Origin of the sequence: Nocardioides sp. NPDC057767 (assembly GCF_042798275.1) — a bacterium.
Taxonomy (GTDB): Bacteria; Actinomycetota; Actinomycetes; order Propionibacteriales; family Nocardioidaceae; genus Nocardioides.
On sequence record NZ_JBHVKJ010000010.1, the window covers coordinates 55,206 to 109,998 of the forward strand.

The 54,793-nt window shown below is 69.5% G+C and carries 56 protein-coding genes (2 of these 56 only partly in view); 40 read left to right on the top strand and 16 right to left on the bottom strand.

Annotated elements, in window-relative coordinates; translation table 11 throughout:
* Window positions 1–483 carry the 3' portion of a nucleoside/nucleotide kinase family protein gene (locus tag ACFVDI_RS07420; RefSeq protein ID WP_378902294.1) on the top strand. It extends 153 nt beyond the left edge of the window, so 483 of the gene's 636 nt are visible here — the last part of the coding sequence; its start codon lies beyond the left edge, outside the window; its stop codon occupies window positions 481–483.
* A gap of 150 nt (window positions 484–633) precedes the next feature.
* Window positions 634–1,137: a hypothetical protein gene (locus ACFVDI_RS07425; RefSeq protein ID WP_378902297.1), complete on the top strand. Its 504-nt coding sequence runs from the start codon at window positions 634–636 to the stop codon at window positions 1,135–1,137.
* Between the two features lie 25 nt (window positions 1,138–1,162).
* Here the strand turns inward: ACFVDI_RS07425 and ACFVDI_RS07430 are convergent, their stop codons facing one another.
* A complete protein-coding gene (locus ACFVDI_RS07430; protein ID WP_378902300.1) occupies window positions 1,163–1,945 on the bottom strand; it encodes a hypothetical protein in 783 nt (260 codons plus the stop codon).
* Window positions 1,942–2,691 (bottom strand): helix-turn-helix domain-containing protein, encoded by a 750-nt coding sequence (locus ACFVDI_RS07435; RefSeq protein WP_378902303.1) that lies wholly within the window; start codon window positions 2,689–2,691, stop codon window positions 1,942–1,944. The genes ACFVDI_RS07430 and ACFVDI_RS07435 overlap by 4 nt, the downstream gene beginning before the upstream one ends.
* Before the next feature lie 74 nt (window positions 2,692–2,765).
* Here ACFVDI_RS07435 and ACFVDI_RS07440 point away from each other — a divergent pair, with 74 nt between their 5' ends.
* The gene (locus ACFVDI_RS07440) at window positions 2,766–3,305 is read left to right on the top strand and encodes a TOPRIM nucleotidyl transferase/hydrolase domain-containing protein (RefSeq protein WP_378902306.1); all 540 of its coding nucleotides are present in this window, start codon (window positions 2,766–2,768) and stop codon (window positions 3,303–3,305) included.
* 16 nt (window positions 3,306–3,321) lie between these two features.
* On the opposite strand, the gene ACFVDI_RS07445 is transcribed toward ACFVDI_RS07440, so the two are convergent.
* Window positions 3,322–5,145 carry a hypothetical protein gene (locus ACFVDI_RS07445; protein ID WP_378902309.1) on the bottom strand — a complete coding sequence of 608 codons (1,824 nt, stop codon included), beginning with the start codon at window positions 5,143–5,145 and terminating at the stop codon, window positions 3,322–3,324.
* 190 nt (window positions 5,146–5,335) lie between these two features.
* Here ACFVDI_RS07445 and ACFVDI_RS07450 point away from each other — a divergent pair, with 190 nt between their 5' ends.
* The gene (locus ACFVDI_RS07450; protein WP_378902311.1) at window positions 5,336–6,493 is read left to right on the top strand and encodes a hypothetical protein; all 1,158 of its coding nucleotides are present in this window, start codon (window positions 5,336–5,338) and stop codon (window positions 6,491–6,493) included.
* 102 nt (window positions 6,494–6,595) lie between these two features.
* Here the strand turns inward: ACFVDI_RS07450 and ACFVDI_RS07455 are convergent, their stop codons facing one another.
* Window positions 6,596–7,171 carry a mismatch-specific DNA-glycosylase gene (locus tag ACFVDI_RS07455; RefSeq protein WP_378902314.1) on the bottom strand — a complete coding sequence of 192 codons (576 nt, stop codon included), beginning with the start codon at window positions 7,169–7,171 and terminating at the stop codon, window positions 6,596–6,598.
* Window positions 7,172–7,248: 77 nt separating this feature from the next.
* On the opposite strand from ACFVDI_RS07455, the gene ACFVDI_RS07460 reads away from it, so the two are divergent.
* The 5 genes from ACFVDI_RS07460 to ACFVDI_RS07480 all read left to right on the top strand — a co-directional run bounded on the left by ACFVDI_RS07460 (window position 7,249) and on the right by ACFVDI_RS07480 (window position 11,870).
* The gene (locus ACFVDI_RS07460) at window positions 7,249–7,779 is read left to right on the top strand and encodes a hypothetical protein (RefSeq protein WP_378902317.1); all 531 of its coding nucleotides are present in this window, start codon (window positions 7,249–7,251) and stop codon (window positions 7,777–7,779) included.
* Window positions 7,780–7,789: 10 nt separating this feature from the next.
* On the top strand, window positions 7,790–9,031 hold the full coding sequence (locus ACFVDI_RS07465; RefSeq protein WP_378902320.1) for a site-specific DNA-methyltransferase: 1,242 nt from the start codon (window positions 7,790–7,792) through the stop codon (window positions 9,029–9,031).
* A 22-nt stretch (window positions 9,032–9,053) separates the two neighbouring features.
* On the top strand, window positions 9,054–9,866 hold the full coding sequence (locus ACFVDI_RS07470) for an MBL fold metallo-hydrolase (RefSeq protein WP_378902323.1): 813 nt from the start codon (window positions 9,054–9,056) through the stop codon (window positions 9,864–9,866).
* Between the two features lie 109 nt (window positions 9,867–9,975).
* The gene (locus ACFVDI_RS07475; protein WP_378902326.1) at window positions 9,976–10,626 is read left to right on the top strand and encodes an HNH endonuclease family protein; all 651 of its coding nucleotides are present in this window, start codon (window positions 9,976–9,978) and stop codon (window positions 10,624–10,626) included.
* A gap of 128 nt (window positions 10,627–10,754) precedes the next feature.
* Window positions 10,755–11,870, top strand: coding sequence for an aromatic acid exporter family protein (locus tag ACFVDI_RS07480; protein WP_378902329.1), 1,116 nt, complete (start codon window positions 10,755–10,757; stop codon window positions 11,868–11,870).
* A 94-nt stretch (window positions 11,871–11,964) separates the two neighbouring features.
* Here the strand turns inward: ACFVDI_RS07480 and ACFVDI_RS07485 are convergent, their stop codons facing one another.
* The gene (locus tag ACFVDI_RS07485) at window positions 11,965–13,092 is read right to left on the bottom strand and encodes a glutamate--cysteine ligase (protein ID WP_378902332.1); all 1,128 of its coding nucleotides are present in this window, start codon (window positions 13,090–13,092) and stop codon (window positions 11,965–11,967) included.
* 82 nt (window positions 13,093–13,174) lie between these two features.
* Here ACFVDI_RS07485 and ACFVDI_RS07490 point away from each other — a divergent pair, with 82 nt between their 5' ends.
* Window positions 13,175–14,518: a threonine/serine exporter ThrE family protein gene (locus tag ACFVDI_RS07490; RefSeq protein ID WP_378902335.1), complete on the top strand. Its 1,344-nt coding sequence runs from the start codon at window positions 13,175–13,177 to the stop codon at window positions 14,516–14,518.
* Between the two features lie 87 nt (window positions 14,519–14,605).
* On the opposite strand, the gene ACFVDI_RS07495 is transcribed toward ACFVDI_RS07490, so the two are convergent.
* The 4 genes from ACFVDI_RS07495 to ACFVDI_RS07510 are packed head-to-tail and all read right to left on the bottom strand — an operon-like array spanning window position 14,606 to window position 18,059.
* Complete coding sequence (locus ACFVDI_RS07495) at window positions 14,606–15,142, bottom strand: DUF402 domain-containing protein (protein ID WP_378902338.1); 537 nt, start codon at window positions 15,140–15,142, stop codon at window positions 14,606–14,608.
* A 4-nt stretch (window positions 15,143–15,146) separates the two neighbouring features.
* A complete protein-coding gene (locus tag ACFVDI_RS07500; RefSeq protein ID WP_378902341.1) occupies window positions 15,147–15,686 on the bottom strand; it encodes a DUF402 domain-containing protein in 540 nt (179 codons plus the stop codon).
* Window positions 15,687–15,702: 16 nt separating this feature from the next.
* Window positions 15,703–16,539: an SDR family NAD(P)-dependent oxidoreductase gene (locus ACFVDI_RS07505; RefSeq protein WP_378902344.1), complete on the bottom strand. Its 837-nt coding sequence runs from the start codon at window positions 16,537–16,539 to the stop codon at window positions 15,703–15,705.
* Window positions 16,536–18,059 (bottom strand): flavin-containing monooxygenase, encoded by a 1,524-nt coding sequence (locus tag ACFVDI_RS07510; RefSeq protein WP_378902347.1) that lies wholly within the window; start codon window positions 18,057–18,059, stop codon window positions 16,536–16,538. Before ACFVDI_RS07510 ends, ACFVDI_RS07505 begins: the two co-directional genes overlap by 4 nt.
* Window positions 18,060–18,107: 48 nt before the next feature.
* On the opposite strand from ACFVDI_RS07510, the gene ACFVDI_RS07515 reads away from it, so the two are divergent.
* Entirely contained in the window at window positions 18,108–18,698 is a 591-nt protein-coding gene (locus tag ACFVDI_RS07515; protein ID WP_378902350.1) for a TetR/AcrR family transcriptional regulator, read from the top strand.
* A gap of 92 nt (window positions 18,699–18,790) precedes the next feature.
* Window positions 18,791–20,371: a hypothetical protein gene (locus ACFVDI_RS07520; RefSeq protein ID WP_378902353.1), complete on the top strand. Its 1,581-nt coding sequence runs from the start codon at window positions 18,791–18,793 to the stop codon at window positions 20,369–20,371.
* Between the two features lie 93 nt (window positions 20,372–20,464).
* Here the strand turns inward: ACFVDI_RS07520 and rocD are convergent, their stop codons facing one another.
* Window positions 20,465–21,703, bottom strand: a complete 1,239-nt coding sequence (rocD, locus tag ACFVDI_RS07525) for an ornithine--oxo-acid transaminase (RefSeq protein WP_378902356.1) — start codon at window positions 21,701–21,703, stop codon at window positions 20,465–20,467.
* Between the two features lie 253 nt (window positions 21,704–21,956).
* On the opposite strand from rocD, the gene ACFVDI_RS07530 reads away from it, so the two are divergent.
* From ACFVDI_RS07530 to glmM, 6 genes are all read left to right on the top strand, one after another.
* Window positions 21,957–23,402, top strand: a complete 1,446-nt coding sequence (locus ACFVDI_RS07530; RefSeq protein ID WP_378902359.1) for a hypothetical protein — start codon at window positions 21,957–21,959, stop codon at window positions 23,400–23,402.
* Complete coding sequence (locus ACFVDI_RS07535; protein ID WP_378902362.1) at window positions 23,399–23,629, top strand: hypothetical protein; 231 nt, start codon at window positions 23,399–23,401, stop codon at window positions 23,627–23,629. Before ACFVDI_RS07530 ends, ACFVDI_RS07535 begins: the two co-directional genes overlap by 4 nt.
* Before the next feature lie 122 nt (window positions 23,630–23,751).
* Window positions 23,752–24,219: a hypothetical protein gene (locus tag ACFVDI_RS07540; protein ID WP_378902365.1), complete on the top strand. Its 468-nt coding sequence runs from the start codon at window positions 23,752–23,754 to the stop codon at window positions 24,217–24,219.
* Between the two features lie 281 nt (window positions 24,220–24,500).
* Window positions 24,501–24,944, top strand: a complete 444-nt coding sequence (gene rplM / locus ACFVDI_RS07545) for a 50S ribosomal protein L13 (protein WP_008362447.1) — start codon at window positions 24,501–24,503, stop codon at window positions 24,942–24,944.
* 14 nt (window positions 24,945–24,958) lie between these two features.
* Window positions 24,959–25,459, top strand: coding sequence for a 30S ribosomal protein S9 (gene rpsI, locus ACFVDI_RS07550; protein ID WP_008362446.1), 501 nt, complete (start codon window positions 24,959–24,961; stop codon window positions 25,457–25,459).
* A gap of 104 nt (window positions 25,460–25,563) precedes the next feature.
* A complete protein-coding gene (gene glmM, locus ACFVDI_RS07555; protein ID WP_378902369.1) occupies window positions 25,564–26,919 on the top strand; it encodes a phosphoglucosamine mutase in 1,356 nt (451 codons plus the stop codon).
* A 95-nt stretch (window positions 26,920–27,014) separates the two neighbouring features.
* Here the strand turns inward: glmM and coaA are convergent, their stop codons facing one another.
* A complete protein-coding gene (gene coaA, locus ACFVDI_RS07560; protein WP_378902372.1) occupies window positions 27,015–27,980 on the bottom strand; it encodes a type I pantothenate kinase in 966 nt (321 codons plus the stop codon).
* Between the two features lie 70 nt (window positions 27,981–28,050).
* Here coaA and glmS point away from each other — a divergent pair, with 70 nt between their 5' ends.
* From glmS to tsaD, 10 genes are all read left to right on the top strand, one after another.
* Complete coding sequence (gene glmS / locus ACFVDI_RS07565; RefSeq protein ID WP_378902375.1) at window positions 28,051–29,895, top strand: glutamine--fructose-6-phosphate transaminase (isomerizing); 1,845 nt, start codon at window positions 28,051–28,053, stop codon at window positions 29,893–29,895.
* A 12-nt stretch (window positions 29,896–29,907) separates the two neighbouring features.
* The gene (locus ACFVDI_RS07570) at window positions 29,908–30,261 is read left to right on the top strand and encodes a holo-ACP synthase (RefSeq protein ID WP_008362440.1); all 354 of its coding nucleotides are present in this window, start codon (window positions 29,908–29,910) and stop codon (window positions 30,259–30,261) included.
* Between the two features lie 60 nt (window positions 30,262–30,321).
* Window positions 30,322–31,725, top strand: a complete 1,404-nt coding sequence (locus ACFVDI_RS07575; protein WP_378902378.1) for an NAD(P)H-hydrate epimerase — start codon at window positions 30,322–30,324, stop codon at window positions 31,723–31,725.
* Between the two features lie 20 nt (window positions 31,726–31,745).
* Window positions 31,746–32,921, top strand: a complete 1,176-nt coding sequence (alr, locus tag ACFVDI_RS07580) for an alanine racemase (RefSeq protein WP_378902381.1) — start codon at window positions 31,746–31,748, stop codon at window positions 32,919–32,921.
* Complete coding sequence (locus tag ACFVDI_RS07585) at window positions 32,918–34,009, top strand: alpha/beta fold hydrolase (protein ID WP_378902384.1); 1,092 nt, start codon at window positions 32,918–32,920, stop codon at window positions 34,007–34,009. Before alr ends, ACFVDI_RS07585 begins: the two co-directional genes overlap by 4 nt.
* Complete coding sequence (tsaE, locus tag ACFVDI_RS07590; protein ID WP_378902387.1) at window positions 34,006–34,950, top strand: tRNA (adenosine(37)-N6)-threonylcarbamoyltransferase complex ATPase subunit type 1 TsaE; 945 nt, start codon at window positions 34,006–34,008, stop codon at window positions 34,948–34,950. The genes ACFVDI_RS07585 and tsaE overlap by 4 nt, the downstream gene beginning before the upstream one ends.
* A gap of 10 nt (window positions 34,951–34,960) precedes the next feature.
* The gene (gene tsaB, locus ACFVDI_RS07595) at window positions 34,961–35,653 is read left to right on the top strand and encodes a tRNA (adenosine(37)-N6)-threonylcarbamoyltransferase complex dimerization subunit type 1 TsaB (protein WP_378902390.1); all 693 of its coding nucleotides are present in this window, start codon (window positions 34,961–34,963) and stop codon (window positions 35,651–35,653) included.
* Window positions 35,650–36,096 carry a ribosomal protein S18-alanine N-acetyltransferase gene (rimI, locus tag ACFVDI_RS07600; protein WP_378902393.1) on the top strand — a complete coding sequence of 149 codons (447 nt, stop codon included), beginning with the start codon at window positions 35,650–35,652 and terminating at the stop codon, window positions 36,094–36,096. The genes tsaB and rimI overlap by 4 nt, the downstream gene beginning before the upstream one ends.
* A 78-nt stretch (window positions 36,097–36,174) precedes the next feature.
* Complete coding sequence (locus ACFVDI_RS07605) at window positions 36,175–36,723, top strand: hypothetical protein (RefSeq protein ID WP_378902396.1); 549 nt, start codon at window positions 36,175–36,177, stop codon at window positions 36,721–36,723.
* 194 nt (window positions 36,724–36,917) lie between these two features.
* Window positions 36,918–37,964: a tRNA (adenosine(37)-N6)-threonylcarbamoyltransferase complex transferase subunit TsaD gene (gene tsaD, locus ACFVDI_RS07610; RefSeq protein WP_378902399.1), complete on the top strand. Its 1,047-nt coding sequence runs from the start codon at window positions 36,918–36,920 to the stop codon at window positions 37,962–37,964.
* 3 nt (window positions 37,965–37,967) lie between these two features.
* Here the strand turns inward: tsaD and ACFVDI_RS07615 are convergent, their stop codons facing one another.
* Window positions 37,968–39,131, bottom strand: a complete 1,164-nt coding sequence (locus tag ACFVDI_RS07615; RefSeq protein ID WP_378902402.1) for an SAM-dependent methyltransferase — start codon at window positions 39,129–39,131, stop codon at window positions 37,968–37,970.
* 78 nt (window positions 39,132–39,209) lie between these two features.
* On the opposite strand from ACFVDI_RS07615, the gene ACFVDI_RS07620 reads away from it, so the two are divergent.
* The 4 genes from ACFVDI_RS07620 (at window position 39,210) to ACFVDI_RS07635 (ending at window position 43,216) form a co-directional block, all read left to right on the top strand.
* Window positions 39,210–39,860 carry a hypothetical protein gene (locus tag ACFVDI_RS07620; protein ID WP_378902405.1) on the top strand — a complete coding sequence of 217 codons (651 nt, stop codon included), beginning with the start codon at window positions 39,210–39,212 and terminating at the stop codon, window positions 39,858–39,860.
* 190 nt (window positions 39,861–40,050) lie between these two features.
* Window positions 40,051–40,344, top strand: coding sequence for a co-chaperone GroES (gene groES, locus ACFVDI_RS07625; protein ID WP_008362423.1), 294 nt, complete (start codon window positions 40,051–40,053; stop codon window positions 40,342–40,344).
* Between the two features lie 91 nt (window positions 40,345–40,435).
* Complete coding sequence (gene groL / locus ACFVDI_RS07630; protein WP_378902408.1) at window positions 40,436–42,055, top strand: chaperonin GroEL; 1,620 nt, start codon at window positions 40,436–40,438, stop codon at window positions 42,053–42,055.
* 234 nt (window positions 42,056–42,289) lie between these two features.
* A complete protein-coding gene (locus ACFVDI_RS07635) occupies window positions 42,290–43,216 on the top strand; it encodes a hypothetical protein (RefSeq protein ID WP_378902411.1) in 927 nt (308 codons plus the stop codon).
* A gap of 12 nt (window positions 43,217–43,228) precedes the next feature.
* Here ACFVDI_RS07635 and ACFVDI_RS07640 read toward each other — a convergent pair whose 3' ends face one another.
* Together ACFVDI_RS07640 and ACFVDI_RS07645 are read right to left on the bottom strand one after the other, a co-directional pair.
* On the bottom strand, window positions 43,229–43,978 hold the full coding sequence (locus ACFVDI_RS07640; protein WP_378902414.1) for a GH25 family lysozyme: 750 nt from the start codon (window positions 43,976–43,978) through the stop codon (window positions 43,229–43,231).
* Window positions 43,979–43,998: 20 nt separating this feature from the next.
* Window positions 43,999–44,661 carry a DUF305 domain-containing protein gene (locus ACFVDI_RS07645; RefSeq protein WP_378902417.1) on the bottom strand — a complete coding sequence of 221 codons (663 nt, stop codon included), beginning with the start codon at window positions 44,659–44,661 and terminating at the stop codon, window positions 43,999–44,001.
* A 132-nt stretch (window positions 44,662–44,793) separates the two neighbouring features.
* On the opposite strand from ACFVDI_RS07645, the gene ACFVDI_RS07650 reads away from it, so the two are divergent.
* The 6 genes from ACFVDI_RS07650 (at window position 44,794) to ACFVDI_RS07675 (ending at window position 51,529) form a co-directional block, all read left to right on the top strand.
* Window positions 44,794–46,323, top strand: coding sequence for an LVIVD repeat-containing protein (locus tag ACFVDI_RS07650; protein WP_378902420.1), 1,530 nt, complete (start codon window positions 44,794–44,796; stop codon window positions 46,321–46,323).
* 113 nt (window positions 46,324–46,436) lie between these two features.
* Window positions 46,437–47,192 carry a hypothetical protein gene (locus ACFVDI_RS07655; RefSeq protein ID WP_378902423.1) on the top strand — a complete coding sequence of 252 codons (756 nt, stop codon included), beginning with the start codon at window positions 46,437–46,439 and terminating at the stop codon, window positions 47,190–47,192.
* Between the two features lie 66 nt (window positions 47,193–47,258).
* The gene (locus ACFVDI_RS07660) at window positions 47,259–48,044 is read left to right on the top strand and encodes a DUF1684 domain-containing protein (RefSeq protein ID WP_378902426.1); all 786 of its coding nucleotides are present in this window, start codon (window positions 47,259–47,261) and stop codon (window positions 48,042–48,044) included.
* Between the two features lie 54 nt (window positions 48,045–48,098).
* Window positions 48,099–49,010, top strand: coding sequence for a GNAT family N-acetyltransferase (locus ACFVDI_RS07665; protein WP_378902429.1), 912 nt, complete (start codon window positions 48,099–48,101; stop codon window positions 49,008–49,010).
* 61 nt (window positions 49,011–49,071) lie between these two features.
* Window positions 49,072–50,571: an IMP dehydrogenase gene (gene guaB, locus ACFVDI_RS07670; protein WP_378902432.1), complete on the top strand. Its 1,500-nt coding sequence runs from the start codon at window positions 49,072–49,074 to the stop codon at window positions 50,569–50,571.
* A gap of 160 nt (window positions 50,572–50,731) precedes the next feature.
* Window positions 50,732–51,529, top strand: a complete 798-nt coding sequence (locus tag ACFVDI_RS07675) for a DUF1684 domain-containing protein (protein WP_378902435.1) — start codon at window positions 50,732–50,734, stop codon at window positions 51,527–51,529.
* Window positions 51,530–51,538: 9 nt separating this feature from the next.
* Here the strand turns inward: ACFVDI_RS07675 and ACFVDI_RS07680 are convergent, their stop codons facing one another.
* The gene (locus tag ACFVDI_RS07680; protein ID WP_378902438.1) at window positions 51,539–52,954 is read right to left on the bottom strand and encodes an MFS transporter; all 1,416 of its coding nucleotides are present in this window, start codon (window positions 52,952–52,954) and stop codon (window positions 51,539–51,541) included.
* Window positions 52,955–53,072: 118 nt separating this feature from the next.
* Here ACFVDI_RS07680 and ACFVDI_RS07685 point away from each other — a divergent pair, with 118 nt between their 5' ends.
* Window positions 53,073–53,954, top strand: coding sequence for a helix-turn-helix transcriptional regulator (locus ACFVDI_RS07685; protein ID WP_378902441.1), 882 nt, complete (start codon window positions 53,073–53,075; stop codon window positions 53,952–53,954).
* On the opposite strand, the gene ACFVDI_RS07690 is transcribed toward ACFVDI_RS07685, so the two are convergent.
* Window positions 53,909–54,370, bottom strand: a complete 462-nt coding sequence (locus tag ACFVDI_RS07690; RefSeq protein ID WP_378902444.1) for an Lrp/AsnC family transcriptional regulator — start codon at window positions 54,368–54,370, stop codon at window positions 53,909–53,911. The two genes, ACFVDI_RS07685 and ACFVDI_RS07690, sit on opposite strands and share 46 nt — an antisense overlap.
* 93 nt (window positions 54,371–54,463) lie before the next feature.
* Between ACFVDI_RS07690 and ACFVDI_RS07695 the strand changes: the two genes are divergently transcribed.
* A protein-coding gene (locus tag ACFVDI_RS07695) for a rhodanese-like domain-containing protein (protein ID WP_378902447.1) crosses the window boundary here: on the top strand, window positions 54,464–54,793 show its 5' portion. Its footprint extends 111 nt past the window's final position; 330 of the gene's 441 nt are visible here — the first part of the coding sequence; the start codon lies at window positions 54,464–54,466; its stop codon lies off the right edge, out of view.

The following is a 54,793-nucleotide window of genomic DNA, read 5'->3' on the forward strand; positions in this document are numbered from 1 at the left end:
GTCGCGGTGGTGGCGCCGATGGACGGGTTCCACCGGAGCAACGCGGAGCTGGACGCGATGGGGGCGAGGGGGCGGAAGGGGGAGCCGGACACTTTCGATGGTGAGGGATATGTGGCGGCGTTGCGACAGGTCCGAGCGGGACAGCAACGGGTCGAGTGGCCGACGTTCAGCCGGGTGACCGACGAGCCGATCCCGGGTGGGGTGGTCATCGAGGATGAGCCGATCGTGATCACCGAGGGCAACTACCTGCTGCTGGAGGAGGGGCCGTGGCGGGACGTACGTGGTCTGCTGGACGAGGCCTGGTTCGTCGATGTTCCGGATGAGGTTCTGGTGCCGAGGCTGCTCGAGCGGTTCCTCGCCGGCGGGAGGTCGCGGGAGGAGGCGGAGGCGAAGATCGCTGCGAGCGACCTGCGCAACGCCGCACTAGTGCGGGCGACCCGGGATCGGGCGGATCTCGTCCTCGATGGCTTCGTGTCGGGCTAAGGTCTGACGGCCTTGACCGTTATCCCCGGGAGTGCGTGAACGATGAGCGATGCCCGGCAGCGGCGTCGTCAGAAGCGGCGACGGAAGTTGAAGAAAAGGTCCTCCCAGAGGGTTGTGCGTCAGGTTCGCAGACCTAAGGCACGCCGATCAATGCCTGAGGTGTGGGAGCGCTGGCCCGATTGGCTGCGCTATCCACTGGGCGGCGCAGTCCTGATCGGGGGCTTGGTACTTCTCTTCCCCGCCGGCGAATGGCTCGATGTCCAGGGCGACGCGAAGGAACGAGCCGAAGTCGTAGGAGTGGATGCACATCCCGGAACTGACGACTGCCATTCGCGCGGGAGCGATGCGACCAGACCCAACCTCGCCGTCACCTGGCGTTCCCTGAACCCTCCGGAGGGCATGGACGAAACCTTCGTACAGATCGAAGGGTGCTCCGTCCCTGACGTCGGTGAATTCCACACCGTCTATCGCATCGGAGGTGAGCCGGGGAACGTGTTGGTGCTTGTGGATCCGGCGGACTCGATCAGTGACGTTCTCCAGATGGCAGGAGGCGGGGCAGGTGCCGGCATTGTCTTCGGGATCATCTACTTCGGCATCGACCGGGCCCGAGACCGATTCGCCAACTGGCGCGCACCGCATCCGAATCGCTGGTAGATCAAGCGCTGAAAGGCACACCACATCAGCCCTCAGAGACGGCGCAGTCGACCAGGAACGACATCAGCTCGGTGGCGTCGTCGGTGGTGACAAGAGTGTCGAGGGCGTGGTCGAGCTCGAGGCGTCGGACGTGGGGGACGGTGATGGGGTCGAAGCCGTTCGAGATCAGGATGCCGGTCATCATCAGCAAGGCGGTGCGCCTGTTGCCGGCGGTGTAGAACCGGGTCCGGGCGGCGGAGCAGAAGTAGATCAGTGCCTGGAGCCGGGGGTCGCCGGTCTCGGCGACACGCTCCCGCAGCCCCGCGAAGCGCGTCCGGAGCAGCTCGCTGCCACCGCGGCGCAGGGTGCCCTCGCCGCGGAACCTCCCGGCGTCAGGCGACTCGTGGCGGGCGAGGATGCGGTTGAGGCGGTCGGACGTCGATTTGTCGATGTGGAACCTGCCGTAGCCGACCAGGTCGCGGAGGGTGCCGTACGCCTCGCCGAGCGCCAGCACCTGCCGCTCCTCCGCGGCCGGGTGGTCACCGACGGTGATGCCGGCGAGGAGGGTGCGGACCTCGGGAAGGGTGAAGCCGTTGCCCTCGAGCTGCGCCGCGTTCCAGACCAGCTCGGGCAGGCTCGCGCGGAACCGGCGCCAGGCCCGCTCGGTGTCGCCGGGGAGCATCCGGGAGAGGTCGACCTCGGTCCACCAGACGCCGGTGTCGCCCACCTGGGCCTCGCGGTCCGCGACCACCCGGAAGGTGTCGTCGGTGGCCGGTTTGCGGGCAGCGTACGTCTCGGGGTCCGGTGCCCAGCGGGGCTGCTTCGTCACCACGTCCGGATCTCCTCGCGGGCTCGGTCCGCGGCGTCGCCGCCGACGGAGATGGCGTCGATGGCGATCTGGATCGGGGCGGCGTAGACGATCCGGTCGCGCTCGAACGTGCCCAGGAACAGATCGGGTTCGGCGGCGGCGACGACCACGGTGGCGTCGTTGGGGGCGGACGCCGGGCGGAGGGTCCCGCCGGTGAGAAGGGGCTGAAGAGTGCTCGGGTCCTCGCACCACATCACCGAGATCCGGGGGAGAGCCTCGTCGAAGGACGGGAGGTCCAGGCCGGCCGCACCGGAGAGTGCCCACCGCTGTCCGGACGCATCGCCGGCGGAGGCGAGCCGGCCGATGGTGGCCTCCCCGCTCAGCCGGACGGCGTCCGGACGGTGCAGTACGCCGGAGGCCCGCGCGGCCTCCTCGACGATCTCGACCGGGTCGCCGTCGGCCCAGGCGTCGAGCCGGCCGGCCCACAGCTCGATGTCGGGGGCGACGTCTGCCGGATAGAGCGGATCCAGAATCGCGCGCGCACCTGCCGCGGCCGCCGGTGTCGCCAGCGGAGCGGCGCTCAGCGTCAGCCCGGCCCCGCAGGCCGTCGTGATGGTGTCGAGGGTGTCGACCGACGGGCTGACCACGCCGTTGACGATCCGGTGGACCGTCGAGGCCGACACGCCCGCTCGGACGGCCACCTGCCGAGCGCTCAGCCCCGAGTGCTCGATGCACTCCGCGACGAGCCGCCCGACGTCCTGTTCCATATATGCAACGCTAGTCCAGACTGTTGCATATATGGAACAGGCGTGCCGACGTACCGTCTTCTAAGGTGTCCGCCATGACGCGACCGATCACGCTGCTCGTCGAAGGAGAGTCCGACAAGGCTCTGGTGGAGGCGCTGGCGCCGCGGTACGGGGTGGAGCTGGTCGAGCTCGGGATCGAGGTCGTCTCGATGAACGGTGCCGGCAACGCCGGCCGGTTCATCAAGGAGACGACGGCGGCCGGCCATCGGGTCGGCGGGCTCTACGACGAGGCCGAGGAGCGCTTCGTCGCCAACGCGCTCGGTCGCCAGCTCGGCGAGGACCTCTCCGGGCAGGGGTTCTTCGCGTGCCGCCGCGATCTCGAGGACGAGATGATCCGGGCGATCGGTGCGGCGCGGATCGTCGAGATCCTCGAGGCCAACGGCGAGGGCGGCAAGTTCCGTACGCTGCAGAACCAGCCCGAGCACCGCGGCGAGGAGGTCGCCGACCAGCTGCACCGCTTCTTCGGCACCGCCTCGGGACGCAAGATCCGCTACGGGACGATCCTTGGCGAGGCCGTCGAGATCGAGGCGATCCCGGACCCGCTGGTCGGGCTGCTGACCTGGTGCTGGGGCTGAGGCCGAGCCTCCCGGGCTAGGGCTCCATGTCGTCGTGGACGACGACGCGGGAGAGCTCGATGGTGCCGTCGGGACACTTCCAGAAGTGCAGCCGGCGGGCGCTGGGCGTGTGGATCTGCATCGAGACCCGGTAGCAGACCGCGCCGTCGGAGCGTGACTGCGGCGCGGCATTGCCCCCGGCAGAGGTACGCAGCTGGTGCAGCTCGCGCCCGGTCGACTGCTCCGCGAGGCCGGTGAGCACCTCCATGACCACGTCGGCGATCTTGTCGACGGTGATGCCCTCGAGCGCCTCGACGCTGTCGAGGAACCTTTCGCCGATCGCGTAGTCGGGCAGCGGCCGGGTGGGCTGCTCGCCGACCGGGATCCGGCGGGCCCAGGCGGCCTCGACCAGGTGGCGGAAGCCGCGCTCGCGGTCGGCGAAGACGGGCAGGGCGACCTCGGGCGGCGCGGTGCGCTGCTTGGCGCGGCGCAGCTGGGAGCGCATCCGGGCCAGCTCGGCGTCGCGGGTCTCGACCTGACGCGCCGCGCGGGCGAGGTCCTTGGCGAACTGCACGCGCTCGTTGCGCAGCCCCGAGACCTGGTCGCGGAGCTCGGCCAGCTCGGCCTCGAGGTGAGCCTTCTCGGCCTTGATCGCGGTGACCTGCAGCGACATCGACTGCACCGCGGCCTTCTTCGCCGGCGCAGGCTCCTTCGCGGGCACCGGCTCGGGCGCAGGTGCGGGCGCCGGCCGGAGAGCGCGGACCGGCTCGCCCTTGCGGCGCGGCATCATCGCCGGGGTCGGGATCGCCGGCTTGGGCGGAGCCGCGGGCGCGGGCTCGGCAGCGGCGTCCGGCGTGCTCTCGGCGGGCTGAGGAGCCAGGCGCTCCGGGACGGACTCGACGTGCTCGACGATCGCCGGCGGCGGAGCGTCCGGGTCGAGCCAGGGCGGGCCACCGGCGTACAGGGAAAGGGCCTCGCGGGCGGTGTCGTGCTCGCGAACCTCGCGCAGCGACAGTCGCCACTTCGGGCCGGTGGCGACGACCCGCGCGAGCACGACCTCGCCGGGGGTGAGGAGCGCTTGGAGGTCGTCGTCGGGGTCACCGGTGACGTCGGAGCGGAAGACCTCGACGGTGACGTCGGGATGCAGGCGAAGGTCCGCGGAGCCGGCGAGGACGGAGCGCACCTGAGCGGGGACGACGTCCCCGGCGGCGTACGCCTTCAGCGCCTCCTCTGCGGTGGGCCGGCTCTCCCGGATGTCGAGCCAGCGTGACTTCTTCTCCAGGACGCCGTCGACGTGCATGCCGGGGGCGAGGACGCGCTCGATCGGCACCCCGGCCTGGGCGAGCTGCGGCGGGATCGATGCCATGTCACCGCCACCGAGGTCGACCAGGGCGCGCTCGCTCATGATCGAGCGCACCGTGCCGGCGCGGCGCTCGCGGGTGGAGGCGGTGCGGGCGCTGTCGAAGAGGCCGGCGGCCGCGGCCATGTCGAGGGCGTCGTCGATGAGCTGCCCGGTGAGCTTCTTGCCCTCGGACTTGTTCCAGGCGAACCGCAGCGGTGCCTGCTTCAGGTCGACGTTCCACCCCAGGCCGATCGGGTAGACGCGCCCGGCGCCACCGTAGACCTGCGTGCCCGGAGTCATCTTGTTGGAGAAGGCCCAGGTGTGGCCGCCGGTCGTGACCAGGTAGAGGTCGGCGAGGTCGCCGATCTCGGCGGCGATCCGCTCCACGTCGGCGTAGGGATCGGTGTGTCCGGACGCGACGGTCACCACCACGGTCGGCTTGGTGCGGGTGTCGCCGTTGAGCAACGCCGCCAGCGCCTCGGCCTCGGACGTGTTGGTCACGCGCTTGATCGCAGACATGCCCCTCCTTTCACAAAAACGTACAGCGAACGGAAAGGGGACGTACGTCAACGACCCGGCTCTTTCGTGAGGGAACTTCGACTCCTGCCGAGATGTCCGGGGTGACCGCCGTCCGATGGTTGCGGGGAAGTGTCGGTGCTGCGGTGTACGATCGCCGCGCCTGCGAGAACGACCCCTCCAACCAGCCCCTATGCCTGAATCCTCCAAGCCGGCCGTCGCCGAGATCCTGCGCCTGCGGGCTCCGTTGAGCCTGCAGGTCCTGCGCGCCGCGCTGAAGGGGAAGCGGGTGCTGCTGACCGAGGAGGAGCTGCTCGCCGTGCTCGGCTCGGGTGGTTTCGTCGAGGGGCCTCCGGGGCAGTGGAGCCTGGCGCCCGCCTCGACCCCGGCGCCCGCGCCGGCTCGGTTCAACCAGGCATCGCTGGCTTCGCGTGCGGGAGTGGAGGGTGACGTACTCCTGAAGGTGCTGGAGGCGCTGGTGACCGACCACCCCGAGGTCAACTGGGGTGCGCTGCGCGACCGGCTCGAGTCGGGTGCCGACGTCGCGGTCTCCGACCGCACCCTCGGCCTCCTGGAGGAGGGCGTACGCCGCTTCGAGGTCGCCCGGCTGCGGGCCGAGAAGCAGGCCGCCGAGGAGCGTGCCCGAGAGGCTGAGCGCCGCCGGGAGCTGCAGCAGCTGGCCGAGAGCGAGGTCGCGATGCTGCGCGCCGAGCTCGACGACGAGCGCCGGCGCGCGCACGACGCGGCGCTCGAGCGGGACCGGCTGCGCCAGGAGGCCGAGAAGCTGATGGCGCTCAAGGAGCAGGAGACCGCCTCCTGGGTGGCCACCGCCGCCGGCGGCTGGATGCTCGACCTCGGCGCCCCGGAGACCTTCGGCGAGGAGAAGCTCCGCCAGGCGCTCGGCCAGCTCGAGTCGGCACTGGTGGTGCTCAACGTGCCGGTCTCCGGCCGGGAGATCGAGGCCGTCGTGGTGCACCCCGGCGGGATCGCCGTGGTGGAGCAGTACGACATCCCCTCGACCGCCGGTGTGGTCTCGGTGCCCGCCGACGGGGTGGCGTCGGTCGACGATCGTCCGCTGGAGGTCAGCGATCCGCGCGGCGAGGTGCTCGGTGCCGTACGTGTCCTGCAGAAGGCCGCCTCGCTCGACCTCGCCTACCTGCCGGTCGTCGCCTTCCAGGGGCCGGCCGACGCCGAGGGTGAGGACGTGCTGGTCTGCCTCACCGCCGAGGTCGATCTCGCCGTCGACGACATGCTCCACTCCCAGTCGTCCCGGGTCTCGGCCGACGACGCGGTCGCCCTGCTGGCGAAGCTCGGGGTTCCCGAGCTTCCCCAGCCACCCTCCGGGTTCTGACCTTCCGCCGAGACGTCAGTTACGTCGGCCGAGTTGGCACGCGTGTGCGCACTCGAACGACGTAAGCGACGCTTCGGCCGGCGGGAGTGACGTCTCGACAGGTCAGATCAGCCCGGCGGCACGGGCCGCCTCGGCGTACGCAGCCGCCAGGGTCGGCACGGTCTCGTGGGCGTTGAGGCCCGACGGGTTCGGCACGACCCAGAGCTCGGCGCCGGCCAGGGGCTCGGGCTGGCGGCCCTGCTTGGCCTTCGGCCGGTTGAAGGCGGTCCGGTAGGCGGTGATCCCGGCGATCGCGACGACGGTCGGTTTCCTGCGTGCGACCAGGGAGAACAGCTCGGCGCCGCCCTCCTTGAGCTCGGCGTTGCTGAGCTCGGAGGCCTTGGCCGTGGCGCGTCGGACGATGTTGGTGAAGCCGATGCCCCGGGACCGGAAGTAGTCGCGGTCCTCCGGCGTCATCCCCGCGGAGGCGTCGATGGGACGTGTGGTGATCCCGGCGCGGAAGATCGCCGGGTAGAAGCGGTTCAGCGGGTGCGCGAAGTGGGTCTGGGTCGCGGCGGTCCACAGGCCGGGGTTGATGCCGACGAAGAGGAGGCGCAGCGGTTGGTCGTCTGCCGGGAGGAGGTCGGGGACCGAGGCGCCGTAGTAGGTCTGGAGCTCGGCCTGGGTGAAGCGGGCCACGGCGTGATCCTTGCATCTGCGTAACGACCTCCCCGCCCGGGGTGCAACAGCCGGGTGCCGTGGGGAGTATGTGGAACATGCACCCCACGCGTCTTCTCCCACTCGCAGTCGCTGCGACGGCGCTGCTGATCTCCTCCTGCGGCACCCCCGAGGAGGCGAGCGACCCGGGCTCGAGCCCGTCGCCCTCGGCCTCCTCGCCCGGCACGCCCGAGTCGCAGCCCGAACCGTCCCGTCCGCCGAGCTCGGAGAAACCGGTGCGTGGCCTGGTCTCAGCCGGCGGAGCGGCCGAGGGCGACCTGGAGAAGACCGCGACCCCGCTGCCGGACGCGGCCGCGATCGAGGCGTACGCCGCGACGCTCGGCACCTCGCTGCAGCAACCCTTCACCACCGAGGCGACCAGTCTGCTCGCGCGCGTCCCGTCCGGGCAGCGGCTCTACGCCCAGACCGTCTACGACGGCTGCGAGGCGCCGGACCCCGCGACGATCACGGCTTCGGCCTCCGGCGCTGACGTGGTCCTCCACGTCACCCCGCCGAAGAGCACCAAGATCCAGTGCCTGGTGGCCGAGCGATCGGTCGCGTTGCTGAGTGTCGATCAGCCGGTCGGCTAACGTTCCCCGCGTGGGGGAGCCGTGGAACACCTTCGTCGAGGGCGACAACCTCGACGTGCTCCAGGCGCTCTCGGCGGCGGGCGAGACGTTCGATCTGATCTACATCGACCCGCCCTACAACACCGGCAGCCTCTTCGCCTACCACGACGACCGGCGCGGCGAGGACGGCCGGCGGGCCGGCCGCCACGAGGCCTGGGTCGCGATGATGCGGCCCCGGCTGGAGGCGGCGCGCACCGTCATGTCGGACCGGGCGGCTATCTACGTCTCGATCGACGACAACGAGGCCGCTCACCTCAAGGTGCTGATGGACGAGGTCTTCGACGAGCGCAACCAGCTCGCGCAGATCGTGGTCAACCTCAACCCCAAGGGCCGCCAGCTCGGCAACGGGTTCGCCACGTCTCACGAGTACCTGCTCGTCTACGCCAAGGACGCCCGGACCTGCGCGCTGGAGTCGAGCATCCCCGAGGCCGTCAACGAGCGGGACTTCCCGCTGGTCACCGACGACGGGCGCCACTACCGGCGGCTGCCCCTGCGCAACACCAACAAGAAGTTCAACCCGGCGACGGCCAGGACGCTCCACTTCCCGGTGTGGGGAGACCCGGACTCCGGCCGCGTCGATGTCGAGCCGTTCGACGGCGGCCAGGAGATCTGGCCGGTCTTCGGTGACGGTCGCCCGGCGGTCTGGCGGTGGAGCGCCCCGCTGATCGCGGCCCGTCCCGACGATCTGATGTGCCGTCGCGTACGCGGGAAGCTGGGGGAGCGGGTCGACGTCTACCAGCGTGACTGGCTCTCCCGTGATGCCTCGGGCGATGCCCGGCGCAAGAAGCTCACCACGATCTGGCTGGCCGAGGAGATCGGCTCGACCGACTCCGCCGTCGCCGAGCTGAAAGCGCTGGTGGGGCCGCTGTTCGAGTCGCCCAAGCCGACCGGTCTGATCCGCCGGATCCTGGCCACCATGCCGACCGACGCGCGGGTCCTCGACTTCTTCGCCGGCTCCGGCACCACCGGCCACGCGGTCGCGCTGGCCAACGTGGAGGACGGGGCGCGGCGTGCGTGCTGGTCGGTGCAGATCGCCGAGACGACCCGGCCGGGCTCGAACGCGGCGAAGGCCGAGATGGCGTACGTCTCCGACGTCACCCGGGCGCGGCTGAAGGCAGTGGTCGCCGCCCACGGGAACGGCGGCGTGAAGAGGCTGGTCGAGCGCGACCTGGGCGAGCTACTGGAGAGATCCGGCGTGACGCGCGGCGCGTAGAGGGCGTGGCAGGATCGCGGCCATGGCCCCCAGCGTCCCCCGCCTCCGGATCGGCTCGACCGAGATCATCGCCCTCGCCGACGGCGAGGGCCCGTTCTTCTCGCCGCGCGCCGAGGCCTTCCCCGCGGCCACAGCCGCGCAATGGGCCGAGGTCGACCGTTACGACCCGGGCGCGGTCGACGCCGAGGGCCGCTGGCGGCTCCAGTTCCGTGCCTTCGCGATCCGCGGCGACAAGGGTCTCACCGTCGTGGACGCCGGGATCGGTCCGGCGGACGGCCCGGCCGCCTCGTGGGCGCCCGTGCCTGGTGTGCTCCCGCAGTCGCTCGATGCCGCGGGCATCGACCCGGCCGAGGTCGACACCGTGGTGCTCACGCATCTGCACACCGACCACGTCGGATGGGCGGTCGTGACCGAGGCCGGCGGGCGCCGACCCTACTTCCCGAACGCCGACTACCTGCTCCAGCGGGCGGAGTACGACGCCCTCGACGCGCTCAACCCCCAGCTTCGCGAGACCCTCACCGTCCCGCTCGCAGCCGCCGGTCGGCTCCGGCTCCTCGACGGTGACACGCCCCTGCGCACCGGGCGTACGGTCGCCACGCCCGGTCACACGCCGGGACATCAGAGCGTCCTGGTTCAGGAGGGACGCGAGCTGGCGCTCGTCACCGGCGACCTCCTGGTGCACGCGCTCCAGCTGCTCCACCCCGAGCTCGCCTACGCGCATGAGGTCGACCCCGAGGCGGCCAGACGGTCCAGGGAACGCCTGCTCGGCCGCGACGCCGCCACGACGCTGCACCTGGCGACGCCGCATCTGACGGAGCCGTTCGTCCCGGCGTGACCGTGCCGCTGGGTGAACTTCTCGAAACATCTGGTAACCGCGTTACACGGGCCACGTAAAACACGGCATCGTCTGGGGTCGACCGAACACCTCACCTCGGGAGACCCCCATGAAACTCCGTGGCCTGTTCATCCTTGCCTGCGGCGCCCTCGTGCCGCTCACGATTCCGGCGGCAGCGCACGCCGAGTCCTACTCCCAGCCGCTCTCGACCGCCATCGGCGACCTCCCGGTCGCGGCCGAGAACCGCACCGGCTACAGCCGTGACCTCTTCCAACACTGGATCGACGCCGACGGCGACGGCTGCAACACCCGCAACGAGGTGCTGATCGCGGAGGCCGAGGAGGCCCCCACGGTCGGCTCGAGCTGCTCGCTGTCGGGTGGACGCTGGTACTCCTACTACGACGGTCTGTCCTGGACCGCCACCAGCGACATCGACATCGACCACATGGTCCCGCTCGCCGAGGCCTGGGACTCCGGCGCTCGCACCTGGACCTCGACCGAGCGCAGGAGCTACGCCAACGACCTCGGCTACTACGGCTCCCTCGTCGGCGTCACCGACAACGTGAACCAGTCCAAGAGCGACCAGGACCCGGCCGAGTGGATGCCCGCCCAGCAGAAGTGCCGCTACCTGAAGGAGTTCGTCTCGGTGAAGATCCGCTGGCGCCTCTCCGTCGACAGCACCGAGAAGTCGGCCCTCACCAACCTCTCCTCCGCCAACGGCTGCGGCAGCCAGACCGTCTCGGTGACCTTCGCCCGTTGACCCACGCCGAGTCCGCAGAAGTGGCGCGTCGAATCGGTGGAAATGGCGTACGAGATCCCGATCTCATTCGCCCGAACGACCGATTCGGCCGCCACAACTGAGGACTCGGCTGGCCTAGGATCTGCGGCATGGCGTTCACTGCTCCGCGAGTCACCCGTGAGCAGGTGGGATCCGACGTACGCCGCCGGCTGGCGCGCCTGAAGTCGAAGCGGTGGCACGTGTTCCAGGCCGCCGGAGCGGCGGGGGTGGCGTGGTTCATCGCGGCCGGGCTGCTCGGCCACGTCCAACCGGTCTTCGCGCCGATCGCCGCGGTGGTCAGCCTCGGCACCTCCTACGGGCAGCGGCTGAGACGGGTCACCGAGGTGACCATCGGGGTCGCGCTCGGCGTCTTCCTGGGCGACGTCGTGGTGCAGGTCATCGGCGAAGGCGCCTGGCAGATGACCCTCGTCGTGGGGATGGCCATGGCCGTGGGCATCTTCATCTCCTCGGGGCAGGTCTTCCGCAACCAGGCCGCGGTGCAGTCCATCTTCGTGATGGGGCTGCTGCCGACGCCCGGCGCGGCGTTCACCCGCTGGACCGATGCGCTGATCGGCGGTGCGGTGGCGCTGGTCGCCGCCTCGATCGTGCCTGCCGCGCCCCTGCGACGGCCCGGTGAGCAGGCGGCGGTGGTGGCCAGGAAGATCGCCTCGCTGCTGCGCGCCGCCGGCCAGGTGATGCTCGACGCCGACGCGGTCCACGGGCTCAAGGTGCTCGCCGACGCGCGCGCCACCGACCCGCTGATCCGGGAGCTGCAGGACGCCTCGGACGAGGGCATGTCGGTGCTGGCGGTGTCGCCGTTCCGGTTCCGACATCGCAGCCACGTACATCGGATGGCCGAGCTGGTCGAGCCGCTCGACCGCGCGCTGCGGAGCACCCGGGTGCTGGTGCGGCGGGCGGCGGTGTCGGCCTATCGCGGGGACATCGTGCCGGAGAGCTACTACCAGCTGGCCTTCGGGCTCGCCGACGCCGTCGACGTCGTCGAGGCCGAGCTCGCCGCCGGCCTCGGCCCGGACGGACTGAGCGGAGAGGCCAGGTCGGTGCTGCTCGCGGTCGGCGAGCACTCGACCGAGGTGGAGCGTACGGAATCGCTCAACGCCGAGGTCATCCTCGTCCAGATCAGGTCGATCATCGTCGACCTGCTCGGGGTCACCGGCATGGGGCAGTTCGAGGCGACCGACGCGCTGCCGCCGCTGCCGCCTCGCTGAATGCTCACCGAGTTACCTCGGTGAGTGGTCGCTTCCTTCGCGGAACTCCACGAAGTATGTGGTGCCCGACCGAGTTACCTCGGTGAGCATCCCGCTACAGCGATCCCCGCAGGTCCCGCACGACCGAGTCGACCACCGCGACCAGGTCCCCTTCGGTGGACGCCGCGATGGCGCGTTGTCGCTGGTAGGAGGCACCTTTGTGGATGATGTCGTGCACCCCGGCGAGCTCCTTCTCGCAGCCGAGGCGCGCGGCCACGGGCTCGAGCCGCACCAGCAGCTCGGCAAGGTCCTCGGTGACCAGCCGCTCCTCGGAAGCGGCGTTGAGGATCACGATCGCGTCGAGGCCGTAGCGGGCGGCGCGCCACTTGTTCTCCTGGACGTGCCACGGCGGCATCGTCGCGATGGGCTCGCCGGCCGCCACCCGGGCGTCCAGGTCGACGCAGAGGCAGTGGGCCAGCGCCGCGATCGCAGCAAGCTCCTGAAGGGTCGCGACCCCGTCGCAGATCCGGTTCTCGATGGTGCCGATCCGGGGTGAGGGCCGGATGTCCCAGCGGATCTCGCTGATGTCCTCGATCACGCCGGTGACCGTCTGGTCCGAGACGTACGCCTCGAACTCCGCCCACGTCGTGAACTGGAACGGCAGCCCCGCCGTGGGCAGTTGCTGGAACATCAGCGCCCGGTTGGACGCGTAGCCGGTGTCCACGCCGGCCCAGATCGGCGAGGAGGCCGACAGCGCCTGGAAGTGGGGGTAGTAGGTCAGCAGCCCGTTGAGGACCGGCAGCACCCGGTCGCGTTCCGGCATCCCGACGTGCACGTGCACGCCCCAGATCAGCATCTGCCGCCCCCACCACTGGGTGCGGTTGATCAGCTCCTCGTAACGATGCCCGGCGGACAGCTCCTGCCGGGTCCAGGACGCGAACGGATGCGTCCCGGCACCGAAGAGGTCCACGCCGAGATCGTCCCCGGCGCGTACGACCTCGGAGGTCGTGGCCCGGATCTGGTCGATGGCCTCCTCGACCGTCTCGCAGATCCCGGTGACGATCTCGACGGTGTTGCGCAGCAGCTCCTTGTGGATCCGCTCGGGGTTCGGCACGCGGGCCTTGGCCCGGGCGAAGAGATGGTCGGCGACGTTGACCAGGTCCCGCGTCTGGCGGTCGACGAGCGCGAGCTCCCACTCGACGCCGAGCGTCGGTCGAGGGGAGGGATGGAAGTCGATCCGCATGTATCGAGCGTTCCTTGCACGGGCCCGTTTGTCGAGCACCGTGAATGCCTGTCGATCACCGCCCCGATGGCACGCTGTGACGGTGGACGCGCGCGAGGTGAACCTGACTCTGGACTTCTGCCTCCGCGTCGGTGAGCTGCTGATCTCCACCGGCGCCGGGGCCGCTGACGTGACCGCGACGATGAGGTCGCTCTCTCAGCATCTCGGACTCCGCGGAGCCGAGGTCGACGTCACCTACACCAGTCTCTCGATGAGCTATCAAGCCGATCCAGAGGCGATCCCGATCCACACCACGCGGCAGGTCAAGAACCGCACGATCGACTACGACCACCTGACCGCAGTCGACCACCTGGTTCGCCAGGTCGTACGCGACGAGGTGGATCTCCAGGGCGCCCGGATCGCGCTGGGCCGCATCATCTCCGGCGGCCACCGCCGGCCGCGGTGGGCGGCGACCCTCGGCATGGCGGTGATGGCCGCCGCGTTCACCGTGTACGTCGGCGGTGAGCTCCGTGTCGTCATCCTGGCGTTCATCTCCGGTGCTGCGATCGACCAGCTGCAGGCCTTCCTCCACCGCCGCTGGCGGCTGCCGCTCTTCTACCTGCAGGTCGCCGGCGCGGGCGTGGCCACGCTGCTCGCCGTCATCGCCGCGGCCCTGCCCCTGGACCTCGACGTCTCCACCTCGATCACCGCCAACATCACCGTGATGCTGGCCGGGATCAGCTTCATGGGTGCCCTCCAGGACGCCCTGACCGGCTTCCACGTCACCGCCAGCGCCCGGATCATGGAGGCCCTGGTCTCCACGGCCGGGATCATCGCCGGAGTCACCGGCGGTCTGGTCTTCGCCGGTGCCGTCGGGGTGCCGATCGACGGTGCCGTCTCCGGCGGCACCAGCACGCTGCAGTCGATCACCCTCGCCACCATCGGCGGGGCGGTCGGTGCCGCGGCGTTCGCCTATGCGGCCTACGCCCCCAAGCGGACGCTGCTCCCGATCGCGATCATCGCCGGCATCGCCGTGGTGCTGTCGATCGTCGTGCCCGGCGACGTCGGACGTACGTGGCGGGTGGCCGTGGCCGCCCTCTTCATCGGTCTCATCGCCTACTCGGTGGCCACCCGGCTGAAGGTGCCGCCGCTGGTCATCGTGGTGTCCTCGGTGGTGCCGTTCCTGCCCGGCTACTCGATCTATCGCGGTCTCACGATGCTGGCCCAGGAGACCCCGGCGACCACCTCGGTCGGCCTCGTCGCCCTCTTCACCGCCGCCTCGGTGGCGCTGGCTCTCGCCTCGGGCGTCTATCTGGGTGAGTTCATCGCCCAGCCGCTCAGCCGCCGGTCATGGCGGATCGAGACGCGGCTCTCCGGGCCGCGCCTCGTCGGTCCGCTGCGGAAGGACCGCACCACCACCCCGGTGCCCGCCGAGGTCGAATCCTAGGCCGGAGCGGGGGGTGCCGGTTCGTCAAGGTATGCAGAGAAACCGTCGCATCCCTAGCGGAGTTCCGCGAGGGATGCGACGGTTCGGCTACGTACCTTGACGAACCAGCGCCTCGAACCAGCGCTCGGTGGTGACATCGTCGTACGGCGCCCGGCCCCCCTTGACCGCGAGATAGACCCGCTCGGCGGAGTCCTCGGTCATCGAGATGATCTCGGGCGGGTAGCCGTACTCGATCTGGTGGTGCTCGAACTCGTCCTGGTCGTCGATGTAGACCGACCCGTCGAACTTCTTGACCACGTCGAGGTCGAGGTCGATGCAGGTGATCGTGGAGTCCTGCCACATCGGCGGAGTACACATGTCGACATATATCTGCGAGCTCACCCGTCCGTTCGGCCGGTTGAAGGCAGCGAAGTGGGCGGCGTCGCGGTGAGGGATGAGGCTGACCGAGTCCCAGTCGGCGACCCATCCCTTGCCCGGCCGTGCGAACGCCGTGCCGACCGGGTGGCCGATCCACTCGCCGTGCTCGTCCTCGCCGAGGTAGATCCCGTCGAAGCCCCAGTGGGGTTTGTTGCCCCACTTCGTCATCTCGACCCGGATCCGGGTCCCTGCCTCGAAGCGCTTCATGAGGTCAATCTCCCACGGTCGTGGTGAGGCTCGCGAGGATCTCGAACCAGCGGTTCGCGCTGCCGTCGTACGGAGCGGTGTGGGCCTTCACCTCGGCCAGCACGCGGTCGGCCGCGGTCCGGGCCAGGTCGATGACCTCGGGCGGGTAGCCCAACGAGACCTGGTGCTCGGCGAACTCGTCCTCGTCGTCGATGAATACGGTCCCGTCGTGGCGCTCGATCACGTCCAGGTCCAGGTCGACGCAGGTCAGCACCGTGCCGGTCCACTCCGGCGGCGTGCTCATGTCGACGTAGATCGCGAGGTCGGGATGGTCGGCGCCGTTGATCGTGACCAGATGGGCGGCGTCGCGTCGAGGTCTCAGGGTCAGCCACGGCCATTCGGACGTGAAGGTGCTGTCGGGCTTGGCGGCAAAGGTGCCTGCGGGATGGCCGATCCACTCGCCGTGCTCGTCCTCACCGAGGTAGAGCCCGTCGAAGGCCCAATGAGGCCGGCCACCCCATTTCGTGAACTCGACACGAACGGGGTGGCCGGCCTCGAAGCGCATGGGCGCCGATTCTGCCTCAGCCGTTCTTCTTGGGCATCACATATTTGGCGCCCAGGGCGATCAGGTCCTGGTAGCGCGAGCCGGTGAACTTGCCGAAGTTGTGGATCACATGGGCGTCGAGGCCGACCAGCACGCGGGCCTGCTTCTTCTCGATGCCCTTGACGATGATCTCGGCGGCCCGCTCGGGCTCCATCTTGGCGAGCTTCTCGTCGAAGAACTTCGCGGTCGCGGCCTGGTCGTCCTTGGCCGAGACCCGCGCGGAACGCGCCACGGCGGTCTTGATACCACCCGGGTGGACCGAGGTGACGCCGACCTTGTGGCCGTCGATCAGCATCTCCTCGCGCAGCGCCTCGGTGAAGCCGCGCACCGCGTACTTCGCGGCGTTGTAGAAGGCCTGGTCGGGCATGGAGACCAGCCCGAACAGCGAGGAGATGTTCACGATGTGCGCGTCGCCGGACTCGATCAGGGCCGGCAGGAAGAGCTTGGTGCCGTGCACGACGCCCCACCAGTCGATGCCGATGATCCAGTCGATGTCCTCCCAGTCGAGGTCGTTGACGCGGCCCGAGAGTGCGACGCCGGCGTTGTTGACCACCACGTTGACCGTGCCGAAGTGGGCGATGATGCCCTCGGCGTACGCCGTGAAGGCCTCGCGGTCGGCCACGTCGAGCTTGTCTTCCTTGATCTCGCGGGCGCCGGCCTGCTTGGCCAGCTCGACGGTCTCGGCCAGGCCGGCCTCGTTGACGTCGGAGAGCGCCAGCCGGGCGCCGCGGCCGGCCAGGTTGACCGCGAGGGCGCGGCCGATGCCGGATCCGGCTCCGGTGAGCACGACTACCTTGTCGTCGAAGGACTTCATGCGGGGACACTCTCCTTGGTCGTTGCCGGGTTGCCGGCGGCGGTGACGGCGTACTTGTCGACGTCGAACTTGCTGGTCAGGTGGCGGAACAGGAACGTGAAGCTCGGCCACAGGGTGGTGTTGCGGCCGTGCTCGTCGAGATACCACGACGCGCAGCCGCCCTCCGACCAGACCGTCTTGTCCATCTTGCGCTGCAGGTCGTCGTTCCAGGCGGAGGTGGCGTCCTCGGTGGGCTCGACGGTGGCGTACGCATTCGTACGCATCGTGCGGATCGCGTCGCGGATGTAGGCCACCTGGGACTCGATCATGTAGACCATCGAGGAGTGGCCCAGACCGGTGTTGGGGCCGACCACGAAGAAGAGGTTGGGGAACTCCGGGACGGTGGTGCCCTTGTAGGCGCTCATCCCGGTCTCCGCGAACCGCTCGGCCATGGTGCGGCCCTTGCTGCCGGTGATCGAGTGCGCGATCGGGAGGTCGGTGGTGTAGAAACCGGTCGCCACCACCAGGACGTCGATCTCGCGGCTGGTGCCGTCCTTCGCGACGATCGCGTTCTCGCTCACCCGGTCGATGCCGTCGGTGATCAGGTCGACGTTGTCGGCGGCCAGCGCCGGGTAGTAGGCGTTGGAGATCAGCGTGCGCTTGCAGCCGAGCGTGTAGTCAGGGGTGACCTTGCGGCGCAGCTCGGGGTCCTTGATGCCGCGGCGGATGTTGTTCCTCGCCATCAGCTCATGGGCCTTGGTGAGCCTGGGTTCCACGGCGAGGCCCAGGACGCGGACCTCGAGGCCCCAGTAGACCGCCGCGCGAGCGAGCCGCTGGACACCGGGTACGTGGCGGAAGGCGGCCTTCTCGAGCTTGGAGTAGCGGTGCTCGTTGCGGGGGAGGACCCACGGTGCGGTGCGCTGGTAGACGTCCAGCCGCGCCGCCTTCTTCTGGATCTCGGGGACGATCTGGACAGCGCTGGCACCGGTGCCGATCACGGCGACGCGCTTGCCCTCGAGTGAGACGTCGTGGTTCCACTGGGCGGAGTGGAAGATCTCGCCCCGGAAGCCCTCGATGCCCTCGATGTCCGGGAGCTTGGGCTCGGAGAGCGCACCGGGACCGGCGATGACGGTGGTCGCCGCGTACGTCTTCTTCCCGTTCCTGCCCTCGGTCTCGACGAGCCAGCGCTGCTGGGTCTCGTCCCAGGTCGCGGCGGTCATCGCGGTGTCGAAGACGAAGCGGTCCAGGGTGCCGGAGTTCTCGGCGACCTTCTTGATGTACGCCTCGATCTCCGGCTGGGGCGAGAAGCTCATCGACCAGTCGGGGTTGAGGGCGAAGGAGTAGCTGTAGAGCTGGCTGGGCACGTCGCAAGCGGCGCCGGGGTAGGTGTTGTCGCGCCAGGTGCCACCGACGCCGGAGCCCTTCTCGATGACGACGAAGTCGCGCTCGCCGTCCTCCTCGAGCTTGATCGCCGCGCAGAGGCCCCCGAAGCCGGCGCCGACGACGAGGTGGTCGACGTGGGTGAGGTCAGCAGTGGTCATACCGAGAGTATTCTTGCCTATTGAACAGATGTCAATAGAATGGTCGGTATGAGCCAACGGACGCGCCTGACGCCCGAGCAGCGCCGCGAGCAACTGCTCGACCTGGGCATTCGCCTCTTCTCGCGCCACTCCCTCGACGAGATCTCGATCGACGTGGTGGCGCGTGAGGCCGGCATCTCGCGCGGGCTGCTCTACCACTACTTCGGCGACAAGATGGCCTTCCGTGAGGCGGTCGTACGCCGCGCCGCCGACGCGCTCGTCGCCCAGACCGCCCCGCCCGCGACGGGGGAGCCGGTGGAGCGCCTGCTGGCCTCGATGACGGCCTATGTCGACTTCGTCGACGCCAACTACGAGGGGTACGTCTCGATGGTCCGCGGCGCCGCGAGCGACCCGGTCCTGCGCGAGATCTACGACGAGGCCTTCTTGGCGTTGGGGCTCCGGATCTTCGACGCCGGTGCCGACTTCGTCGAGGACACCCCGGCGGCGCGCCTGATCGTCAGGGGATGGCAGGCGATGTCGGAGGAGCTGGTGCTCTCCTGGAAGACCGATCCCGCGGGGCTGTCACGCGAGGAGCTGCTGGGGATGCTGGCGGGTTCGTTGCCGGTGCTGTTGGAGCTGCTCGGGCCCGCGGAGCTGTAACACGCGACCGCACACCCCGGTGGGTGTTCGCTATGCTCCGCTGGCCAGGCTCCGGGAGTGCCGGTGAGCCGGCTGAACTCGAGGAGTCCCCCATGTCATGGATTTCCGCCGTTCGAGGTGCGCGAAAGGTGCGCTTCGTCGGTGCGATCGCGCTGGTTGCGGCTGTGCTCACCCCGGTGGCGACCAGTGCCCCGAGCGCGTTTGCCGAGACGGCTCCGCCGTCGATCACCTCCACGTCGTATCCGACGTTCGTCGAAGCCTCCGCGATGCGCTGGCGTGGCACCCACTGGAGTGCGACACCGGCCTTCCGGTGGAGTCCGGCCACGACCGAGGGGGTGGCGAAGTACCAGGTGCAGACCTGGCACGGGAAGCGCCGAGGATCGATGGTCGGTGTGGACTCGACGGGTTCCGGTTACCAGTCGACGATCGCCACCTACCCGGCCTCGCGCACTTCGCTCGCCGGACACATCTACTCCGGTGATCAGGTCTGCCGCCGCGTACGAGCCGTCAACAATGCCGGGACGGTCGGCCGGTGGTCGGGTTGGCGGTGCAGCCATGCCCCGCTCGGCACCGAGGAGTTCGTGCCGGGGTACGGCTTCGACAACGGTGTCTTCGACTACTACGTGAGGAACAACGGGGCTTCGAACAATCCGGCGCGCTCGGTGAGCTACCTCGCCAAGGGTGTTCGGGTGAAGGTTCGTACCGGCCCGAAGTACGGCAAGGCGCGGATCCTCATCGGTTCGACGCTGCTCGGCACGGTCAGCGGCTACGCGAGCAAGGCCGGCTACAAGGTCGTGACGCTGCAGAAGTCCGCCAACCTGACCGGCGCGATCAAGGTCAGGGCGATCTCGGCCGACACCCGCCCGTTCCGGTTCGTCGGCCTGTGGGCGCTGCGGGCGACGGCGCCGCTGGGGTCGAGCAAGGTGGTCACCTGGCAGTCCCGAAGCGAGCTGTGGCCGGCGGACCCGGTCGAGAGCACGGACACGACGAGACCGAAGATGACCGGCTTCTCGCTGTCTCCGACCTTCCCGACCACCCGAAACAGCAACGGCATCTACAGCGTGAAGGCGTCGTGGCGAGGCAGCGACAACGTCAAGGTCACCGGTTACGAGGTGGCTCGCAAGGACGGCGGCTCGACGTCCTGCTTCGACGGCGGCTCGTCCGCGACGACCAGCACGTCGATGCCGGTGTACGTCGACTGGGCCGGGTCGGCGACCTGCTATCGGGTCCGGGCGTTCGACGCGGCCGGGAACGCCTCGCCGTGGACGGGCTGGAAGTGCTCCTTCGCGCCGATCGAGCCGATGGACGGCTGGACCGCTGGTGTCGGGATCCCGTCCGGAGGCAAGATCTGGACCTCGGTACGGACACGCGACGACTACTACCACCGGACCGCGCGGACCACGGACCGCTTCTCCGCGAAGAAGCTGCGGATCCAGTACCGCGTCGGCCCGAAGTGGGGCCGGGCGAAGGTCTATGTCGGTGGGACGTACTTCGGCACCGTAAACGCCTATGCCAGCACGGCCGGCAACAGGTGGATCACCCTCACCGGCACCCGCGAGGCGCACGAGCGGATCCGTTTCGTCCCGATCACGACGAAGGACGTCCTCATCGGCAAGGTGTTCGTCATCCCCGACGTCTCCAAGAACCTGCCTCCGGCCCCGACCCGCGGCTGACCGGCGGGGTGTGACACGTCGTTCGACGTACTATCAGGTCGTTCTCTTAGGGCGACCAGTACGTCGAACGACGTGTCACAGGGCGGCTCGGCCCTACTCGGAGACGGCGGCCTCGAGCTGGTCGAGGGCCCAGTGGAGGTCCTCCTCGGCGATCACCAGCGGCGGCGCGAGGCGGATGGTGGAGCCGTGGGTGTCCTTGGCGAGTACGCCGCGGGCGAGGAGGCGCTCGCAGATCTCGCGACCGGTGCCGACGGCCGGGTCGATGTCGACGCCGGCCCACAGGCCGCGGGAGCGGAAGCCGACGACGCCCTCGCCGACCATCGCCAGGAGCCGGTCGCGCAGCACCTGGCCGAGCGCCTCGGCACGGGCCTGGAAATCACCGGTCTCGAGCAGCTCGATCACCGCGGTGCCGACGGCGCAGGCGAGCGGGTTGCCGCCGAAGGTGGAGCCGTGCTGGCCGGGGCCGATGACGCCGAGCACGTCGCGGTCGGCGACGACGGCCGAGACCGGGACGATGCCGCCGCCGAGCGCCTTGCCGAGGATGTACATGTCCGGCTTCACGCCGGCGTGGTCGCAGGCGAAGGTGTAGCCGGTGCGGCCGAGGCCGGCCTGGATCTCGTCGGCGGCGAAGAGCACGTTCTCACGGGTGCAGACCTCGCGCAGGCCGATCAGGAAGTCGTCTCCGGGGATGACGACGCCGGACTCGCCCTGGATCGGCTCGACCAGCACGGCCACCGTGTTGGGGGTGATGGCGGCCTCGATCGCGGCCAGGTCGGCGTACGGGACCATCACGAAGCCGGGGGCGAACGGGCCGAAGCCGTCGCGGGCGTCGGCGTCGTCGGAGAAGCCGACGATCGTGGTGGTGCGGCCGTGGAAGTTGCCGGCCATCACGATGATCTCAGCCTGGTCGGCGGGGACGCCCTTGACGTCGTAGCCCCACTTGCGGGCGACCTTGATGGCCGTCTCGACGGCCTCGGCGCCGGTGTTCATCGGCAGCACCATGTCCTTGCCGCACATCGCGGCCAGACGGGCGGTGAACTCGGCGAACTGGTCGTGCACGAAGGCGCGCGAGGTCAGGGTGACCTTGTCGAGCTGCTCACGGGCGGCGGACAGCAGTGCGGGGTGGCCGTGACCGAAGTTCAGCGCGCTGTAGCCGGCCAGCATGTCGAGGCAGCGGCGACCGTCCACGTCGGTCACCCAGGCGCCCTCGGCGTGGCTGATCACCACCTCGAGCGGGTGGTAGTTGTGCGCGGAGTGTGCCTCGGCGGCTGCAAAGGCGGCGGGGGTCAGGCTGGTCGCAGCGGCGTCCTGAGCTTCGTTGAGCAGGGTCATCGCACTCCTCCATCTCGTGGGGCGTTCTCGGTGATCTGAGCCAGAATCATCTGATTGTCTGACAATCCTACGATCAGGCTACGCCAGATGCCTCATCGCTGTCGCCAGCTCGGTAACGCGGTTGCAAATACCGGTGCGGAGGGTGTGCGCCCCGGGGTATATGTTCCCTCAGCCATCTCGGCCCGCCTCGCGTTCTCTGGCAGCGAAGCGACCCCAAGACCATCTCGGGAAAGAGACTCGGAGGAACCCACAGATGCGCATGCGCGCACTGGTGGCGGCTGCTGCCGTCGCCCTGATCGTGCCGGCGGTGCCGGCCTTCGCGACGGAGACTCCGTCGACCACCCCGGACCCGTCGGAGACGACGTCCGTCGAGACGACCCCGACGGACTCGGAGCCCGCCCCCGCGACGGGCGCCGAGACGGGCACTCAGACGGAGCCCGAGACCCAGCCGGAGACCCAGCCGGAGACTCAGCCGGAGACTCAGCCGGAGACCCAGCCCGGCGCCGAGGCGGAGCCTCCCGCGGCAGGCGTGGCGGAGGAGCCGGCAGGCGCCGTCGTGACCACCGTCGTGATCACCGTTCCCGCCACCACCCCGGCCGGGGGCGCGACGTTCCCGGTGACGTACGACGTGGAGAACGTGGAGGCGCTCGGCGCCAACCCGGTGGCCAACTGGACGATCACCGGCTCGAACGGCACTTCCCCGAGCGGCCCGCAGTCGGCACCGATCACGCTCGACGCCGACGGTGTCGGGTCGGTCCAGGCGACGATGCCGACCGCGACCGACACCTACCGGATCACCGGGTTCGTCGAGGGTGAGAGCGGCGCGACCGACTCCGTCACCGTCGAGCTCGGTTCCGTCGACGCCACCAAGCCGGTCGTCACCCTGAGCCGCAGCCTGACGACCTTCTACCCCTACCCGGACGGCTACCGCGACACGGTCACGGCGAAGATGACGGTGAACGAGACCGTCGGCTACACCGCGAAGGTGGTCACCGCCGGCGGCACCCTGGTCCGCACCCTGGGCTCGTCCACGAGCTTCACCGGCACCACCTCCTACACCTGGAACGGCACCAACAACGCCGGCACCCGGGTCTCCGGCACCTTCTACGTCCGCATCGAGGCCAAGGACAAGGCCGGCAACGCCACCACCGCCCAGATCTCGATCGCCGCGTCCGCCAAGAAGCTGACCTGGAAGACCTACAGCAGGACGGTCACCGCCGCCGACGCCCTCGACTACAAGTACGTCGGCTCCTGCTCGACCCTCAAGGCGCCCGCTCGCAGCGACTGGTCCGAGTCGCGCGGCCTGCGTTCCAACGTACGCTGCAAGGCCCCCGGAGACAGCGCCAAGGCGACGGTCTACACCGAGAACGTCAAGTGCCTGCCGAAGTCGGTCGACGGCAACTACCGCAACCTGACGCTCAAGCACTACGGCGGCCGCCCGAAGGGCTACACGAAGGACGTCTACCTGGTCACCACCGTGCTGCGCCCGTCGGACTGGTCGACGCGTCAGCGCCACCAGTTCGGCAACTCGATCAAGTGGAAGACGATGGCCTCCGTCGCCTCGCCCAACAGCCTGATCCAGAGCCGCACCTCGACGCAGTACTGCCCCGCAGTGTGGTGGACCGCCGGCCTCAACTCGAGCTCGCGCTACGACATCTGGAAGTACGCGGTCGGCATCCAGTACCGCGTACTGGCGTGACCATGACGCGCAAGCTGATCCTGGCGGGCGCCGCGGTCGTGCTGCTGGCTGCTGGTGCCTTCGGTGGAGTCCTCGCCCTCTCCGGCGAGGACGAGCCGGAGCGACCGGTGGTCGAGAAGAACCAGCCGGCTCCGTCGGGTCCCGAGGAGCGTCCGGAGCCGGAGCCGGATCCGGAGGAGGTCGCAGACCTCTACGCCCCCGAGGGTGAGGTCGGCGTCGACCAGTAGCCGACCATCGAGCAGAGAACGACGTACGCCGCCGGACACGTTCCGGCGGCGTACGTCTTGTTTTCACCGAAGCCAAAGGTCTCGCACAGCCTCACCACAGGAACCCTGCGGACTCTGGAAGCATGAGCGACAAGAGTACGGACGACCAGGCTCCCGAGCCGGTGGAACCGACGGCCGAGGAGCCCGCCGTCGAGCAGCCCGCCGAGCAGCCTCCCGCCCAGCAGCCAGCGCCGGCGTACGCACCGCCTGCCTACGGTCCGCCGACTGCTGCCCCCGTGGCCGCGGCCGCCCCGAAGAAGAAGCTCTCCGACCGGGTCTTCGGGTGGAAGAGCGTGGCGGCCGCGGCGGCCGCCGGGCTCGTTCTCGGTGGCGGCGTCGCCACCGGTGTCGTCGCCGCGGTCGTCGACGGTGACTCCGACCGCGGCCCGCGGGAGCTGGGCCAGATGCGCGGAGGCGGCGAGATGCCCTTCGGCCAGGTGCCCGACTTCGGCCAAGTGCCCGACTTCGGCGAGGACGGCCATGGTCCGGGCGGCTTCGGCCAGCGACAGGACCAGTCCGACGGACGGTCCTATCCGGGTCAGTCGAGCTGACCCGGCCGAGATCGCGTACGCCGCCAGGCTCCCCGACCGGCGGCGTACGTCTTGATTTGTCTCGGCTGCGCGGGGACTCGTAACCTTGTGAGGTCGTGACTCCTGCCGCGTCCTGATCCAGGTTCGATGAGAACTGTCGCACGGTCAGGGGCGCAGATCCGGATGACTGTCGCTGGGGCTCCCAGCGACGGGGCAAGCCGGGCCGTGTTCGTCAGAAGCCACGCAGCACCATCCCGCCTCCTGCACCCGCTGGGCGGGCACTACGAACTAAGAAGGCACACGTGCGTACTTACGCTCCCAAGCCGGGCGACATCGAGCGCGCCTGGCTCGTGATCGACGCGACCGACGTCCGTCTCGGCCGCCTCGCTGTCCAGGTCGCCGAGCTCCTCCGCGGCAAGCACAAGGCGATCTTCGCGCCCAACGCGGACACCGGCGACTTCGTCATCGTCATCAACGCCGAGAAGGTCTCCCTCTCCGGCAACAAGAAGACCACCAAGCTGGCTTACCGTCACTCGGGCTACCCGGGCGGTCTGACGGCCACCCCGATCGGTGAGGTCCTGGACAAGGACGCTCGCAAGGCGATCGAGAAGGCGGTGTGGGGCATGCTGCCGAAGAACAAGCTCGGCCGTCAGATGCTCAAGAAGCTGAAGGTCTACTCCGGCCCTGAGCACCCGCACGCCGCGCAGCAGGCCGTTCCGTTCGAGATCAAGCAGATCGCCCAGTGAGCCAGGACCAGGACATGACTGAGAACACCGTAGAGGTCGAGGAGACCTTCGAGACCGACGAGCAGGGCCTCGCCTACACCTCCGAGAGCGCCCCGTCCGCCGACACCCCTGAGCGCCCGGCGACCATCGCCCCGGCCGCCGCCACCGGCCGCCGCAAGGAGGCCGTCGCCCGCGTCCGGATCGTCCCGGGCACCGGCGCGTGGACCATCAACGGTCGCACCATCGAGGACTACTTCCCGAACAAGCTGCACCAGCAGGTCGCGAACGAGCCGTTCGTCGCGCTGCAGCTCGAGGGTCGCTTCGACGTGATCGCCCGCATCGACGGCGGCGGCATCGCCGGTCAGGCCGGCGCGCTGCGTCTCGGCGTGGCCCGTGCGCTGAACGACGTCGACGTCGAGGCCAACCGCCCGACCCTGAAGAAGGCCGGTCTGCTGACCCGCGACGCCCGCGTCGTGGAGCGGAAGAAGGCCGGTCTCAAGAAGGCCCGCAAGGCCTCGCAGTTCAGCAAGCGCTGATCGCCCTCGCGATCGCCTAGCATTGTTGGGGTGCCTCGGCTCGCCGAGGCACCCCGACTCATTTTTCGGGCGGGGGCCGACGTACGAAAGAAGGTCACACGGACGTGGCACGCCTTTTCGGCACTGACGGAGTTCGCGGTCTCGCGAACGGCGAGGTCCTCACCGCCTCGCTCGCCCAGAACCTGGCGACATCCGCGGCACTGGTCCTCACCGAGGAGCTTCGCGGCTCCGGCAGCGGACGCAAGCCGCTGGCGGTCATCGGCAACGACTCGCGCGTCTCGGGCCAGTTCCTGCAGGCGACGGTCGCCGGCGGTCTGGCCTCGGCCGGCTGCGACGTGATCGAGGTCGGCGTGCTGCCGACGCCTGGCGTCGCCTACCTGACCGCGGCCCTGCAGGCCGACCTCGGCGTGGTCATCTCGGCCTCGCACAACCCGATGCCCGACAACGGCATCAAGTTCCTCCAGCGTGGCGGGCACAAGCTCGACGACGTGCTCGAGGACCGGATCGAGGCCCACCTCGACGAGCCCTGGGACCGCCCGACCGGCGCGTCGGTGGGCCGGATCTCGTCCCACGACAACCCCGTGGAGACGTACGCGGCTCACCTGGTCTCCACGCTCGAGCGTCGTCTCGACGGGCTGACCGTCGTCGTGGACTGCGCCAACGGCGCGGCCGCGGCCGCCGGGCCCTTGGCCCTGGACCAGGCCGGCGCCAAGGTGATCGCGATCAACGACACCAACGACGGGCTCTCGATCAACGACGGCGTCGGCTCGACCCACCCGGAGATGCTGCAGAAGGCGGTCGTCGAGCACGGTGCCGACGTCGGCTTCGCCTGGGACGGCGACGCCGACCGCTGCCTGGCCGTCGACGCCGAGGGCAACCTGGTCGACGGCGACCAGCTCATCGCGGTCCTCGCCCTCGGGCTCCACGACACCGGCCGGCTCCCGGACGACACGGTGGTCGTCACCGTGATGAGCAACCTGGGCTTCGTGAAGGCGATGGACGCCGCCGGCGTCCGGGTGAAGCAGACCGCCGTGGGCGACCGCTACGTGCTCGAGGAGATGCGCCGCGGCGGTTACGCCATCGGTGGCGAGCAGTCCGGCCACATCATCATGAGCGAGCACGCCACCACCGGCGACGGCATCCTCACCGCGCTGCACGTCCTGCAGCGGATGACCCTCACCGGGCGTACCCTCGCCGACCTCGCCTCCGTCGTCACCCGGCTCCCGCAGGTCCTGCTCAACGTCAAAGGCGTCGACAAGGCCCGCTGCAAGACGGACTCCGGTCTCCTGGAGGCGGTCGCCGCGGAGGAGACGGCCCTCGCCGGCTCCGGCCGGATCCTGCTGCGTCCCTCCGGCACCGAGAACCTCGTACGCGTCATGGTCGAGGCTCCTACGCACCACGAGGCCGAGGCGTGCGCCGAGCGGCTCGCGGATGTGGTGCGGGCCCGGCTGGCACTCTGAATGGTCGTCTAGGTATGCAGCCGAACCTTCACTTCCCGGGCGGAACTCCGCACGGGAAGTGAAGGTTTCTGTGCATACCTAGACGAACCAACCGCCTAGATCTTCCGCAACCTCACATACCGCACCGAGTGGTCGCGGTCCTTCCGGAGCACCAGGGTGGCGCGGGAGCGGGTGGGGAGGACGTTCTCGCGGAGGTTGGGGCCGTTGATCTCGTTCCAGATCTCGGTGGCACGGGTGACGGCCTCGTCGTGCGACAGGGCCGCATATTTCGTGAAGTAGGACGATGGGTCGCGGAAGGCGGTCTCGCGCAGCCGGAGGAAGCGGTCGACGTACCACTGCTTGATGTCGCGCGACCCCGCATCGACGTAGACGGAGAAGTCGAAGAAGTCCGAGAGGGCCAGCGAGATGGTGCCGTCGGCGCGGACCCGGGAGGGCTGCAGGACGTTGAGCCCCTCGAGGATGACGATGTCGGGTTTCTTGACGGTCACGGTCTGGTCGGTGACGTCGTAGGTCAGATGTGAGTAGATCGGCGCGCGCACCTCGTCCTCGCCCGACTTGAGGTCGACGAGGAAGCGGAGCAGCGCCTTGCGGTCGTAGGACTCCGGGAAGCCCTTGCGCTCCATCAGGCCGCGCCGCTCGAGCTCGGCGTTGGGGTAGAGGAACCCGTCGGTGGTCACCAGGGCGACGTTGGGGTGCTCGGGCCAGTGGGCGAGCATCTGCTGGAGCACGCGTGCGGTGGTCGACTTGCCGACGGCGACGGACCCGGCGACGCCGATGACGAAGGGCGTACGCTCCGGCATCGTCTTGCCGAGGAACAGCTCCTGCTGGTCGTGGAGCTTGGCCGAGGCGCTCACGTAGAGGCTGAGCAGGCGGCTCAGCGGCAGGTAGACCTCCTCGACCTCCTTGAGGTCTATCTGGTCGCCCAGGCCACGCAGCGACTCGATCTCGGCCTCGGTCAGCGGACTCTCGGTCTCGGTCGCGAGCTCGGCCCACGCGCTACGGTCGAGCTCGACGTAGGGCGAGGAGCCGCGGTCATCGCCGTGTGGCCCGGGGTGTGACATGGCAACGATTGTTACGCACCGGCGCCGCCACTTCCTGATGGGGTCCACGAGCGCCGTAGGATCATCCGCCATGTGCGGCATCGTTGGGTACGTCGGAGACCGGTCGGCGCAGAGCGTCGTGATCGATGGCCTGCGGCGGTTGGAGTACCGCGGCTATGACTCGGCCGGAATCGCGTTGGTGGCCAGCGGAAAGCTGGCCGTGGACAAGAAGGCCGGCAAGCTCGCCAACCTGGAGAAGGCGATCGCGGACGCGCCCCTGCCAGCGGCGACGACCGGGATCGGCCACACCCGCTGGGCGACCCACGGCGGCCCGACCGACGGCAACGCCCACCCGCACGTCGGCCGCACCGGACGGGTCGCGGTCGTGCACAACGGGATCATCGAGAACTTCGCCGAGCTGCGGGCCTCGCTGGAGACCGACGGGCACGAGTTCGCCTCGCAGACCGACACCGAGGTGGCCGCGCACCTGCTCGAGCGCGAGGTCGTCGGCGGAGCCGACCTGACCATCGCGATGCAGAAGGTCTGCTCGGTCCTGGAGGGTGCCTTCACCTTCGTCGCGATCGATGCCGAGGACCCGTCCCGGGTCGTCGCCGCTCGGCGCAACAGCCCGCTCGTGGTCGGTCTGGGCGAGGGGGAGTCGTTCCTCGGCTCCGACGTCGCCGCCTTCATCGAGCACACCCGCGAGGCGATGGAGCTCGACCAGGACCAGGTCGTCACGATCACCCGCGAGGGCGCGACGGTCACCAACTTCGACGGCACGCCCGCCGAGGGCCGCCGCTTCCACGTCGACTGGGATCTGGCCGCCGCCGAGAAGGACGGCCACGACTGGTTCATGCGCAAGGAGATCCTCGAGCAGCCTCGTGCGGTTGCCGACTCGCTGCTGGGGCGGCGTACGCCTTCGGGGTCCCTCCACCTCGACGAGATGCGGCTCGACGACGACGAGCTGCGCGAGGTCACCAAGATCATCATCATCGCCGCGGGGACCTCGTTCTACGCGGGCATGGTCGCGAAGTACGCCATCGAGCACTGGTGCCGGATCTCGGTGGAGGTCGAGCTGGCGAGCGAGTTCCGCTATCGCGACCCGATCCTCGACAACTCCACCCTGGTGGTCGCGATCTCGCAGTCCGGCGAGACCGCCGACACCCTGCAGGCGATCCGGCACGCGCGCTCGCAGCGCTCCAAGGTGCTGGCGATCTGCAACACCAACGGCTCCACGATCCCGCGCGAGTCCGACGCGGTCATCTACACCCACGCCGGCCCGGAGATCGGGGTCGCCTCGACCAAGGGGTACGTCACCCAGCTGGTCGCCTGTTACCTGCTCGCGCTCTACCTGGCCCAGGTCAAGGGCACCATGTACGGCGACGAGATCGACGGCGTGATGACCCAGCTCGAGGCGATGCCCGACGCGGTCGCGAAGGTCTTGGAGACCGCACCGCAGGTCTACGAGCTGGCGCGTGAGTACGCCGACCGCCGGGCCTTCCTGTTCCTGGGCCGCCACGCCGGCTACCCGGTGGCGCTGGAGGGTGCGCTCAAGCTCAAGGAGCTCGCCTACCTGCACGCCGAGGGGTTCGCCGCCGGCGAGCTCAAGCACGGGCCGATCGCGCTGGTCGAGGAGGGCCTGCCGATCTGGTGCATCGTGCCCCCGCGCGGCCGCGACTTCCTCCACGACAAGATGCGCTCGGGGATCATGGAGGTGCGCGCCCGCGGCGCACGGACCATCGCCCTGGTCGAGGAGGGTGACGACTCGGTCGACTCGGTCTCCGACACGATCATCCGGCTGCCCAAGGTGCCGGTGCTCCTGCAGCCTCTCGTCGCGGTCGTGCCGATGCAGCTCTTCGCCTGCCAGTTGGCCACCGAGCTCGGCTACGACGTCGATCAGCCCCGCAACCTCGCCAAGTCCGTCACGGTCGAGTGAGATGCTGCGCTGATGGCCGTGATCGGAGTCGGGATCGACGTGTGCGACCTGGCGCGCTTCGAGGAGTCGCTGGAGCGTACGCCGCGGCTGCGTGAGCGCCTGTTCACCCCCGCGGAGGCGGGGAAGCCGATGGCCTCGCTGGCCGCCCGGTTCGCCGCGAAGGAGGCGCTCGCCAAGGCGCTCGGCGCGCCGCAGGGGATGGAGTGGCACGACGCCGAGGTGATCTCGGAGTCGTCGGGACAGCCCCGGTTCGAGCTACGCGGCACGGTGCTGGCGCAGGCCACGAAGCTCGGTGTCGCCACCGTCCACCTCTCGCTCTCCCACGACGCCGGGATCGCCTCGGCGATGGTCGTCCTGGAGGACTGACGGGCTTGTTCGAGCCCTTCGGCCCGGCCCCGGCAGCGCTTCGGCGCGTAGGCTGAGGTCATGCGGCGTGCGCACTCGGTGGAGCAGGTCAGAGCGGCAGAGAAGGCCTTGATGGGGAGGCTGCCAGAAGGCGCCCTGATGCAGCGCGCGGCGGCCGGGCTGGCCTACGCGGTCATCGATCATCTCGGTGGTGCCTACGGCCGTCGGGTCGTCCTGCTCGTCGGGAGTGGCGACAACGGCGGGGACGCGTTGTACGCCGGGGCGCTGCTCGCACGCCGCGGCGCGCGGGTCGAGGCGTGGTTGCTGTCGGATCGGGCGCATGCGGGTGGGGTCAGTGCCCTGAAGGCGGCAGGCGGGACGGTTTCCTCTGGGGTGGTCATCTCGACAAGCGCGACCACCGGTGCGGATGTCGTCGTCGACGGGATCGTGGGGATCGGTGGGAAGCCCGGGCTACGACCGGAGGCCGAGGCGGCGCTGGAGATGCTCGCGGGGGTCCCGGTGGTCGCCGTCGACACACCGAGCGGGGTCTGCGTCGACACCGGCGAGGTGGACGGCGCCCATGTTGACGCCGACCTGACGGTCACCTTCGGCACCTACAAGCCGTGTCATCTGCTCGACCCCGCGGCCTCGGCGTGCGGGAAGGTCCAGCTGGTCGACATCGGCCTCGACCTCCCGGCGCCGGCGATCGAGAGCCTCGAGGCGGCCGACGTGGCTGCGCTGATGCCTCGCCCGGCGCCGGACGTGCACAAGTACACCCGCGGCGTGGTCGGCCTACGGGTCGGCAGTGCCACCTATCCCGGCGCCGCGCTGCTCGCCGTCGCCGGTGCCAACACCGGGCTCGCCGGGATGGTCCGCTACGTCGGGACCGCCTCGGAGTGGGTCAAACGCCAGCATCCGGAGGTGGTCGGCGACGGGCAGGCCCAGGCCTGGGTGGTCGGCTCGGGCAGCGCCGACGGCGCCAACAGCGCGCTCGCGTTCGCGCGGGCCAGCGGCGTACCTCTGGTCATCGACGCCGACAGCCTCCGTCCATTGACGGGTCCTCTCGGCGTGCCCGCGATCCTGACCCCGCACGCGGGCGAGCTGGCGACGCTGATCCGGGAGGATCGCGCCGACATCGAAGCCCGTCCGCTGCACTACGCGCGGCTCGCGGCCCAGCGGTTCCACGCGGTGGTGCTGCTCAAGGGACGGCGCACCACGATCGCCTCGCCGGACCCCGACACGCCGGTACGGGTCAACACCACGGGCACCTCCTGGCTGGCCACCGCCGGCTCGGGCGACGTGCTCGGCGGGCTGATCGGCTCGCTCCTCGCCACGGGGCTCGCTCCCATCGACGCCGCGTCGGCCGGGGCCTGGCTGCACGGCGCGGCGGCCACGCTGGCGAGCGACGGCGGGCCGGTCACCGCGAGCGGCGTCGCCGCGGCGATACCCGCCGTTATCCGATCCCTTCCTGCTGTCTCTAGTTAGCAGGAACTATCCTTGACACCATGTCACCGAGCCCAGCGCCTCGGGCTCAGCTTCGGCGAGCCGAGATCGTCATCGACCTCGCCGCGATCCGACACAACGTCTCGCGGCTCAAGGAGCATCTCCGTACGCCGATCATGACGGTGGTGAAGGCCGACGGCTATGGGCACGGCCTGGTCGAGGCCGGACGGGCCGCTCGCGAGGGCGGAGCCGACTGGCTCGGCGTGGCCTCGGCCGACGAGGCGCTCACGCTGCGCGCGGCCGGCGACGAGGGTCGGCTGCTGGCGTGGCTGATCATGCCGAGCGAGCCCGCCGAGGAGCTCGTGGCCGGGGACATCGACGTCACCGCCTACACCACCGCCGACCTGGAGAAGTTCGCCGCCGCCGGCGACGCCCTGGGCCGTGCGCCGCGGGTGCAGCTCAAGGTCGACACCGGGCTGTCCCGGGGTGGTGCCGCCTTCGCCGACTGGGGCAACCTGGTCGCGCGGGCGCGGACCCTGGAGGCCGAGGGGGCGATCCGCGTGACCGGCATCTGGTCGCACTTCAGCTCCAGCGAGAACACCGCCGACCCGGCCAGCGCCCTCCAGGAGAAGGTCTTCGGTGAGGCGCTCGCGGTCGCCGAGGAGGCCGGCCTGCGGCCCGAGGTGCGCCACCTCGCCAACTCCGCGGGAGCGCTGCTGCGGCCCAGCGCACGGCTCGACCTGGTGCGGGTCGGGATCGCGACGTACGGCATCGACCCGGCGCCGGGCGTCGAGGGATCGCCGTGGGACGAGCTCGGACTCGTCCCCGCGATGACCGTGCGCGCCGAGCTGGCGCTGGTGAAGCGGATCGAGGCCGGTGCGGGCGTCTCCTACAACCACACCTGGGTGGCCGAGGAGCCGACGACCGTCGGGTTGATCCCGGTCGGCTATGCCGAGGGCATCCAGCGGCGTGCCGGGAATCGCGCGTCGGTGTGGGTGGACGGGGTGCGGCGCCCCGTACGAGGCACCATCTGCATGGACCAGATCGTGGTCGATCTCGGCGACGCCGCGGTCGAACCCGGTGCCGAGGTGGTCCTGTGGGGCACCGGAGCCGATGGCGAGCCGACCGCCCAGGACTGGGCTGAGGCGAGCGAGACCATCGCCTACGAGGTCGTCACCAGGATCGGAGGACGGATGAAGCGGCGTTACGTCGACACCGAGCAGGGAGGCGACCAATGAGCATCGCAACACGGATCGGTCAGATCGCGGCAGGGACGCTGGGAGCGGCAGCGGTCGCTGCGGCGGCCCGCGGCGCGGTGGTGGTCAAGAAGCGCCGCCGCGCGATCGAGGAGCGCCCCGAGGACAAGACCCCGCTCGGTACGCTGCGGTCCTGTCCGGTCACCGTGGTGACCTCCGACGGCGTACCTCTCCATGTGGAGATCGACGAGGTCGACTCGGCTCACCCCAACGGTGGCGCGAGCGAGGTGACGCTCGTCTTCGTCCACGGCTACTGCCTCAACCTCGACTGCTGGCACTTCCAGCGCGCCGCCTACCGGGGTCTGGTGCGGTCGGTCTTCTACGACCAGCGCAGCCACGGCCGCAGCGGCCGGTCCTCGCTCGGCAACGCCACCATCGACCAGCTCGGAGACGATCTGCTCCGGGTGCTGGACGCGGTCGTGCCGGAGGGTCCGGTGATCCTGATCGGCCACTCGATGGGCGGGATGACGATCGCCGCGCTCGCCGAGGACCACCCCGAGCTGTTCGCTCCCTACGACGAGGGTGGCCGCATCATCGGTGCCGCCCTGATCTCGACGACCGCCGGTGGTCTGGACCCGAGCCGGCTGCTGATCCCGGTGCTCCCGGCCAAGCTGTCCGGCGGGATCGCCAACAGCACCATGCGCACACTGGCCCGAGGGCACGGGATCGTCGACCGGTTCCGGGCCATGGGGTCCTCGGTGGCGACCGTCTTCACCGACGTGTTCGCCTTCGGGGACGAGGTGCCCGAGGCGTACGTCGAGTTCGTCGACGGGCTGCTCTCGCAGACCCCGTTCGAGGTGGTCGCGGAGTTCTTCCCGAGCTTCCGTGCGCTGGACAAGTTCTCGAGCGTCGCCGCGATGGGACGGGTGCCGACCACGATCATCTGCGGCACCGCCGACCGGCTCACCGCCGTCGGTCACAGCCGCAAGCTGCACTCCTACATCCCCGGCTCGCGGCTGGTCGAGTGTGAGAAGGCCGGACACATGGTCATCCTCGAGCGGCATGGTCAGGTCAACGCCGAGCTCGACCAGCTGCTCGCCTCGGCCACCCGGGATGCGGCATCGGCATGACGCTCGTCTTCGAGCGGGTCGGGGCGGAGGCCGCGGCCGAGGTGCTCGGTATCGTCCGTACGGCCTTCTCCGCCCGCCCGCCCCTGGACCCGCCCGCCGATGCGCTCGGGGAGACCGAGGGGTCGATGAAGGAGCGCCTCTCCGGCTTCGGAGGCGTCCTGGCGCGATTGGACGGGGTCGGGGTCGGGACCGTCGTGATGGATCCCGCCGACTCGACCATGTGGCTGCGTCGTTTCGCTGTTCTGCCTGATCAGCAGGGCCATGGCGTGGCGCACAAGATGGTGACGTACGCCGCCGGGCTGGCGCGGTCGGAGGGCTTCGGCGATCTCGCTGTGATCGCTCGTGAAGAGCTCCCCGAGACGCTGCGGTTCTGGGAGCGGCAGGGCTTTCGCGAGATCTCGCGTGAAGCGCCCGCGGTGCGGTTGCATCGTCCGCTGAACGAGCATGTCGTCGAGGCGCTCGACCCCGGCGCGATGTTCGAGCTGGGTCGGCGGGTGTCCGGTCTGCTCGCCGCCGGCGACGTACTCGTACTCTCCGGCGGCCTCGGCGCCGGCAAGACCACCTTCACCAAGGGCCTCGGGGCGGGGCTGGGGGTGCGTGGTGAGATCACCTCGCCGACCTTCGTGATCGCCCGGGTGCACCCTTCGACGGTCGGCGGTCCGGAGCTCGTCCACGTCGACGCCTATCGGTTGGGTGGGATCGACGAGCTCGACGATCTCGACCTGGACACCGATCTCGACGACGCGGTGACCGTCGTCGAGTGGGGCGAGGGCCTGGCCGAGGGGCTCTCCGAGTCGCGGCTGGAGATCCGGATCGTCCGCGCCGAGGCCGACGAGGCTCCGCTGGATCTGGTCGAGGCGCCTGACGGCGCCGATCCTCGGCGTGTGGAGATCGTTCCCGTCGGGGCCCGCTGGCGTGGCGTGGACCTGAGCGCGCTCTAGGGTGTGAGTCGTGCTCCTCGCCTTTGACACCGCAACGCCCCAGGTCACCGTGGCGCTCCACGACGGTGACGACGTCGTCGCCGAGCTCGCCTCCGACCGGACCATGAAGCACGGTGAGCAGCTCGCGCCGCTGATCGCCGATGTCATGGCGGCGGCCGGGATCGTACGCCAGGATCTGACCGCCATCGCCGTGGGCGCCGGACCGGGGCCGTTCACCGGTCTCCGGGTCGGGTTGGTCACCGCTCGGACGCTCGGGTTCGCGCTGGAGATCCCGGTCTATGCGGCCTGCACCTTGGACGTGCTGGCGGTGGAGGCGGTGGAGTCCGGCGTGGTCTCGACAAGCTCGACCACGAGGGACATCGAGGGCGGGTTCTTCGTGGCGACCGATGCGCGGCGCAAGGAGGTCTACCTGGCGTCCTACGACTCCGACGGCGTACGCCTCGAGGGACCGTTCGTCGCCCGGCCGGCCGAGGTCGCCACCTCGATGCCGGTGGTCGGTGAGGGGGCGCTGCTCTATCCCGACGCGTTCCCGACACCGGTCGGCCCGGTGCGCCCGTCCGCCGCGTGGCTGGCGCGGGCGGTTGCCGAGGAGCGGGTCGAGCTGATGGACCCCGAGCCGCTCTACCTGCGCCGGCCGGATGCGGTGGAGCAGGCTGCCCAGAAGAAGGTCCAGAGGAAGGTCCAGAAGAAGGTCTCGCAATGATCGTGCGCTCGGCCGGCCCGGACGATGTCCACGCGATCGCCGACCTCGAGGTCGAGGCGTTCCCTGACGACGCCTGGACGCCCGAGTACCTGCAGGTGGCGATCGACGGCAAGATGCCCACGGTCCGGATCCTGGTCGCGGTCGATGATGCTGGGACGGTTGTCGGGCATGCGCTGGTGAGCGTCGTCTATGAGATCGCCGAGCTCCAGCGGATCGCGATTGCGGCTGACCATCGGCGCCGGGGGATCGGCCACGTGCTCCTGCAGGCCTGCGTCGAGCTGGCCCGAGCCGAGCAGGCAGAGCGGGTGCTGCTCGAGGTGCGCGAGGACAACACCGCAGCCCTCCCCTTCTATGACCGAGCCGGTTTCGTCGAGATCGACCGCCGCGAGCGCTACTACCGCGACGGGGCCACCGGGATCGTGCTGGCGCTGGAACTGGTCTGACCTGCGGGTTCAGTCCCGGGTTCAGTGGCCTGTGGATAACTTTCGGCAGAGTTTTCCGATTCGTGGTCTGCTGGCGCCATGGTTCCGTTCGCTCATGACCCCATCACCCTGGAAGCCGGCGTGGGGCTGGCTCGCGCCATCAGCCTGCACGGAATGCGGACGCCTTCGCTCAAGGAGATCGGCGAAGCGATGGGTGCCAGCGTCCCGACAGTCCATCGATGGCTGGGTGGCGGCCAGCAGCGGCTCGCTCGGGTGGTGGGAGGGCACCTGGGGACAATCATCGACGTCATGCGTGACCGCACCGCTGCGCGGGGCGCGGCAGGCTTCATGCCGTGTCGAGACATCGAGTTGTTCCCGATCAGAACGCTCTTGGCGTTCGAGGAGATCGGCCGCTCCGACGACTCCGTGGCCGAACAGGTCGCCGAGGCTTGGCGCGATCTGCGCGTGATTCTCGGCAACACGATCAGGCGATCGGACGTCGGACGGGAGGCCGTTGTTCTTCGCGGGCTCTGGGCGAGCATCTGCGACGGTCATGCTCCGATGACTCTCGACGACGCCCGTCAGATCTGGGCCGCGGAGGTTGCTTCTCGACAGGTCGCTCCTCGACAGGAGGGTGGCCGCGTGTGAAAGAAATGTTTCTTTCACGGGGGAGAGGGACGTTGGGTTCAGGTCGGGGTCGGGCGGACCGGGTGGGCGGCTGACGATCCCACAGATGACCTCCTCCCGCGCGTGAAAGAAACTTTTCTTTCACTGGAGAGGACCGGTACCCCCCAGGGGGACCGATTCATGGCGATCCAAGGTGAACACGGCAGAATGCACCCATGGCCGATGAACCGCTTGTGCTCGGGATCGAGACGTCGTGCGATGAGACCGGGATCGGTGTCGTGCGCGGTCACACGCTGCTGGCCGACGCGGTGGCGAGCAGCGTCGAGGAGCATGCTCGCTTCGGTGGGGTCGTGCCGGAGGTTGCCAGTCGGGCGCACCTGGAAGCGATGGTGCCGACGATCGAGCGTGCCTGCCAGGAGTCGGGCATCAAGCTGAACGACGTCGACGCGATCGCCGTCACCGCCGGTCCTGGGCTCGCCGGCGCCCTGCTGGTCGGGGTGGCCGCGGCCAAGGCCCTCGCCCTCGGGCTCGACAAGCCGATCTACGGGGTCAACCACCTGGCCTCGCACGTCGCGGTCGACCAGCTGCAGCACGGTCCGCTTCCCGAGCCGTGCGTGGCCATGCTCGTCTCCGGCGGCCACTCCAGTCTGCTCAAGGTCACCGACATCACCGAAGGCGTCGACCCGATGGGCGCGACGATCGACGACGCCGCGGGGGAGGCCTTCGACAAGGTCGCCCGTCTGCTCGGCCTGGGCTTCCCGGGTGGTCCGGTGATCGACAGGACCGCCACGTCGGGCAGCTCGATCGCGATCGACTTCCCCCGTGGGCTGACCAGCCGCCGCGACCTGGAGCGACACCGCTTCGACTTCTCCTTCTCCGGCCTCAAGACCGCGGTCGCCCGCTGGATCGAGGCCAAGGAGCGCAGCGGCGAACCGGTACCGGTCGCCGACGTGGCAGCCAGCTTTCAGGAGGCTGTGGTCGACGTGCTGGTGCGGAAGGCCCTCGACGCGGCCTCCTCCGAAGGCATCGAGGACATCATCATCGGCGGCGGGGTCGCCGCGAACAGCCGGCTCCGGGTCCTCGCCGAGGAGCGGGCCACCAAGCTCGGCATCCGGGTCCGGGTCCCGCGCCCGGGCCTGTGCACCGACAACGGCGCGATGGTGGCGGCTCTGGGGGCGGAGATGGTGGCCAGGGGACGTACGCCCTCGGCCCTGGATCTGCCGGCCGATTCCTCCCAGCCGATCACGACCGTCCTGGTCTGACCCTCAGAAGGGTCGCACCAACAGGCACGTCCCCTCGCCGGCAACTCTGGTGAGCACGATCGTCGCCTCGGCCGAGCCCGACAGTGCGAGCCGCTTGCGAAGCTGCTCGGGCACGATCTGGACGCCGCGCTTCTTGATCGTCAACTTCCCGATGCCACGCTCGCGGAGCGCCGCCTTGAGCTGCTTCTCCCGGTAGGGGAGCTCCTCGAGCACCTGGTACCCGCGGGCGAAGGGTGTCTCGAAGGAGGCGGAGGAGGTGACGTACGCGATGTGCTCGTCGACCAGATGGCCCTGCACCCCGGCGGCGACGGCGGTGACCAGCCCGGCACGGATCACGGCGCCATCGGGCTCGTAGAGGAACTCGGCGACCGCGCCGACCTCGCCGCCCGGGTCGTCCTCGGAGGTGAGTGTCGCCAGCCCCCGCTCTCCGATCACGGTGGCACGGCGATGCGTGCTGGCCAACGAGCCCGACCACAGTGCGGCCTCCTTGACCTCGCCGCGGTCGCTGACCCACTCGGCCTCGACCCCACCGGGGATGAGATCGTGCGGGATCCCGGGCGCGACCTTCACGCAGGCATCGCGCTCGAAGAGCGTCTCGACCCATGACCACGGCGGGGTCCACCCCTCGGCGGAGAAGACCCGGCCCTTGGCACCGCGCCGTGCCGGATCGGCGTAGGCCACGTCGAAAGGGGAGTGGTCGACACCGGTCGCGTCGGCGACGGTGACCGCGCCGGGCAGCCCGAGAGCATCGAGATTCGCCTGGGCGACGGCGACCCGCTCCGGATCGTGGTCGACCCCGGCCGCGGTGAGCCCGGCGCGGGAGGAGGCGATCAGGTCGCCGCCGATCCCGCAGCCGAGGTCGATGACGCTCGCCGCGTCGAAGGCCCGCAGCCGCGCTGCCCGGTGGTGCGCGACAGCAAGACGGGTGGCCTGCTCGAGGCCGTCGGGGGTGAAGTACATCTTCGGCGCCAGGTCGCCGAACTTGGCAGCTGCCTTCCGGCGCAGGTCGACCTGGGTCATCACCGCGGCCACGCGCTCGGCGCTCTCGTCCTTGCGCAGCGCGGTCTGCACCGCCAAGGCCGAGCCGGACGACTCCATCTCGGTGGCCCGCGCCAGCAGCCGTTGCCCGTCGTCGGTCAGCAACCAGGCGAAGGCATCGAGATCCATGTAGCCGATCCTCTCAGGCGCACTTCCGGACGCGGCAAACTCCATTACCCCGCCGGGTGTTTATGTAGGATCCGCCGAGTGCGTAGATCCCCCCGCATGGCCCTGCCGATCCTCTGGGCGGCCGGGGCCGTCCTGACTCTGCTGTCGCTGACGCTTGCGCTGCCCGCGTCGGCCGACACCGCGACCCCGGTGAGCCAATGCTCATCCGGGGACCGCTCGTACACCTCAGTGGGTGCCACATCCGCCACCGCGACGGCGCCCGAGGGCTACCGGATCGCGTCGTTCTGCGTGGTCGGACGCGGAAACGCCGGCGCCGAGAGGCACACGCTCGCCACGCCGCGGCGGACCACGGTCGTCAGTCACAGCAGCGGCAAGCAGCTGGAGAGCTACTCCGTGACGTACGTGAAGACCCCGGTCGCCAGCGAGCCCGAACCGGACCAGAAGACCACGGCGCCAAGGGAGGAACCGACGGCAGACGTCACCGCGGACGCACCGGAAGAGAAGGCGGAGCCGAGCAGCTCGGCCGCGACCGAGAAGTCCCTGGCCCCGGGAGAGTCGTCGTCTCTGGGGCGCCTGCCCACCGATGGTGAGGAGCTCCGGGTCACCACTTTTGAGGAAAGGGACGAACGCGAGGACCGCTGGTCCCTCCTGGTCGTCGGAGGCATCATCGTCGTGGGGCTGGTGGCTGGCGCGATCGCGCTGACGGTGAGACTCCCCGGACAGCGATAACCGGGCCTTGCTGGCACTCATTGTGGCCGAGTGCTAACGTCTGCATTGGCACTCTCCCCTTGAGTGTGCCAGCGCTTGCGAGCCGGGTGCGACCCCCGCGACGGCGTACGCGGCAATGTCGCAAGCACAGACGTAGCAACACCCACCCAGAATCATCTGACTCCATAGAAGAAATGGGGAGGTCGACACAGTGTCGGTCAACATCAAGCCGCTCGAGGACCGCATCGTCGTGAAGGCCGTCGAGGCCGAGCAGACCACCGCCTCGGGCCTGGTCATCCCGGACACGGCCAAGGAGAAGCCCCAGGAGGGCGAGGTCCTGGCCCTCGGTCCGGGTCGTATCGACGACAAGGGCAACCGCGTCCCGCTCGACGTCGCCGTGGGCGACAAGGTCATCTACAGCAAGTACGGCGGCACCGAGGTGAAGTACGCCGGCGAGGAGTACCTCATCCTGTCGGCCCGCGACATCCTCGCGGTCATCGCCTGACGTCATCCGTCTCGCAAAGCGCGGCCGGGCCGGGCGGGGTATATGTCCCGGCGGCCTCGGCCGCGCACTGCGTACTAGGGAGTAAACACTAATGCCGAAGATCCTGGAGTTCGACGAGAACGCCCGCCGCGCCCTCGAGCGTGGCGTCGACGCCCTCGCCAACGCCGTCAAGGTGACGCTGGGCCCCAAGGGCCGCTACGTCGTCCTCGACAAGAAGTGGGGCGCCCCGACCATCACCAACGACGGTGTCACCGTCGCCCGTGAGGTCGAGCTGGACGACCCGTTCGAGAACCTTGGTGCTCAGCTCACCAAGGAGGTCGCGACCAAGACCAACGACATCGCTGGTGACGGCACGACCACCGCGACCGTCCTCGCCCAGGCGATGGTCCACGAGGGCCTGCGCGCGGTTGCCGCCGGCGCCAACCCGATGAGCCTCAAGCGCGGTATGGACGCCGCTGCCGCCGCCGTCGGCGATGCGCTGCGTGCCGCCGCCCGTGAGGTCGTCGACGAGTCCGACATGGCCTCGGTCGCCACCATCTCCTCCCGCGACGCGAAGATCGGCGAGATCCTCGCCGAGGCCTTCGCCAAGGTGGGCAAGGACGGTGTCATCACCGTCGAGGAGTCCAACACCACCGGCACCGAGCTCGAGTTCACCGAGGGCATGCAGTTCGACAAGGGCTACATCTCTCAGTACTTCGTGACCGACCAGGAGCGGATGGAGGCCGTCATCGACGACCCGCTGATCCTGCTCGTCCAGGGCAAGATCAGCTCCATCCAGGAGCTCCTGCCGCTGCTGGAGAAGGTCATCGCCGCCGGCAAGCCGCTGTTCATCATCGCCGAGGACGTCGAGGGCGAAGCCCTCTCGACCCTGGTCGTGAACAAGATCAAGGGCACCTTCAACGCGACCGCCGTCAAGGCGCCCGCGTTCGGTGACCGCCGCAAGGCCATGCTGCAGGACATCGCGATCCTGACCGGTGCGCAGGTCGTCGCCGAGGAGGTCGGCCTCAAGCTCGACCAGGTCGGCCTCGAGGTGCTCGGCACCGCTCGCCGCGTGACGGTGTCGAAGGACAACACGACCATCGTCGAGGGTGGCGGCGACGCCGCTGCCGTCGAGGGCCGCGTCGCCGAGCTCAAGTCCGAGATCGAGCGCACCGACTCCGACTGGGACCGCGAGAAGCTCCAGGAGCGCCTCGCCAAGCTCGCCGGTGGCGTCTGCGTGATCAAGGTCGGCGCTCACACCGAGGTGGAGCTCAAGGAGAAGAAGCACCGCATCGAGGACGCTGTCTCCGCGACTCGCGCCGCCATCGAGGAGGGCATCGTCCCCGGCGGTGGTTCCGCGCTGATCCACGCCGTCTCCGTCCTGGAGAAGGACCTCGGCCTCGAGGGCGACGAGGCGGTCGGCGTACGCGTCGTCCGCAAGGCCGCCGACGAGCCGCTGCGCTGGATCGCCGAGAACGGTGGCGAGAACGGCTACGTCATCACCACCAAGGTCCGCGACCTCGGCGTCGGCCAGGGTTACAACGCCGCCACCGGCGAGTACGGCGACCTGGTTGCCCAGGGCGTCATCGACCCGGTCAAGGTGACCCGCTCCGCGCTCATCAACGCCACCTCGATCGCGGGCATGCTGCTCACGACCGAGACCCTGGTCGTCGACAAGCCGGAAGAGGACGACGCGCCCGCGGCCGGTCACGGTCACGGCCACGGCCACTGATCCTCGCTCGACCGAGCAACCGGAGGCCCGGTGTCACCCAGTGACACCGGGCCTCCGTGTGTCGACAACCCCCGCCGATCGCGATAGACATCGCTCATGAGATCTCGGGGGCTGTGGGTTCTGGCGTTGCTGATGCCGCTGATCGTCGGATGCGGCACAAGCGGTGACGGTAACGGTGATAGCGACGATCCGCCGACCACGTTGGGGCAGCTCATCCCCGCGGGTGCGGAGCACGTGAGCTTTCAGGGACGCCCGGTCGAGATCACCCGCCCGGGCCTGCGTTACACCGTGCTGGTGAGCTCGCCGTTCAAGCGGCTCGGCGAGTATCGAGCCGAGGATCTCGGCGTCGCCCCCGAGGCGCCGGACGGCGCCGCTTTCATCACGGTGACCTGGACCATCCACGGTACGCCGGGCGACGTCTTCGCGATGGAGCTGGACGAGACGCCGGACGAGTCCCTGGCCCTGGTGATCGACGGTGAGCCGACGACGATTGCCGACCTGGCGGCGTGGCACAAGGCCCTGGGTCCCGGCGGGGAGGATGTTCCTGGGGGCTACTACCTGGTCGTGCCGGAGGACACCGGACTCCAAGACATCGGGGTCAGTCTGGAGTTCGACGGGCACACCGAGGCGGTTGACGACCTGATCCTGGGGCTCGGCACCGACGGGCCGAACATGACCTTGGAGACAGCCGTCCCGCGGATATCCTCACAGGAGTGCCCCGAGCAGAAGGACAGCACGGTGGACGGCGCCAAGGCGCGCACCTGGCTCAACTGCGCTCTCAAGGTGAGCTCGGGACTGCCGTACCACCGTGAGCTCGGCTGGCCGGGCAAGGATCGTGCCTGGCTGGTCGTCGAGGTCAGTCTGCAGACCAGCAGTCGGACGTGGGGCTCCGGCAGCTCGACGACCGGCTATGAGACCGGGCCTGGGGCGGCGACGATCACCCTGGACGGCGCCAAGCCCACCAAGACGTTGGAGGTCGAGGAGAAGTCGGCGTCGTGGGACGACGTGACCAAAGCGAAGGTCGCCTTCGAGGTGGGCTGGAGCTTCAGGGGCGGAGACCTGCGGATCAAGCGCGTCTATGACGGGGCCAAGGAGGATCCGGATGATCCCGGACCCCGATCCCTGCGCACGGTCTACGACCAGACCGTCAGGGTCAGCTGACTTCAGCTGACTTCAGCGGATGGTGAGGTCGGCGAGGTCGGCGTCGTCCGAGAGCACATTCATGTCCACGTACGCCTCGTCCTCACTGCCGACGCCATCGAGCCGATCCCGGTTGGAGTACTGCCAGACGGTCCAGGAACGTCCGTCGGGCACTCGGGGCGTCCAGGCGACGGAGCGAAACCAGATCGGGTTGTCGGGGTAGAGGTCGACCAGATAGGCGCGATAGGCCGACGGGGTGGTGTAGATGACCGGCGCGATCCCGTAGTGCGCCTCGAGCGTGGACAACAGCGGGTCGAGGATGGCGCGGACCTCGGTGGCGGGCGGCAGATTCCCCTTGAAGGATCCGTAGGGCTCCAGGTCGACGACCGGGGCGAGCGTGCCGGGGACCCGGGGCACCGTGGCAATCATGTTGTGCGCCTGGTCGGAGCCCGGGCTCTCGAAGCTCATGAAATGGTAGGCGCCGGTGGCGATCCCGGCGCGCTGCGCCTGGGCCCAGTTGGCGGCGAATCGTGAGTCGACGTGGGAGGAACCCTCGGTCGCCTTGATCCAGGCGAAGTCGATGTCCTGCTCGGCGACCCGCGGCCAGTCGACGGTGCCGTTGTGGTGGGAGACGTCGATGCCGCGTACGTCGTACTTCGCCGCGAACAGGCGGGTCGGCATCACGACGCCGGTGTAGACCAGCGCGGTCATGATCAGGGCGAGGCAGGCGAGGACTGCGGAGCTGATCTGCACCTGTCGACGGCGGGTGGGGGTGAGGGGCACCCGCCGCAACGTACCCGGTCTCACAGTTCCGCGAGCAGCTTCTCCATGATCTCGATCTCCACCGACTGCGTCGTCTCGATGTCCGTCGCCATCTCGATCGCCAGCGCGTCGCCGCCCTTGGACGCCATCGGCTCAGCCATCTCCAGGGCGCCCTGGTGGTGCTGGATCATCCCGGTCAGGAAGAGCCGGTCGAACTCCTCGCCACGGGCCTCGCCGAGTGCGGTCATCTGTTCGGGGGTGAGCATGCCGGCCATGGTGTGCGGGGGATCCGAGGCCCGGGGCACCCTCAGTCCGCGCAGGTCGAGCCAGCCGCTCATCGCCACGATCTCGGGTCCCTGGGCCGCCTCGATCCGCTTGGCCAGGGACACGACCTCGGGGTGGACGGCGTGCTCCCGCGCCAGTCGGGTCATCTCCAGCGCCTGGGCGTGGTGGGGGATCATCATCGTCACGAAGTCGGCGTCGGTCTGGGTCCACTCGTCCGTGCCGGCGGGCGAAGGCGAGACGGTCCGCGCGGGCTCGCCGGGTGCACCGCCCTGCACCACCGGCGCCGACTGGGTGGCCGCCTCCGGGCCGGGTGAGGGCGAGCCGTGGGAGGCGTGCGCGTCGTGCGAGGAGCCCCCGCACCCGCCGAGCGAGATCGCCGCGATCACGACGACCGAGATGACACCGAGTCGCCTGGACATGTGTCTCCTTCCGAGATGCCGCAGGGAGGAACAATTTATTCACATTCCATGCCGGCCATGTACGACTTTTACTAAAGTTGAGAGGTCATGCCCGTGCCACCCCACGGCGGCCGACTCGGAAGGCTTGCGATCATGAGGCTTAGACGACCTACCCAATACCTGGCCCCCATCGCGGCGGTCCTGGTTGTCGCAGGAGGGCTGGCCGTCGCCGCCCCGTCCTCCGCAGACGAGTCCCACACCCACGGCACCGAGACCGACTCGAGTCAGACGACTCCGGCTCCCGAGGCCCAGACGAGCTGCACGGCCGAAGAGAAGCAGGCGATCACCAAGCTCGGTGACAACTTCGCCTCCGCCTGCGTCGCCGGCAACGACCTCGCCCAGCTGGGCGCCAACAATCCCGTGGTGCCCGCCGGCGAGTCCGACGGCACACCCAACATGCACCTGATCGCCAACATCCCCAAGTCGGGTGCCTTCACCCCCGCCAACGCCCTCAACAGCGACCTCGCCTTCCAGGGCAACTACGCCTTCGCAGGAAACTACAACGGGTTCAACGTCATCGACATCAAGAACCCGGCCAGCCCACGGCTCGTGAAGCAGTACGTCTGCCCCGGGTCCCAGAACGACATCTCCGTCTACGGCGACCTGCTGGTCCTCTCCGTCGACTCCAGCCGCAGCAACAACACCTGCGACAACGTGGCGCAGTCGGCCGCGATCAAGGAGTCGTGGGAAGGCCTCCGCGTCTTCGACATCAGCAACCCGAGAGACCCGGAGTACGTCGCGGCGGTCGAGACCAAGTGCGGCTCCCACACCCACTCGCTGGCACCGAGCAAGGACGGGCGGGCGGTCTATGCGTACGTCTCCTCCTACGGGCCGCGCCTCGAATACCCCGACTGCCAGCCCCCGCACGACAAGATCAGCATCGTGAAGATCCCGAAGCGGGCGCCTGAGCAGGCCGCGGTGGTCAACGAGCCGGTGCTGTTCCCCGACGGCGGCTACACCAACACCGCCGGCTGCCACGACATCACCACCTACCCGTCCAAGGACATCGCCGCCGGCGCCTGCATGGGCGACGGCATCCTGATGGACATCTCCGACCGCGAGAACCCCGTGGTGACCGAGCAGGTCACCGACACCGAGAACTTCGCGTTCTGGCACTCGGCCACCTTCAACAACACCGGCACCAAGGTCGTCTTCACCGACGAGCTCGGTGGCGGCGGTGCGCCGACCTGCAACCCGGAGACCGGGATGGAGAAGGGCGCCAACGGCATCTACGACATCGAGGACGGACAGCTCGTCTTCAAGTCCTACTACAAGATGCCGCGCACCCAGTCCAACACCGAGAACTGCGTCGCCCACAACGGCTCGCTGATCCCGGTCAAGGGCAAGGACATCATGGTCCAGGCCTGGTATCAGGGCGGTGTGTCGGTCTACGACTTCACCGACTCGGCCAACCCGAAGGAGATCGCCTGGTTCGACCGCGGCCCGTTCGAGGACACCTCGACGATCGCAGGCCCCTGGTCGACCTACTACTACAACGGCTACATCTACTCCAACGAGATCCAGCGCGGCTTCGACGTCTTCGACCTGCGTGACCCGCGGGTCGCCTCGGCGAAGAAGGTGCGGTTCGACGAGCTGAACGTCCAGGCTCAGCCCTCCTACTGAGCAGAGCCGAGTCGGCGCATCTTGCCGTACAAGTGGCGCCGACTCGGTGATTTCAGGCAATGACCAGCTGATCGCAACCTCCCGGTCACCAGGAGACGCCATGGTTCACCGCGATGACCGAGACCGTTGCTGCCGACCGGACCAGCCGGGCGTACGCGGCCCGGCTGACCAGACGCGGCCTGCTCGAGTGGCTGGCGGCAGGCGTGCTCGTCCTCCTTCTCCTCAGGTTCCTGCTGAGCCTGTCGAGGAACGAGAACCTGCTCCCGGGCGAGGTCGTCCACCATCTGCTCCATCCGGACGTCCTCGCCGGGGTGTGGCTCACGATCCGGCTGACCGCACTGGTCTTCGCGGTGGCCTCGGCGATCGGACTCGTCGTGATCAGGATGGAGAGGTCGGGCAACCCGTTGCTGGGCGGGATCGCGGCTGCGTACGTCTGGGTCTTCGGCAGCATCCCGGTGCTCGTCCAGCTCCTGCTGTGGAGCAACGTCGCGCTGGTCTTCCCCGACATCACCTTCGGGATCCCCGGGGTGCACATCGATGCGATGCGGTTGGTCGCGCCGGTCCACGCGGCGATCGTGGGACTGGCTCTGGCGCTGGGAGCGTACGCAGCCAGGGCTCTCCACGAGGACGACCGGCTCGCCGCCTCGGGCGACATCCTGGTGACGACGCTGCAGGCGACCAGCCTGGTCTCGGTGCTCTCGATCACCGACCTGCTCGGGGTCGTTCAGGCGCTCGAGGAGCGCAACCACCTGATCATCCCGCTGCTGATCGTGGCCTCGATGTGGTACCTCGTCCTGGTCACCGCGGCGCGCGGTGCGATCCGCCTGGCCCGGCTCGCACGGGGGAGGGGTCAGGCACACGGCCGGTGAAACCGAGGGTAAAAGTCGGCGACCATTGCAAGACCTGGCAACGCATGTCTTTGTAGAGTGCGGCGCGTGACTTTCGAGCAGGCCTGGCAGCGATGGCGCGATGAGCGGGAGGCCGAGCTGAGAAGTCCCGAAGGTTTCCTGGCGATCACCGGCCTGCACTGGCTGGGCCCGAGGCCGCAGCGCTTCTCCGGGATCCCGGGTGTCTGGTCGAACGGTCCGGATGGCGCCGTCGTCGAGCTCGGCGAAGGCGAGTGGCTCGAGCTCGGCGGGGTCACCCTCGCCGGTCGTCACGTCTTCGGCCACGTCGATCCCATCGGTGTGATCGCCACCTTCGACGCCGGCACGGTCGAGGTCGCCGACCGTTTCGGCACCCCGGTGCTCCGGCCGCGGCAGCCCGACGGTCCCTTCCTGCGCGACTACACCGGCACCCCGACGTACGATCCGGACCCGTCCTGGCAGGTCAAAGCCACCTACACCGCTTACCAGACGAGTCGCCCGATCTCGGTCGGCTCCGTGGTCGTAGGTCGCTCGACCATCATCGACGCCGTGGGGGAGGTCGCGTTCGAGGTGGGCGGACGCTCGCAGCGGCTGATCGCCTTCGACGGCGGCGACGAGGAGCTGTGGCTGCTGTTCACCGACGAGACCAGCGGGGTCACGACCTACGCAGCCTGCCGCCAGCTCGACGTGCGGCGTCCGGTCGACGGTGAGGCCGTCCTCGACTTCAACCGTGCCGCGAACATGCCCTGCGCCTACACGATCCACGCCACCTGTCCGCTTCCGCCCGCGAGCAACCACATCGACGTGCTCGTCGAAGCGGGCGAGCAGACCCCGCCGCGGCCGCCCGCGGACTGAAGGTTTAACCGTGGGAAACGGATCAGAAACAGCGAAACAGGCAGACTAGGGCTCATGGCGGGGACGATGTTGTGGAGAGTGCGTACGACGCTGCCGGACCGACCGGGTGCACTGGCGGCGCTGGCGCAGCGCTGCGGTGAGGCCGGGGTCAACATCCTGGGGATGCAGATCTTCCCGGGACTGGCGCAGGTGACCGACGAGTTCGTGCTGCGTACGCCCGATGGGTGGGGTGAGGCCCAGATCTGTGACGTGATCTCCTCCGCGGGTGGCGGCGACACCGTCATCCAGGCCGCCAACGAGGCGGCGCTGGCCGACCAGCCGACCCGCTACGTGCAGGCGTGCCGGCACGTGCTGGAGCGGCCGATGTCGTTCCCGGAGGTGGTCGCCCAGCTCTTCGACGCCGAGGCCGAGGCTCCGCCCGGGGTCGTCCACGACACCATGGAGCTGCGGGTCGCCGACGTCGACGTCCAGCTCCACCGCACCGCACCCTTCACCGCCACCGAGCACGCCCGTGGCTCCGCGATGGCCGACCTCGTCAACGACGTCCTCGACCGCAGCCGCGAGTCGGCGGCGATCGGCACCACCCCGCCCGTACGCCGCCTGGGCACCGGAAGCACCCCCGACCTCGTCGTCACCGGCGAGACCGTCAGCGCCCTGATCGACGGCGTCGCCGTCGGCATCGGCGAGGTCCTGGGTCCGGCGGAGGACGACGAGAACGTACGCGTCGTCAACCTGCGCGTCGACCCGGCCTGGCAGCGTCGCGGCATCGGCACCCGGCTGCTCGTCGACACCGCCAAGCTCGCGCACATGCTCGGCGCCGACGAGATCCTGCTGACCACCCAGTCCGACAACCAGGCCGTGCTGCCCATGGTTCTCGCCGCCGGGATGCGCGGCCGGATCCGGATGGCCGGCGATCTGCTGACCGTCAAGGTGCCGGTGCGGGACCTCAAACCGCTGCAGACCTGATTTCGTCAAGATGACTTCTGGCGTTTTCGGCCACGCGGGAGGCTGAACGTAGAATCTCTTCATGGAGATCCCGGAGAAGTTCGCGACGCTCGGCCTCACCTACGACGACGTACTCCTGATGCCTGGATACTCGGATCTGGCGCCGTCTGACATCGATACGACCTCCCGGCTCACCCGCGAGATCAACCTGCGGGTCCCGCTGATCTCCGCGGCGATGGACACCGTGACCGAGTCCCGGATGGCGATCGCGATGGCCCGTCAGGGCGGCATCGGAGTCCTCCACCGCAACCTGAGCATCGAGGATCAGGCCTACCAGGTCGACCTGGTCAAGCGCACCCAGACCGGGATCATCTCCAACCCGGTCACCATCGGCCCGGACGCGACGCTGGAGCAGCTGGACAAGCTGGCCGGCGAATACCGGATCTCCGGCTTCCCCGTGGTCGACGTCGACCAGAAGCTGATCGGCATCATCACCAACCGCGACCTCCGGTTCACCCCCGTCGCGGAGTGGGCGACCACGAAGGTCAACGAGGTGATGACCTCGAAGGACCTGATCACCGGCCCTGCCGAGATCTCGCGCGAAGAGGCCACCAAGCTGCTGCGCCAGCACAAGCTGGAGCGCCTCCCGCTGGTCGACACCGACGGTCGCATCACCGGCCTGATCACCGTCAAGGACTTCGTGAAGTCCGAGCAGTTCCCCGACGCCTCCAAGGACGCGCAGGGCCGTCTGCTCGTCGGCGCCGCGATCGGCTACTTCGGCGACGCCTGGGAGCGGGCCACCACGCTCATCGAGGCCGGTGTCGACGTGCTCGTCGCGGACACGGCCCACGGCAACGTACGCATGCTGATCGACATGGTCCGCCGCCTCAAGACCGACCCGGCGACCAAGCACGTCCAGGTCATCGGCGGCAACGTCGCCACGCGCGAGGGCGCGCAGAGCTTCGTCGACGCGGGCGCCGACGCGGTCAAGGTCGGTGTCGGCCCGGGCTCGATCTGCACCACCCGTGTCGTCACCGGTGTCGGCGTGCCGCAGATCTCCGCCGTCTACGAAGCGAGCCTGGCCTGCAAGCCGGCCGACGTCCCGGTGATCGCCGACGGCGGCCTGCGCTACTCCGGCGAGATCGGCAAGGCCATCGTCGCCGGCGCCGACACGGTGATGCTCGGCTCGATGCTCGCCGGCACCGAGGAGACCCCCGGCGACACGGTCCTGATCAACGGCAAGCAGTTCAAGGCCTACCGCGGCATGGGCTCCATGGGCGCGATGTCCTCGCGCGGCAAGAAGTCCTTCTCCAAGGACCGCTACTTCCAGGCCGAGGTCACCGACGACGACATGATCGTCCCCGAGGGCGTCGAGGGCCAGGTCGCCTACAAGGGCGCGCTGGCCACGGTCGCCCACCAGCTCACCGGCGGCCTGCACCAGACCATGTTCTACGTCGGCGCGCGCACCATCCCCGAGCTGCAGGAGAAGGGCCGCTTCATGCGGATCACCTCCGCCTCGCTCAAGGAGTCGCACCCCCACGACGTCCAGGTCACCGCAGAGGCGCCGAACTACCACGTCTGACCTGCGTCGACGCGAGCCCCGGATCCACGGATCCGGGGCTCGACCCTTTCGTGCGACGAGATGGTCACGATGTGGGTATTTCGGGCACAAAGCCGGACCCGACGGAGTTCAATCCCAGAGCTGGATCCGGGCTTGCATTCTGAACCTTTCGGGAGGACCAATGACCGTCGTCGACATCGAGACCTTCGCCCAGGAATGGGCGGCGTGGCACGAGGCGCACGAGAAGCGGCGGGCCTCGGCCCACGGCTTCCTCGCGATCACCTCGATGCGCTGGCTCGCCGAGGAGCCCGAGACGTACGACGACGTGCCGGGCGCCTGGTCGAGCGGCCCGGAAGGTGTCGTGGTCTCGCTCGCGCCGGGTGAGTCGCTGGTCGTGAACGGAGCCGAGATCACCGGGCGGCACTCCTTCGGCGTCATCGACGAGCATGACGGCATCACCGCTGCGTTCGGCGACGCAGTCGTCGAGATCGCCAGGCGTGGCGACACCGACATCCTTCGTCCGCGCCATCCCGACAACCCGGTCCTGACCGGTTACCGCGGCACCGAGGCCTACGCGCCCGACCCGAGGTGGGCCGTGCCGGGGCGCTTCGTCGCCTATGAGACGCCGGTGCCGACGACGGTCGGTTCGGTCGTCGACGGCCTCGAGCACGTCTACGAGGCGGTCGGCGAGATCGAGTTCGCGGTGGGCGATGCCACGCACAGCCTCGTCGCCTTCCCCGGATCCGCGCCTGGCTCTCTGCACGTGCTCTTCGTCGACGAGACCTCGGGCAGGACGACGTACGCAGCCAACCGGAGCCTCTCGGTGGAGGCACCGGACGACGACGGCAACGTGCTGGTCGACTTCAACCGCGCCACCAACCTGCCGTGCGCCTACACCGACCACGCCACCTGCCCGCTTCCACCGGCCGGCAACCGGCTGCCGGTCGCGGTCGAAGCGGGGGAGAAGATTCCTCTCTGAGGGCGGGGCTCAGGCAGGCTCGGGTGCCGGTCGCCGGAGGGGCAGCCCGACGGCCACCAGCACCGCGGCGAGAAGGACCAGGGCCGCGTTGACAGCGATCGCCACGTGCAGAGCCTCGAGCGAGGCGACGCCGCCCGCGGCGGTGGCTATCGTCGACATGATCGGGATGCCGAGCGCGATCGCGACCTGCTGGGTCATCATCGCCAGCCCGGTGGCCAGCCCCTGCTCGTGGTCGGGGAGCCCGGAGGTGGCGGCGACCATGAAGCCGACGATCGCGGTGACGTGCCCGATCGCGCCGACGAAGTTCATCAGGCCGAGGAACCAGAGCCAGCCGACCGAGGGCCCGACGAGGACCAGCGCGCCGGTGGTGACCGCCTGGACGGCGAGCCCGCCGGCCACGGCGTTGCGCATCCCGAAGGCGTCGATCAGCCGCGGCGCGACGGATCCACCGATGATCGCGCCCGCGCCCATCGCGACGAGCATCAGGCCGGTCTGCAGAGCATCGAGACCGAGGACGTGCTGGAGGTACATCGTCAGCACGAAGACCAGCGACGACTCGAAGGCGAAGGTCGCGAAGCCGGCGATGTTGCCGAAGCCGATCGTGCGCCGGGTGAGGATCTGCAGCGGCACCAGCGGGTGCGGGTGCGTGGACTCTGCCCGCCAGAAGGCGACCAGCAGGACCACCGCGACCCCGATCGCCGTCAGCCCCCACACGTCGGCGATGCCGGCCTCACCCAGACGGGTCGCGCCGTAGACGAGCGCCAGCAGACCGCTGGTGACGAGCACAGCGCCCGGGAGGTCGAGTCGCGACCGCTCCCGGTCGGCGGAGTCGCGCAGCACGAACGGTGCGACGGCGATCACCAGCAGCGCGATCGGTACGTTGACCAGGAACGCCCAGCGCCAGGAGAGCAGATCGGTGAGCACGCCACCGAGCACCGCCCCGGCGGTGAACCCGGTCGACATCACCACGCTGTTCAGACCCAGGGCACGCTGCCGCAACGGACCCTCGGGAAACGAGACGGTGAGCAGCGAGAGTGCCGCCGGGGTCACCGCGGCGGTGGCCAGGCCCTGGGCGACCCGGGCGGTCAGCAGCACCTCGGGCGAGGTGGCGACCCCGCCGAGCAGCGAGGCGGCGCCCAGCGCCACCATGCCGATCAGGAAGACCCGGCGGCGGCCGACGTAGTCGCCGATCCGGCCGAAGAGCAGCGTGAACCCGGCCGCGCACAGGGCGAACGCGGTCGCGATCCACTGCACGTGCGCCTCGGCGAACCCGAGGCTCTCCCCGACGGTCGGCAGCGCCACGTTGAGGATCGAGAAGTCGACGGTGAGGGTGAACTGGGAAGCGAGCAGCAGCAAGAGCACCAGCAGCTGTCCGCGGGTCATGCCGGCCTCGCGTACGGGCTCGGCCTGGGTGGTCGTGGTCATGGCCCCAACGCTCCGCCGGATGACGTACGCCAGCCAGACACCTGTCCTGCCACCCATCCGCGTGCCTGGCACTGACAGGGTCAGGAAGAAATCGCGGCGAGACTGCACTATGGGAACCATGACGACCGAGCTCGGAGAGTTCCTGCGCAGCCGCCGTGCGGCGATCAGTCCCGAGGACGCCGGACTGGTGTCCTACGGCGCCCGACGGGTCCCTGGCCTGCGGCGCGAGGAGCTGGCGATGCTCGCCGGCGTCTCGCCGACCTACTACACCCGGCTCGAGCAGGCCGACCACCACAACGCCTCCGATTCGGTGATCGACTCGCTCGCCCGGGCGCTGCGGCTGAGCGCCGAGGAGCACGACCACCTGCGTCGGCTGGCCCGCCCGGTCGAGACGGTCTCGGGTGGCGGTCGCAACGTGGAGCCGCGCCCGGCCGCGGTGGCGATGCTGATGGACTACCCCGGTCCGGCGCTCATCGTCGACCACGCCAACTACGTGCTCGCCTGGAACGATCTCGGGCACCGCCTCTACGGACACGGGCTGGACTTCGACGCTCCGTACGCCGGCCGTCCCCATCGCCCGAACCTGATCCGTCGGTTCTTCCTCGAGCCGGACGGGCCGGAGCTCTTCGTCGACCCTGAGGGCACCGGGCTGCAGATGGTCGGTTTCCTGCGCTACTCCTCGGGTCTCCACCCTGACGACCACATCCTCAGCTGCCTGGTCGGCGAGCTCGTCCAGCGCAGCGACCTGTTCGCCGAGCTGTGGGCCGAGCATCCGGTGATGGACTGCGGCTACGGGATCAAGCGGCTGCGGCATCCGGTGGCGGGGCGGCTGGACCTGGCGTACGAGGCGATGGTGCTGCCCGAGACCAGCCAGCGGATCGTGCTCTACCGGGCCGAGCCCGGCTCGCCCTCGGCGGCTGCGCTGGCCGCGCTGGCCACGATGCCCTCGACCGATCAGCCGGGTGGAAGCAGCGGCCGCGGCGGCAACGGGGACGAGTAGACGACGCTGGTCGTGACGCTGCCGAGCGAGCCGACCCGGCCGCTGATCTGCTCGAGGTGCTTCATGTCGGTGGCGACGACCTTCATGATGAAGCAGTCGTCGCCGGTGACGTGGTGCGCCTCGATGACCTCGGGCAGGTCGGCGAGCAGCTGGTGGAGCGGGTCGTAGACGCTGCTCGGGTAGCGCAGGCGCAGGTAGGCCAGGATCGTGAAGCCGAGTCGTTCCGGGTCGACCTGCGCCCCGTAGCCGGAGATGACCCCCGACTCCTCGAGCCGGCGAACCCGTTCGGCGGCGGCACTGTGGCTCATGTTGATGTGCCGCGCCAGCTCGGCGATGCTCTGTCGCCCGTTGGCCTGCAGCGATTTCAGGATGGCCGTATCGACCTTGTCGGGCTCGAAAGGGAGATTCGCGGGCACGGGGCAAGAATGCCACGAAATCGAAGGCGATCCTGCAGAGATGCCGGGGAACGGACCTTCAGATCGCGGTCCGACGTCCATACGATTCGGGACATGAACACTCCCGCTGCCTCCGCCGAGGCCGTCTCCCACTTCGCGAGCAAGCTCGCCTTCGAGACCGACGCCTCAGATGTCCACGCCGGCCAGACCGAACGCGCCCGCTTCGTGCTGGTCGACTCGCGCGGAGAGGCCGCCTGGGCGCAGGGCCGCATCGTGGGTGCCCTCCACATGCCGACGGCCGAGATCGCCGGCCGGGCCGCCGAGGAGATCCCGCTGGACATGCCTGTCGTGACGTACTGCTGGGGGCCGGGCTGCAACGGCGCCACGAGGGCCGCGCTGGAGTTCGCGAAGCTGGGCTACCAGGTCAAGGAGATGATCGGCGGC

Bases quoted from the DNA above. Each gene is read 5' to 3' on its own strand.
- ACFVDI_RS07440 (WP_378902306.1), top strand. From the start codon at position 2,766: ATGACGCGACCGATCACGCTGCTCGTCGAAGGAGAGTCCGACAAGGCT.
- ACFVDI_RS07485 (WP_378902332.1), bottom strand. From the start codon at position 13,092: ATGCGGATCGACTTCCATCCCTCCCCTCGACCGACGCTCGGCGTCGAG.
- ACFVDI_RS07605 (WP_378902396.1), top strand. From the start codon at position 36,175: ATGGTTCCGTTCGCTCATGACCCCATCACCCTGGAAGCCGGCGTGGGG.
- ACFVDI_RS07540 (WP_378902365.1), top strand. From the start codon at position 23,752: ATGAGCGACAAGAGTACGGACGACCAGGCTCCCGAGCCGGTGGAACCG.
- groL (WP_378902408.1), top strand. From the start codon at position 40,436: ATGCCGAAGATCCTGGAGTTCGACGAGAACGCCCGCCGCGCCCTCGAG.
- ACFVDI_RS07450 (WP_378902311.1), top strand. From the start codon at position 5,336: ATGCCTGAATCCTCCAAGCCGGCCGTCGCCGAGATCCTGCGCCTGCGG.
- ACFVDI_RS07665 (WP_378902429.1), top strand. From the start codon at position 48,099: ATGGCGGGGACGATGTTGTGGAGAGTGCGTACGACGCTGCCGGACCGA.
- ACFVDI_RS07470 (WP_378902323.1), top strand. From the start codon at position 9,054: ATGGCCCCCAGCGTCCCCCGCCTCCGGATCGGCTCGACCGAGATCATC.
- ACFVDI_RS07475 (WP_378902326.1), top strand. From the start codon at position 9,976: ATGAAACTCCGTGGCCTGTTCATCCTTGCCTGCGGCGCCCTCGTGCCG.
- ACFVDI_RS07585 (WP_378902384.1), top strand. From the start codon at position 32,918: ATGAGCATCGCAACACGGATCGGTCAGATCGCGGCAGGGACGCTGGGA.
- ACFVDI_RS07675 (WP_378902435.1), top strand. From the start codon at position 50,732: ATGACCGTCGTCGACATCGAGACCTTCGCCCAGGAATGGGCGGCGTGG.
- ACFVDI_RS07650 (WP_378902420.1), top strand. From the start codon at position 44,794: ATGAGGCTTAGACGACCTACCCAATACCTGGCCCCCATCGCGGCGGTC.
- rocD (WP_378902356.1), bottom strand. From the start codon at position 21,703: ATGACCCTGCTCAACGAAGCTCAGGACGCCGCTGCGACCAGCCTGACC.
- ACFVDI_RS07495 (WP_378902338.1), bottom strand. From the start codon at position 15,142: ATGAAGCGCTTCGAGGCAGGGACCCGGATCCGGGTCGAGATGACGAAG.
- ACFVDI_RS07655 (WP_378902423.1), top strand. From the start codon at position 46,437: ATGACCGAGACCGTTGCTGCCGACCGGACCAGCCGGGCGTACGCGGCC.
- ACFVDI_RS07530 (WP_378902359.1), top strand. From the start codon at position 21,957: ATGCGCATGCGCGCACTGGTGGCGGCTGCTGCCGTCGCCCTGATCGTG.
- alr (WP_378902381.1), top strand. From the start codon at position 31,746: ATGTCACCGAGCCCAGCGCCTCGGGCTCAGCTTCGGCGAGCCGAGATC.
- tsaE (WP_378902387.1), top strand. From the start codon at position 34,006: ATGACGCTCGTCTTCGAGCGGGTCGGGGCGGAGGCCGCGGCCGAGGTG.
- ACFVDI_RS07575 (WP_378902378.1), top strand. From the start codon at position 30,322: ATGCGGCGTGCGCACTCGGTGGAGCAGGTCAGAGCGGCAGAGAAGGCC.
- ACFVDI_RS07570 (WP_008362440.1), top strand. From the start codon at position 29,908: ATGGCCGTGATCGGAGTCGGGATCGACGTGTGCGACCTGGCGCGCTTC.
- ACFVDI_RS07505 (WP_378902344.1), bottom strand. From the start codon at position 16,539: ATGAAGTCCTTCGACGACAAGGTAGTCGTGCTCACCGGAGCCGGATCC.
- glmS (WP_378902375.1), top strand. From the start codon at position 28,051: ATGTGCGGCATCGTTGGGTACGTCGGAGACCGGTCGGCGCAGAGCGTC.
- ACFVDI_RS07685 (WP_378902441.1), top strand. From the start codon at position 53,073: ATGACGACCGAGCTCGGAGAGTTCCTGCGCAGCCGCCGTGCGGCGATC.
- ACFVDI_RS07425 (WP_378902297.1), top strand. From the start codon at position 634: ATGCCTGAGGTGTGGGAGCGCTGGCCCGATTGGCTGCGCTATCCACTG.
- ACFVDI_RS07645 (WP_378902417.1), bottom strand. From the start codon at position 44,661: ATGTCCAGGCGACTCGGTGTCATCTCGGTCGTCGTGATCGCGGCGATC.
- rimI (WP_378902393.1), top strand. From the start codon at position 35,650: ATGATCGTGCGCTCGGCCGGCCCGGACGATGTCCACGCGATCGCCGAC.
- ACFVDI_RS07680 (WP_378902438.1), bottom strand. From the start codon at position 52,954: ATGACCACGACCACCCAGGCCGAGCCCGTACGCGAGGCCGGCATGACC.
- ACFVDI_RS07515 (WP_378902350.1), top strand. From the start codon at position 18,108: ATGAGCCAACGGACGCGCCTGACGCCCGAGCAGCGCCGCGAGCAACTG.
- ACFVDI_RS07445 (WP_378902309.1), bottom strand. From the start codon at position 5,145: ATGTCTGCGATCAAGCGCGTGACCAACACGTCCGAGGCCGAGGCGCTG.
- ACFVDI_RS07435 (WP_378902303.1), bottom strand. From the start codon at position 2,691: ATGGAACAGGACGTCGGGCGGCTCGTCGCGGAGTGCATCGAGCACTCG.
- coaA (WP_378902372.1), bottom strand. From the start codon at position 27,980: ATGTCACACCCCGGGCCACACGGCGATGACCGCGGCTCCTCGCCCTAC.
- ACFVDI_RS07510 (WP_378902347.1), bottom strand. From the start codon at position 18,059: ATGACCACTGCTGACCTCACCCACGTCGACCACCTCGTCGTCGGCGCC.
- ACFVDI_RS07460 (WP_378902317.1), top strand. From the start codon at position 7,249: ATGCACCCCACGCGTCTTCTCCCACTCGCAGTCGCTGCGACGGCGCTG.
- tsaD (WP_378902399.1), top strand. From the start codon at position 36,918: ATGGCCGATGAACCGCTTGTGCTCGGGATCGAGACGTCGTGCGATGAG.
- ACFVDI_RS07615 (WP_378902402.1), bottom strand. From the start codon at position 39,131: ATGGATCTCGATGCCTTCGCCTGGTTGCTGACCGACGACGGGCAACGG.
- rpsI (WP_008362446.1), top strand. From the start codon at position 24,959: ATGACTGAGAACACCGTAGAGGTCGAGGAGACCTTCGAGACCGACGAG.
- ACFVDI_RS07480 (WP_378902329.1), top strand. From the start codon at position 10,755: ATGGCGTTCACTGCTCCGCGAGTCACCCGTGAGCAGGTGGGATCCGAC.
- ACFVDI_RS07500 (WP_378902341.1), bottom strand. From the start codon at position 15,686: ATGCGCTTCGAGGCCGGCCACCCCGTTCGTGTCGAGTTCACGAAATGG.
- guaB (WP_378902432.1), top strand. From the start codon at position 49,072: ATGGAGATCCCGGAGAAGTTCGCGACGCTCGGCCTCACCTACGACGAC.
- ACFVDI_RS07520 (WP_378902353.1), top strand. From the start codon at position 18,791: ATGTCATGGATTTCCGCCGTTCGAGGTGCGCGAAAGGTGCGCTTCGTC.